The organism is Kitasatospora sp. NPDC057904, assembly GCF_042887925.1.
Lineage (GTDB): Bacteria > Actinomycetota > Actinomycetes > Streptomycetales > Streptomycetaceae > Kitasatospora.
Window position 1 is genome coordinate 746087 of the sequence record NZ_JBHVOL010000002.1, and the last position, 52904, is coordinate 798990.

48 protein-coding genes (1 of these 48 cut by a window edge) are annotated in these 52904 nt (G+C 74.5%); 19 read left to right on the forward strand and 29 right to left on the reverse strand.

Translation table 11 applies throughout. The annotated features are described in order from the left end of the window. The 4 genes from ACFVSN_RS08670 to ACFVSN_RS08685 all read left to right on the forward strand — a co-directional run. Positions 1-260 carry the final stretch of a TetR/AcrR family transcriptional regulator gene (locus ACFVSN_RS08670; RefSeq protein ID WP_380437087.1) on the forward strand. Its footprint begins 295 nt before the window's first position, so only the last 260 of its 555 coding nucleotides appear in the window; its start codon lies off the left edge, out of view; the stop codon is at positions 258-260. 243 nt (positions 261-503) lie between these two features. Further along, on the forward strand, positions 504-1541 hold the full coding sequence (locus tag ACFVSN_RS08675; protein WP_380500671.1) for an agmatine/peptidylarginine deiminase: 1038 nt from the start codon (positions 504-506) through the stop codon (positions 1539-1541). Positions 1542-1604: 63 nt separating this feature from the next. After that, entirely contained in the window at positions 1605-2807 is a 1203-nt protein-coding gene (locus tag ACFVSN_RS08680) for an agmatine/peptidylarginine deiminase (protein ID WP_387954161.1), read from the forward strand. A gap of 8 nt (positions 2808-2815) precedes the next feature. Beyond that, positions 2816-3265 (forward strand): hypothetical protein, encoded by a 450-nt coding sequence (locus tag ACFVSN_RS08685; protein ID WP_387954163.1) that lies wholly within the window; start codon positions 2816-2818, stop codon positions 3263-3265. Between the two features lie 33 nt (positions 3266-3298). On the opposite strand, the gene ACFVSN_RS08690 is transcribed toward ACFVSN_RS08685, so the two are convergent. The 9 genes from ACFVSN_RS08690 to ACFVSN_RS08730 form a co-directional block, all read right to left on the reverse strand. Next, on the reverse strand, positions 3299-4189 hold the full coding sequence (locus tag ACFVSN_RS08690; RefSeq protein ID WP_387588467.1) for a DUF4436 family protein: 891 nt from the start codon (positions 4187-4189) through the stop codon (positions 3299-3301). Next, positions 4186-5385 (reverse strand): agmatine deiminase family protein, encoded by a 1200-nt coding sequence (locus ACFVSN_RS08695; protein ID WP_380500674.1) that lies wholly within the window; start codon positions 5383-5385, stop codon positions 4186-4188. Before ACFVSN_RS08695 ends, ACFVSN_RS08690 begins: the two co-directional genes overlap by 4 nt. Positions 5386-5581: 196 nt before the next feature. Continuing rightward, the gene (locus tag ACFVSN_RS08700; protein WP_387954165.1) at positions 5582-6379 is read right to left on the reverse strand and encodes an ABC transporter ATP-binding protein; all 798 of its coding nucleotides are present in this window, start codon (positions 6377-6379) and stop codon (positions 5582-5584) included. Continuing rightward, entirely contained in the window at positions 6372-7328 is a 957-nt protein-coding gene (locus tag ACFVSN_RS08705) for an ABC transporter ATP-binding protein (RefSeq protein ID WP_387954167.1), read from the reverse strand. The genes ACFVSN_RS08700 and ACFVSN_RS08705 overlap by 8 nt, the downstream gene beginning before the upstream one ends. Continuing rightward, positions 7325-8197, reverse strand: a complete 873-nt coding sequence (locus ACFVSN_RS08710) for an ABC transporter permease (RefSeq protein ID WP_387954169.1) — start codon at positions 8195-8197, stop codon at positions 7325-7327. The genes ACFVSN_RS08705 and ACFVSN_RS08710 overlap by 4 nt, the downstream gene beginning before the upstream one ends. Beyond that, positions 8194-9207, reverse strand: a complete 1014-nt coding sequence (locus ACFVSN_RS08715) for an ABC transporter permease (RefSeq protein ID WP_387954171.1) — start codon at positions 9205-9207, stop codon at positions 8194-8196. Before ACFVSN_RS08715 ends, ACFVSN_RS08710 begins: the two co-directional genes overlap by 4 nt. After that, positions 9204-10862 carry an ABC transporter substrate-binding protein gene (locus ACFVSN_RS08720; RefSeq protein WP_387954172.1) on the reverse strand — a complete coding sequence of 553 codons (1659 nt, stop codon included), beginning with the start codon at positions 10860-10862 and terminating at the stop codon, positions 9204-9206. Before ACFVSN_RS08720 ends, ACFVSN_RS08715 begins: the two co-directional genes overlap by 4 nt. A gap of 103 nt (positions 10863-10965) precedes the next feature. Then, positions 10966-11970: an agmatine/peptidylarginine deiminase gene (locus tag ACFVSN_RS08725; protein ID WP_387954174.1), complete on the reverse strand. Its 1005-nt coding sequence runs from the start codon at positions 11968-11970 to the stop codon at positions 10966-10968. Between the two features lie 143 nt (positions 11971-12113). Next, complete coding sequence (locus ACFVSN_RS08730) at positions 12114-13310, reverse strand: agmatine deiminase family protein (RefSeq protein WP_387954175.1); 1197 nt, start codon at positions 13308-13310, stop codon at positions 12114-12116. A gap of 160 nt (positions 13311-13470) precedes the next feature. Here ACFVSN_RS08730 and ACFVSN_RS08735 point away from each other — a divergent pair, with 160 nt between their 5' ends. Then, a complete protein-coding gene (locus tag ACFVSN_RS08735) occupies positions 13471-14061 on the forward strand; it encodes a TetR/AcrR family transcriptional regulator (RefSeq protein ID WP_387954177.1) in 591 nt (196 codons plus the stop codon). Between the two features lie 128 nt (positions 14062-14189). Continuing rightward, on the forward strand, positions 14190-15914 hold the full coding sequence (locus ACFVSN_RS08740) for a protein kinase (RefSeq protein ID WP_387954178.1): 1725 nt from the start codon (positions 14190-14192) through the stop codon (positions 15912-15914). A 59-nt stretch (positions 15915-15973) separates the two neighbouring features. Here ACFVSN_RS08740 and gcvH read toward each other — a convergent pair whose 3' ends face one another. Beyond that, on the reverse strand, positions 15974-16354 hold the full coding sequence (gene gcvH / locus ACFVSN_RS08745; protein ID WP_380437115.1) for a glycine cleavage system protein GcvH: 381 nt from the start codon (positions 16352-16354) through the stop codon (positions 15974-15976). Between the two features lie 288 nt (positions 16355-16642). On the opposite strand from gcvH, the gene ACFVSN_RS08750 reads away from it, so the two are divergent. The 3 genes from ACFVSN_RS08750 (at position 16643) to ACFVSN_RS08760 (ending at position 20324) form a co-directional block, all read left to right on the forward strand. Beyond that, positions 16643-17839 carry an agmatine/peptidylarginine deiminase gene (locus ACFVSN_RS08750; protein ID WP_387954179.1) on the forward strand — a complete coding sequence of 399 codons (1197 nt, stop codon included), beginning with the start codon at positions 16643-16645 and terminating at the stop codon, positions 17837-17839. A 71-nt stretch (positions 17840-17910) separates the two neighbouring features. Then, positions 17911-18624 carry an urease subunit gamma gene (ureA, locus tag ACFVSN_RS08755; protein ID WP_387588449.1) on the forward strand — a complete coding sequence of 238 codons (714 nt, stop codon included), beginning with the start codon at positions 17911-17913 and terminating at the stop codon, positions 18622-18624. Continuing rightward, positions 18621-20324, forward strand: coding sequence for an urease subunit alpha (locus ACFVSN_RS08760; protein WP_387588447.1), 1704 nt, complete (start codon positions 18621-18623; stop codon positions 20322-20324). Before ureA ends, ACFVSN_RS08760 begins: the two co-directional genes overlap by 4 nt. A gap of 1 nt (position 20325) precedes the next feature. On the opposite strand, the gene ACFVSN_RS08765 is transcribed toward ACFVSN_RS08760, so the two are convergent. After that, entirely contained in the window at positions 20326-21042 is a 717-nt protein-coding gene (locus ACFVSN_RS08765) for a hypothetical protein (protein ID WP_387588445.1), read from the reverse strand. A 130-nt stretch (positions 21043-21172) separates the two neighbouring features. On the opposite strand from ACFVSN_RS08765, the gene ACFVSN_RS08770 reads away from it, so the two are divergent. Further along, positions 21173-22855, forward strand: a complete 1683-nt coding sequence (locus ACFVSN_RS08770) for a serine/threonine-protein kinase (protein ID WP_387588443.1) — start codon at positions 21173-21175, stop codon at positions 22853-22855. Between the two features lie 42 nt (positions 22856-22897). Here the strand turns inward: ACFVSN_RS08770 and ACFVSN_RS08775 are convergent, their stop codons facing one another. Together ACFVSN_RS08775 and ACFVSN_RS08780 are read right to left on the reverse strand one after the other, a co-directional pair. Then, positions 22898-23947: a TIGR03617 family F420-dependent LLM class oxidoreductase gene (locus ACFVSN_RS08775; protein WP_387588441.1), complete on the reverse strand. Its 1050-nt coding sequence runs from the start codon at positions 23945-23947 to the stop codon at positions 22898-22900. A gap of 157 nt (positions 23948-24104) precedes the next feature. Next, the gene (locus ACFVSN_RS08780) at positions 24105-24860 is read right to left on the reverse strand and encodes a MerR family transcriptional regulator (protein ID WP_387588439.1); all 756 of its coding nucleotides are present in this window, start codon (positions 24858-24860) and stop codon (positions 24105-24107) included. 81 nt (positions 24861-24941) lie between these two features. On the opposite strand from ACFVSN_RS08780, the gene ACFVSN_RS08785 reads away from it, so the two are divergent. Continuing rightward, a complete protein-coding gene (locus ACFVSN_RS08785) occupies positions 24942-26126 on the forward strand; it encodes an erythromycin esterase family protein (RefSeq protein ID WP_387588437.1) in 1185 nt (394 codons plus the stop codon). A gap of 148 nt (positions 26127-26274) precedes the next feature. On the opposite strand, the gene ACFVSN_RS08790 is transcribed toward ACFVSN_RS08785, so the two are convergent. After that, on the reverse strand, positions 26275-26943 hold the full coding sequence (locus ACFVSN_RS08790; RefSeq protein ID WP_387954180.1) for a type 1 glutamine amidotransferase domain-containing protein: 669 nt from the start codon (positions 26941-26943) through the stop codon (positions 26275-26277). Between the two features lie 175 nt (positions 26944-27118). On the opposite strand from ACFVSN_RS08790, the gene ACFVSN_RS08795 reads away from it, so the two are divergent. Continuing rightward, the gene (locus ACFVSN_RS08795) at positions 27119-28027 is read left to right on the forward strand and encodes a LysR family transcriptional regulator (RefSeq protein ID WP_387954182.1); all 909 of its coding nucleotides are present in this window, start codon (positions 27119-27121) and stop codon (positions 28025-28027) included. Positions 28028-28263: 236 nt separating this feature from the next. Beyond that, positions 28264-28686, forward strand: coding sequence for a hypothetical protein (locus ACFVSN_RS08800; RefSeq protein WP_387588433.1), 423 nt, complete (start codon positions 28264-28266; stop codon positions 28684-28686). Positions 28687-28696: 10 nt separating this feature from the next. On the opposite strand, the gene ACFVSN_RS08805 is transcribed toward ACFVSN_RS08800, so the two are convergent. The 8 genes from ACFVSN_RS08805 to ACFVSN_RS08840 form a co-directional block, all read right to left on the reverse strand. Beyond that, the gene (locus ACFVSN_RS08805; RefSeq protein WP_380437138.1) at positions 28697-29530 is read right to left on the reverse strand and encodes an ABC transporter permease; all 834 of its coding nucleotides are present in this window, start codon (positions 29528-29530) and stop codon (positions 28697-28699) included. Further along, complete coding sequence (locus tag ACFVSN_RS08810; RefSeq protein ID WP_387954184.1) at positions 29527-30498, reverse strand: ABC transporter ATP-binding protein; 972 nt, start codon at positions 30496-30498, stop codon at positions 29527-29529. The genes ACFVSN_RS08805 and ACFVSN_RS08810 overlap by 4 nt, the downstream gene beginning before the upstream one ends. A 166-nt stretch (positions 30499-30664) precedes the next feature. Beyond that, complete coding sequence (locus ACFVSN_RS08815; protein WP_387588429.1) at positions 30665-32092, reverse strand: RtcB family protein; 1428 nt, start codon at positions 32090-32092, stop codon at positions 30665-30667. A gap of 12 nt (positions 32093-32104) precedes the next feature. Further along, on the reverse strand, positions 32105-32542 hold the full coding sequence (locus tag ACFVSN_RS08820; RefSeq protein ID WP_387954186.1) for an archease: 438 nt from the start codon (positions 32540-32542) through the stop codon (positions 32105-32107). A gap of 137 nt (positions 32543-32679) precedes the next feature. Then, positions 32680-33924, reverse strand: coding sequence for a styrene monooxygenase/indole monooxygenase family protein (locus tag ACFVSN_RS08825; RefSeq protein ID WP_387954188.1), 1245 nt, complete (start codon positions 33922-33924; stop codon positions 32680-32682). Between the two features lie 68 nt (positions 33925-33992). Beyond that, entirely contained in the window at positions 33993-34688 is a 696-nt protein-coding gene (locus tag ACFVSN_RS08830; RefSeq protein ID WP_387588423.1) for a thioesterase II family protein, read from the reverse strand. 149 nt (positions 34689-34837) lie between these two features. After that, a complete protein-coding gene (locus ACFVSN_RS08835) occupies positions 34838-36073 on the reverse strand; it encodes a serpin family protein (RefSeq protein WP_387954189.1) in 1236 nt (411 codons plus the stop codon). Between the two features lie 129 nt (positions 36074-36202). Further along, positions 36203-36739, reverse strand: a complete 537-nt coding sequence (locus ACFVSN_RS08840) for a GNAT family N-acetyltransferase (RefSeq protein WP_380500691.1) — start codon at positions 36737-36739, stop codon at positions 36203-36205. Between the two features lie 338 nt (positions 36740-37077). Here ACFVSN_RS08840 and ACFVSN_RS08845 point away from each other — a divergent pair, with 338 nt between their 5' ends. Together ACFVSN_RS08845 and ACFVSN_RS08850 are read left to right on the forward strand one after the other, a co-directional pair. Then, entirely contained in the window at positions 37078-37290 is a 213-nt protein-coding gene (locus ACFVSN_RS08845) for a hypothetical protein (RefSeq protein WP_380492204.1), read from the forward strand. A gap of 117 nt (positions 37291-37407) precedes the next feature. After that, positions 37408-37911, forward strand: a complete 504-nt coding sequence (locus ACFVSN_RS08850; RefSeq protein ID WP_387954191.1) for a hypothetical protein — start codon at positions 37408-37410, stop codon at positions 37909-37911. A gap of 215 nt (positions 37912-38126) precedes the next feature. Here the strand turns inward: ACFVSN_RS08850 and ACFVSN_RS08855 are convergent, their stop codons facing one another. Further along, positions 38127-38741, reverse strand: a complete 615-nt coding sequence (locus ACFVSN_RS08855; protein ID WP_380447901.1) for an AAA family ATPase — start codon at positions 38739-38741, stop codon at positions 38127-38129. A gap of 138 nt (positions 38742-38879) precedes the next feature. Between ACFVSN_RS08855 and ACFVSN_RS08860 the strand changes: the two genes are divergently transcribed. Together ACFVSN_RS08860 and ACFVSN_RS08865 are read left to right on the forward strand one after the other, a co-directional pair. Then, positions 38880-40415 carry an AMP-binding protein gene (locus ACFVSN_RS08860; RefSeq protein WP_387954192.1) on the forward strand — a complete coding sequence of 512 codons (1536 nt, stop codon included), beginning with the start codon at positions 38880-38882 and terminating at the stop codon, positions 40413-40415. 151 nt (positions 40416-40566) lie between these two features. Further along, positions 40567-40746 carry a hypothetical protein gene (locus ACFVSN_RS08865; protein ID WP_380447904.1) on the forward strand — a complete coding sequence of 60 codons (180 nt, stop codon included), beginning with the start codon at positions 40567-40569 and terminating at the stop codon, positions 40744-40746. Positions 40747-40766: 20 nt separating this feature from the next. On the opposite strand, the gene ACFVSN_RS08870 is transcribed toward ACFVSN_RS08865, so the two are convergent. The 3 genes from ACFVSN_RS08870 to ACFVSN_RS08880 are packed head-to-tail and all read right to left on the reverse strand — an operon-like array spanning position 40767 to position 47849. Then, the gene (locus ACFVSN_RS08870; RefSeq protein WP_380447905.1) at positions 40767-41753 is read right to left on the reverse strand and encodes an ABC transporter ATP-binding protein; all 987 of its coding nucleotides are present in this window, start codon (positions 41751-41753) and stop codon (positions 40767-40769) included. Positions 41754-41808: 55 nt separating this feature from the next. Then, a complete protein-coding gene (locus tag ACFVSN_RS08875; protein ID WP_387954194.1) occupies positions 41809-44601 on the reverse strand; it encodes a hypothetical protein in 2793 nt (930 codons plus the stop codon). Further along, the gene (locus tag ACFVSN_RS08880) at positions 44598-47849 is read right to left on the reverse strand and encodes an FtsX-like permease family protein (RefSeq protein WP_387954195.1); all 3252 of its coding nucleotides are present in this window, start codon (positions 47847-47849) and stop codon (positions 44598-44600) included. The genes ACFVSN_RS08875 and ACFVSN_RS08880 overlap by 4 nt, the downstream gene beginning before the upstream one ends. A 242-nt stretch (positions 47850-48091) precedes the next feature. On the opposite strand from ACFVSN_RS08880, the gene ACFVSN_RS08885 reads away from it, so the two are divergent. Then, positions 48092-48793: an ABC transporter ATP-binding protein gene (locus ACFVSN_RS08885; protein WP_380447910.1), complete on the forward strand. Its 702-nt coding sequence runs from the start codon at positions 48092-48094 to the stop codon at positions 48791-48793. Here ACFVSN_RS08885 and ACFVSN_RS08890 read toward each other — a convergent pair. Together ACFVSN_RS08890 and ACFVSN_RS08895 are read right to left on the reverse strand one after the other, a co-directional pair. Further along, entirely contained in the window at positions 48790-49065 is a 276-nt protein-coding gene (locus tag ACFVSN_RS08890; RefSeq protein WP_380447912.1) for a hypothetical protein, read from the reverse strand. The genes ACFVSN_RS08885 and ACFVSN_RS08890 overlap by 4 nt on opposite strands. A gap of 199 nt (positions 49066-49264) precedes the next feature. Further along, on the reverse strand, positions 49265-50875 hold the full coding sequence (locus ACFVSN_RS08895) for an alpha/beta hydrolase (protein WP_387954196.1): 1611 nt from the start codon (positions 50873-50875) through the stop codon (positions 49265-49267). A 289-nt stretch (positions 50876-51164) separates the two neighbouring features. Between ACFVSN_RS08895 and ACFVSN_RS08900 the strand changes: the two genes are divergently transcribed. Continuing rightward, on the forward strand, positions 51165-52109 hold the full coding sequence (locus ACFVSN_RS08900; protein ID WP_387954197.1) for a molybdopterin-dependent oxidoreductase: 945 nt from the start codon (positions 51165-51167) through the stop codon (positions 52107-52109). A gap of 7 nt (positions 52110-52116) precedes the next feature. On the opposite strand, the gene ACFVSN_RS08905 is transcribed toward ACFVSN_RS08900, so the two are convergent. Beyond that, positions 52117-52698 carry a TetR/AcrR family transcriptional regulator gene (locus tag ACFVSN_RS08905; RefSeq protein WP_380447918.1) on the reverse strand — a complete coding sequence of 194 codons (582 nt, stop codon included), beginning with the start codon at positions 52696-52698 and terminating at the stop codon, positions 52117-52119. Between the last annotated feature and the right edge of the window lie 206 nt (positions 52699-52904).

Consider the following 52904-nt stretch of genomic DNA (forward strand, 5'->3'; position numbering starts at 1 on the left):
GGGCGAGCGCGGTGTTCGACGAGACGCTCCGCGAGGACCTGGCGCGGGCCACCCGGATCTGGGTGCAGGAGATCGCCGAACTGCTGGGCACCGTGCGGCCGATGTCGTCGGCGGTGGCCCTGGCCGGCGCCGCCGAGCGGCTGACCGCGCTGCTGGAGGGCCTGAGCGTGCGCTGGCTCAGCGGGAGCCTCCCGCTGGCGCACGCCCGCACGCTCATGGTCGACGCGATCGACGCCGAGGTGGCCCGGCTCGGTTCCTGAGGTCCTGACCGCGCCGAGGGCCCGGCGACGGGCCCGCTGTCGCACTGCGTGCACCACCGTGTCCCTTTGCGTCAGGATTTGCCCAAAGATTTGACTGATTTTTCAGTCAGTGCGAGCCTGAACCCGCAGGCAGGGGTGCTGCCGCCGGCCGCTCCGCGGTGCGCCGGTGCGTTGCGGCGCGAAGAGTGGACCCGGCGGCCCCCGCCCCCTCCCTCGGCACCGTCGCGCGATCTGGAGACCCTCATGAGCCACTACCGTGATGACCGTTCCACCGGGAACTTCCCCTGGGTGCCCGCGGACGACGTGCCGCACGCGCGGACCTGGATGTCCTGGCCGTCCCGGCGGGGCGTGTGGGGCCTGCGCCTGGGCGGGGTGCAGGACGACATCGCGCTGATCGCCCGCACGATCGCCGAGTTCGAGCCCGTGGTCATGTGCGCCCCCGACGACTACACGGCCGGCAAGGCCCGCGCGAAGTGCGGCCCCGCCGTCGAGGTGACCACCGCCATCCCCACCGACGACCTGTGGATGCGCGACATCGCCCCGGTGTTCCGCCGGGACGGCCACGGCGGCCTGGACGCCGTCGTGCTCAACTTCAACGGCTGGGGCAACAAGCAGATCCACGACGACGACGCCCTCGCCGCCGAACGCATCGCCGTGCGCCGCGGCCTGCGCCACACCTACGCGGACTTCGTCGGCGAGGGCGGCGCCGTGGAGACGGACGGCGACGGCACGGTGATGGCGACCGAGAGCAGCCTGGTCAACAAGAACCGCAACCGCGGCATGAGCCGGGACGAGATCGAGGACGCCGTCCTGGACGCCTACGGCGCGGACACGATGATCTGGCTGCCTGGGATCAAGGGCAAGGACATCACCGACGACCACGTCGACGTCACCTCGCGCTTCGTGCGCCCCGGCGTCGTCATGGTGCAGCTGCCGCCCGCGGACCGCAACGACGCCTGGGCCAAGGACGCGCGCGAGCAGTTCGCGATCCTCTCCTCCGCCACCGACGCCCGGGGCCGCCGCCTCCAGGTGATCCCCGTGCACGGACCGGACACCGTCCGCTCGCGCAGCTCGAACTTCGTCGACTCCTACCTCAACTTCCACGTCGTCAACGGCGGCGTCATCACCGCCCAGTTCGGGGACGCCTACAAGGACGCCGCCGCGCGCGAGGCGCTGGCCGCGGCGTTCCCCGGCCGCGAGGTGGTGCAGATCGACGTCGACCGCCTGATGACCGGCGGCGGCGGCATCCACTGCTCGACCATGCACGAGCCCCTGCCGTAGCCCTCCGCCCCAGCCCCGCTCGACCGCCCGTACGGAAGAACCGACCCCAGCCGGAGATCACGCATGCCCACCGACCTGTCCCGCCGCATCCTCCTGCGCTCCCTCGCCGGTGCGGGCGTCCTCGCCCTCGGCCTGACCGCCTGTTCGGACCTCGACGACCCCGACGGCACCGGTGGCTCCGGTGGCACCGGTGGCACCGGCGGCGGCGCCAACCCCGGGGACGGCTCCTCCCCCACGCAGCAGCCGGGCGGCGGCACCGGCGCCCGCCGCTTCGGCGCCGAATGGGACAAGCACGTCCGCACGGTGATGTCCTGGCCCGCGTCCGAGAACGTGTGGGGCGACCAGCTCCCGGACGTCCGCCGGGACGTCGCCGGTCTCGCCCAGGCGATCGCGGCCCGCGAGCCGGTCGTCCTGATGGCCCGCCCCGAGCAGAAGGAGGCCGCGCAGAAGGCCTGCGGCCCGGCCGTCGAGGTCGTGCCGATCCCCGTCGACGACCTGTGGGCCCGCGACACCCTGCCGGTGTTCGTCGAGGAGGGCGGCAAGGTCAAGGGCGTCGACTTCAACTTCAACGGCTGGGGCGGCAAGCAGCAGCGCGGCAACGACTCCAAGGTCGCCCGCACCGTCCTCGCCAAGTACGGCGTCGAGCGGATCGAGACCCGCCTGGTGGCCGAGGGCGGCTCGTTCGAGACCGACGGGCAGGGCACGCTGCTCGTCACCGAGAGCTCGGTCGTCAACGACAACCGCAACCCGGGCATGAGCCGCGACCAGGTCGAGGCGGAGCTCAAGAAGGTCCTCGGCGTGACGAAGGTGATCTGGCTGGCCGGCGTCAAGGGCAAGGACATCACCGACGCCCACGTCGACTGCCTGGCCCGCTTCGTCGCCCCGGGCGTGGTCCTGCTCGACCAGGCCTTCCCCGGCAGCCCGCCGGACGTGTGGTCCCGCTCGGCCGACCAGGCGCGCACGGTCCTCGCCCAGGCGACCGACGCGACCGGGAAGAAGCTCACCGTCGTGGAGCTCCAGCAGCCCGACCCGGACAAGATCACCGGGCGCGGCGACGCCTTCGTCTCCTCGTACATGAACTTCTACGTCGGCTCGAAGGGCGTCTACCTGCCCAGGTTCGGCGACGGCCGGGCCGACGACCGCGCCCAGCAGACCATGAAGCAGTACTTCCCCGGCCGCGAGATCGTCCCCGTGAAGATCGACGCGATCGCCGCGGGCGGCGGCGGCATCCACTGCGCCACGCACGACATCCCCGCCGTCGGCTGACCCGACCGGTGTCCTCCCCCACCGATCGGCGTCCGCGGGCCGGCGCCGCGCACACGTCCGCGCACACGTCCGCGCGCGCGGACGTCGTCCCCGCCGTCCGGCAGGCCCTGGCCGGCGTTCCGGCGGGATCGCTGACCGTCCGGCTGCCCGAGCGGCTGCCGCCGGTCGCCGTCGCCCGGTGCCCGCTGGACGACCTGCTGACGGCGCTGGTGCGGACGGCTCTCGGCCGCACGCCGCCGGGGGTGCGCGTGCTGGTGCGGGCGGACGCCGTCCCCGGCCGGGGCGGCTCGGACGCGGTCCGCGTGACGGTGGCGGACCGGGGGCCGACGGTGGCCGGCGAGGCGAAGCACCGGCTGGTCTCGCGGCTGCCGCCGGCCGACGGCGGCCGGCTCACCTGCGAGGACAACCCCGCCGGCGGCCTGGTCCTCGTCCTCACCCTGCCGGCGGCCCGCCGGTGACGCCGTCGGCGTGCACAGCGCCCGAGCCCGCCCTCACGTCCCGGGGGCGGGCTCGGTGCTCCCGGCCTCCGCGCGCTTGCGGTGCTCGACCCGGGTGCCCGCGACGACGGTGACGGTCAGGCTCGCCGCGATGATCCCCTCGGCCCAGAAGAAGGCGACGTAGTCGATGAGCGAGCCGATCGGCGGAGAGCCGGGGGCGGCGTTGCGCATGCCGATCAGGGCGAAGAGCGTCGCCGCCATCCAGCCGAGCGACGGCCAGACCAGGCCCTGCCCGCCGCGGTAGAGCACCTCGGCCCCGGCCATGACGGCCAGGGCGAGGGCCCACATCGCGGCGATCATGAACCAGGCGAGGATGAAGGTGCTGCGCGCCCGGCTGACCCGGCCCGCCAGCTCGGCCGCCCCGGCACCGAACGGGGTGCTGGTGGGGCGGACGAAGAAGAACGGGTCGGCGTCCACGAACACGACGCCGACGGGCACGGCGCCGGTGCCGTCCGAGGCCGAGAAGGCCAGCGAGAAGTGGTACCGGTCGAACGGGTAGTCGCTCTCCGTGCCGTCGTACAGGTTGGCCTGCACGGGCTGGGGCGGCGCCTCCTCGCCGGGGGTGGCCCGCAGGTCGGTCCTGGTGGTGGAGCGGACGGTGATGTCGATCTGGCGGCTGAAGGCGGACGACTCCGGTCCCTGCGCGAGGCCGCCGTGCGGGACGGGCGAGACGTAGAGGGTGAGTTGGCCGGTGCCCGGGTCGATGTCCTGGGAGGTGACGTCGAGTTCGACCCAGTCGCCAGCGGTGGGCAGGGCGAGTTCGTGGGTCTGCTGACGGGTGTTGCGCTCGTTGAGGTAGAGGGCGATGCCGGCCGAGCACAGGACGGCGAGGATCAGCAGGACGACGGCGAAGCGGTTGCCGCGCAGCCGGGCCGGGAGCCTCACGACGGGGAGGCGCCGGTGGTGGCGGGCTGCTGCTGGGTGGCGCAGTGGATGCCCCCGCCGCCGCCCGCGATGTGGTTGATGGAGATCTGGGTGACCTTGCGCCCCGGGTGGAGCTCGCCGATGATCCGGGCCGCGTTGTCGTCGGCGCTCTGGTCGCCGAAGCGCGGCACGATCACGCCGCCGTTGCACACGTAGTAGTTGATGTAGGTGGCGAGGAAGTTCTTGCCCGCGCCCTGGATCAGGTCGAAGTTGGGCTCGGGGAGTTCGACCACCTTCAGGCTCCGCCCCTTGGCGTCGGTCGAGGATTTGAGCACCTGAAGGGCCTGGTCGGAGGCCGTGCTCCAGATGTCCGGCGGGGTGTCGGCGGCCGGGCGGTGCAGGACGACGGTGCCGGGCTCGGCGAAGCGGGCGAGGGCGTCGACGTGGCAGTCGGTGATGTCCTGGCCCGCGACGCCCTTGAACCACAGCACCTTCTGCACGCCGAGCAGGTCCTTGAAGCTCGCCTCGATCTGGTCGCGGCTCTTGCCGGGGTTGCGGTTGTCGTTGACCCACGAGCTCTCGGTGGCCATCAGGGTGCCCTCGCCGTCCACCTCGATGGCGCCGCCCTCCCCCGTGATCGGGGCCTGGACGCGGGTGATGCCGTAGTGGGCGAGGAGGTTGCGGGCGACCTGGCCGTCGTTGGCGTGCGTCTGCTTGTTCCCCCAGCCGTTGAAGTCGAAGTCGACCCCGGCCAGGCCCTGCGGGCCGGTGACGAAGGTCGGGCCGGTGTCCCGCGCCCACAGGTCGTCGACCATCAGCTCGATCACCTCGACCGAGGAGCCGCACGCCTGCCGGGCCTGGTCGGCCTGGTCGGGGCGGGCCATCAGCACCACCGGCTCGAAGCCCGCGATGGCCCGGGCCAGCCCGGCGATGTCCTGGCGGACGCCCGGGAGCTGGTCGCCCCACACCTCCTCCAGGGCCGGCCAGGCCATGAACGTGCGGGTGTGCGGGCCCGACTCGGCGGGCATCGCCCAGCCGCCCGACGCCGCCGGACCGCTCGCCGCACCGGAGGCCGGGGCGCCCGACGGGCCGCCGGACGGCGCCGGGCCGGACGGTTCGTCCCCGCCGCCGGAGGAGCAGGCGTCGGTGAGGGCCAGTGCGGCGAGCGCCGCCCCCGAGCGCAGGAGCGAGCGACGGGACGGCCGGGGGTGAGCCATGGGGCCTCGTTCGGGTAGGTGCCTGGGGTACCTGGCGTACGGACCAGCACGCTACTGAAGGAACGGTCAGGATCCGGTCCGACAGGCATCCGCCATCCGGGCGAAACGGCCGGTGGCCGCTCCGGCCCGGCGGGATCCGGAGCGGCCACGCTTTCGGCCGGCCCGGCGCCCGGCCCCACGGCGACCGGCGCCCGCCCTACAGCGCCCGGCGGGCGGCGGCGATCCCGTCCGGGTCCCAGCCGGGCCGCGGCACGGACTCCAGCAGGAGCCGGGTGTACGGGTGCCGCGGCCCGTCGAGCACCTCGGTGGTGCGGCCGGCCTCGACGATCCGTCCGTGCCGCATGACGACGACGTCGTCGGTGACGCACCGCACCACGCCGAGGTCGTGGGTGATGAACAGGTAGCCGATGCCGGTCCGTTCGCGGATGTCGGCGAGCAGGTTGAGCACCTGGGCCTGCACCGAGACGTCCAGCGCGGCGACCGCCTCGTCCAGCACCATGACGGCCGGCTCGACCGCCAGCGCCCGTGCGATGGCGACGCGTTGGCGCTGGCCGCCGGAGAGCTGGCGCGGCAGCGCGTCCGCCGCCCTCGTGCCGAGGCCGACCTGGTCGAGCAGTTCCCTGATCCGGGCCGCGTGGTCCGTGCCCGGGAAGTGCAGCCGCAGGGTCTCCCGGAGGACGGCCTCGACGCTGGTGCGGGGATCCAGGGAGAGGTACGGGTCCTGGAAGACCATCTGGACCTCGCGGGCGCGCGCCAGCCGTTCGGCCCTGCCCCGCACGCGGCCGGTCCGGGCCCGGCCGTTCACCAGCACCTGGCCCCCGTCGGCCCGTTCGAGGCCGACGACGATGCGGGCGGTGGTGGTCTTGCCGGAGCCGGACTCGCCGACGATGCCCAGCGATCCGCCGGCCGGGAGGGTGAACGACACGTCGTCGACGGCCTTCACGCTGCCGAAGGTCCGGCACAGGCCGGTGACGTGCAGCACGGGCTCAGGCATCGGTGCGGCTCCTGTCGAGCGGGTGGTGGCAGGCCGCGGACTGCTCGCCGTGCGCCTCGGGCACCTGCTCCCGGCACACGTCGGTCGCGTACCGGCAGCGCGCGGCGAACGCGCAGCCCGTCAACTCCTGCCGCAGGTCCGGCGGTTGGCCGTCGATGGCGGCGAGGCGGCCCGGCGGGGTGTCCAGGCGCGGGGTGGAGGCGAGGAGCGCGGCCGTGTACGGGTGGCGAGGGTGGTCGAACAGGGCCCGGGCGGGCCCGGTCTCGGCGATCCGCCCGGCGTACATGACGTAGACCCGGTCGCTGATCGCGGCGGCCAGCCCGAGGTCGTGGGTGACGAACAGCAGGCCGGTGCCGAAGCGTTCGCGCAGCCGGCCGAGCAGGGCGATGACCTCGGCCTGGCTGGTGACGTCGAGCGCGGTGGTGGGCTCGTCGGCGAGCAGCAGGATCGGGTCGCCCATGAGGGCGGCGGCGATCATGACCCGCTGGAGCATGCCGCCGGAGAGCTGGCCGGGGTGGCGGCGCAGCAGTTCGGGGCCGAGGCCGACGGCGTCGAGGAGCTCGGCGGCCCGGTGCCGCGCGTCCGCCCGGCCCATCGTGCCGGTGAGGGTGACGCTCTCGGTGAGGAAGTCGCCGATGCGCCGCAATGGGTTGATGGCCGCGCGGGGGTCCTGGAAGATCATCGCGGCCGTGCCGGTGCGCAGGGCGCGCAGCCGGGCGGCGTCCATGGTCAGGACGTCCTCGCCGTCGACGAGGACCTCGCCCTCGGCGGCGGCGCCGGGCGGCAGCAGGCCGAGGGCGGTGCGCGAGGTGAGCGTCTTGCCGGAGCCGGACTCGCCGACCAGGGCGACGGTCTCGCCGCGCCCGACGGTGAGGTCGACGCCGTCGAGCACGGGCCGTGCGGTGCCGGGCAGTCGCAGCCGCAGTCCGCGGATGTCGAGGGCGTTCACGGGGTCCTCCGGGCGACCCGGTCGGCCCAGCGCTCGCCGACGACGTTGAAGGCGACGACGGTGAGCACGATGAACGCGCAGGGCAGGACCGCGGAGAGCGGGTAGCCGTGCTGGATCGCGGTCTGGCCGTCGAAGACCATGCGGCCCCAGTCGGGGGTGAGGGCGGGGACGCCGAGTCCGAGGAAGGAGAGGCCGGCGAGGTCCATGAGGGCGTATCCGAAGTTGATGGTGGACTGGGCGAGGACGATCGGCGCGATGTTGGGCAGGACGTGCCGCAGGCAGATCTGCCACGCGGAGTGTCCCTGGACCGTGTACGCGGAGACGTACGGGCGTTCGCGCTCGGCCAGCACCAGTGAGCGGGTGAGGCGGGAGACGTACGGCAGGTAGGCGATCGCGAGGGCGATGACGGGGGCGAGCAGGCCCTCCCCGTAGACCGAGACGATCAGGATCGCGAGCAGCATCCCGGGGAAGGCGAAGACGAGTTCGGTGCTGCGGGACAGGACGGAGTCGAGCCAGCCTCCGCGCCAGCCGGCGACGATGCCGACCGCCACGCCGGCGACGGTGGAGAAGACCACGACGCCGAGCGGGCCGAGCAGCGAGGTGCGGGCGCCGAGCAGGAGCCGGGCGAGGGTGTCGCGGCCGGCGGCGTCGACCCCGAGCAGGTGGTCCGGGGCGGGTCCGGCGAGGGCGGCGGACAGGTCGACGGCGTTCGGGTCGTACGGCGCGAGCCACGGCGCGAGCAGCGCGGCGAGCACCACGAGGACGGCGAAGCCGAGGCACACCGCGTACAGCGGCGCGCGGGCGGCCTTGACCCGGCCGAGGCCGGGGCGGCGGGTGAGGCCAGACCGTTGGGTGAGACCGGTACTCATGCGTCGGACCTCCTCGAACCGAGCGTGACCCGGGGATCGACCAGCGGGTGGAGCAGGTCGACGACCAGGTTCACGGCCATGAACAGGGCGACGATGATCAGCGAGATGGCCTGGACGGTCGGGAAGTCCTTGGTGGTGGTGGACAGTTCGAGGAGCTGCCCGATGCCGCCGATGCTGAACGCGGACTCCACGAGGATCGTGCAGACCAGCAGGGTGGAGACGATCAGCCCGCCGGTGGTCAGCACGGTGCCGAGCGAGTTGCGGAACACGTGCCGGCGGACCACCTCGCGCTCGGGCACGCCGCGGCTGCGGGCCACGGTGACGTGCTCGCCCTCCAGGGCGTCCAGCATCGCCGAGCGCGTGACCCGGGCGAGCATGCCGATGAGGTACAGCGCGAGGGCGATCGCGGGCAGTGTGAGGTGCCAGAGCATGTCGCCGATGCCGTCCCCCGCGCCGCTGGTGGGGAACCAGCCCAGCTTCACCGCGAACAGGCCCTGCAGCAGGACCGCCGCGACGAAGGACGGCGTGCCGACGGCGAGCGTGGTGGACACCAGGATCGCGGAGTCCGTCGCGCCGCCGCGCACCGCGCCGGCCCAGCCGAGCGCCACGCCGATGACGGCGACCACCAGCAGGGCCATCGCGACCAGCAGCAGCGTCGCGGGCAGCCGGTCGGCGAGCAGCTTCGACACGTCCGTGCGGTAGGTGATGGAGCGCCCGAAGTCGCCCTGGAGCACCTGGCCGAGCCAGCGGAAGTACCGCACCAGGAAGGGGTCGTCGAGGTGGTACTGCTCGTTGATCGCCTGGAGCGCGGCCGGCGAGGCGGACCGGCCCGACAGGAGGAAGCTGGCCGGGCTGCCCGGCGCCAGGTACATCGCGCCGAAGACCACGAAGGAGGCGCCGAGCAGGGTGAGGGCCATCTCCACCAGCCGCCGGGCGGCGAACCTGAGGAAGGCCGCCGCACCGGGGAGTCGTGCTGTGCCGGAGGAGCTCTCCGAGCGGGAAGGGGTCACTGGGCGGCCCCCACGTCGGCCGCCCACGGGTAGTACATGTACGAGATCGTGGTCGGGGCGCCGGTGATCCGCTTGTTGAGGAAGACGGCGGTCGGCCACTCGGCGACCGGGATCCACAGGAGCTGCTCGGAGGCCGTCTTCTGGAGCTGCGCCTCGATCGCGGCGCGCTTGGCCGGGTCGTACTCGGCCGTGGCGCGGTCGACCAGGTCGTCGTAGGCCTTGTCGCCGTAGCCGGCGAAGTTCTGGTACGCGCCGGTCTTGAAGTTGGTGAGCAGGTCGAGCGGGTCGGTGATCGAGTCGTAGTACGTCTCGGGGAACATGTCGATGCCCTCGCGGGCCTTCGGGTCGGTGAACAGCGCGGTGAAGGCGTTCGGGGCGATCGTCTTCAGCTGGATGTCCAGGCCGATCCGCGCGCCGGCGGCCTGGACGGCGGTGGCGAGCAGGGAGACGTCCTGGCCGATCGTGCTGGTGGCCATGACGAGCGTCTTGCCGTTCGCACCCGCCTCCTTGACCAGGGACTTGGCCTGCTCGATGTCCTGGGCGGTGGGCGTGAGACCCTCGAAGGCCGCCTTGCGGACGTCGTCCGGGGCCGTGGCCCACGCCGCCCTGGTGGTGAGCGAGCCGGTGACGCTGCCGGAGCCGCCGAGGCCGGTGCGGACGAAGCCGCCGCGGTCGAGCGCGAGGGACAGCGCCTTGCGCACGCGGACGTCGCCGAGGGCGCCCTGCATGCTCGTGACGTTGACGTTGACGGTGCTCAGGCCCTCGCCGAAGTACAGCGTGCCGGCGCCGCTCTTCTTCAGGCGGTCGTAGCTCTCGGTGGGGATCAGGTAGCCGCCGTCGACGTCGCCGCTGAGCATCGCGTTGGTGCGGGCGGAGGGGTCGGTGAGGAAGCTGAACACCACCTTCCCGGACTTCGCCTTCGTGCCCCAGTAGCCGTCGAAGCGCTGGAGCTCGATCGACTGCCCCTTGGCCCAGGTGCCCATCGTGAACGGGCCGGTGCAGTCCAGGCTGCCGGTGGTGCCGTAGTCCTTGCCCGCCGCCTCCACGCCCGCCTTGGCCGCGACGACGCCCGCCGCCGTCGCCATGTACTGGGGGAACTGGGAGTCCGGCTGCTTGAGCTTGACGGTGACCTGGAGCGGCCCGGTCTTCGTGACGGAGTCGACGTTCTGGAACACCTGCGCCCACGCCGACGCGTTGTCCGGGTTCGTCTGGCGGCCCAGGCTGTAGACGACGTCGTCGACGGTCATCACCGTGCCGTCGTGGAAGTGCACGCCGGAGCGCAGGTCGTAGACCCACGTGGTGGGGTCGGGGTTGGACGCCTTCTCCGCCAGGCCGGGGGCCAGGGTGAGCTGGGGCGTCCAGCGCATCAGGCTCTCGCAGACGTTCGCGAGGATCGTGTTCTGCGGGTAGTCGAAGGCCTGGACGTAGTCCAGCGTGGGCGGCTCGGCGTAGGTCGCCCAGGTGAAGGACTGGATCTCGCCCTTGGCCGGCGGGGTGGAGGCGGACAGCTGGAAGCCCGCCTGGTCGGAGGTGCCGCCGCGGGGCGGGCCGGAGCACGCGGCGACGAGGGCCGCGGCCGAGAGCAGGGCGGTGCCGGCGAGGGCGAGCCGGCCGCGCGGGGTGGCGCCGGCTCGTCTCGCGGGTGTGGGGGTCATGAGGGTTCTACGTCCGTTCGGTCCGGGGAGAGGGATGCGGTCCGTGGGATCCGGGAAGGGTACGCGGTGTCCGGATGTACCGGTCAAGCGCGGGATGCACCGGTCAGGCGCGGGCGGCCGGCACCTGCTGCGTGATGCAGTGGATGCCGCCGCCGCCCCACGCGATCACCCGCGAGCGGACGCCGACGACCTTGCGGCCCGGGTGCGCCGCGGCGAGGACGGCGAGCGCGCCCTCGTCCTCGGGGTGGCCGGCGACCGGCACGACGACGGCGCCGTTGGCCAGGTAGTAGTTGAGGTAGCCGACCTCGACCTCCCGGCCGTCGACCTCGACGAACGCGGCCTGCGGGACGTCGACGATCTCGAAGGGCCGGCCCTGCGCGTCGGTCGAGTGCTCCAGCACGGCGCGGTTGGCGCGCATCCGGGCGTAATCGGGGTGCTCCGGGTCGGCCGGGAGCTGCACGACCACCCGGCCGGGGGCGGCGAACGCGCAGACGCCGTCCACGTGCCCGTCGGTCTCGGTGTCCAGCAGGCCGCCGTACGGCAGCCAGATCACCTTGGTGACGCCGAGGCGCGCCTTGAGCTCCGCCTCGATCGCCTCGCGGCTCATGCCGGGGTTGCGGTTGGGGTGCAGCAGGCACTGCTCGGTGGTGATGAGCGTGCCCTCGCCGTCGACGGTGATCGCGCCGCCTTCGAGGATCATCTCGGAGCGGACCGCGGGGACGCCGAGGTGCTCCAGCAGCAGGCCGCTGACCCGGTCGTCCGCGTCCCAGGGGTGGTGCTTGCGCCCCCAGGCGTTGAAGCGGAAGTCCACGCCGGCGCGGCGGCCCTCGGCGTCGAGGACGAAGATCGGGGCCGAGTCGCGGAACCACGAGTCGTCCATGGGCAGTTCGACGACGGTGACGCCCTCGCCGCACATCGCGCGCGCCTCGTCGCCGTGGCCGGGCGGGGCCGCCATCGTCACCGGCTCGAACTGCGCGATGGTGCGGGCGACTTCGGCGTACTCGCGCTTCACCTCGGCGAGCGTGTCACCCCAGAGGTCGAGGCGCACGGGCCAGGCCATCAGGCAGCCCTCGTGGTCGGTCCACTCGGCGGGCATTCGGTACGTCACGGGGAACCTCGTTCCGGTCGGATGGCTGGGGGTGGTGGGAATGGCCGGGCATGTTCGGCATGGCCGGGCGTGGTCGGCATGGCCGGGTGGTGGGCCCTGGCGGCCCGCCCTCCGTGGGGTCGTGGGCGGGCCGCCAGGGGGTCTCAGGCCGCGGGCGGCCGGGTGGGCTGCGACTGGGTGGCGCAGTGGATCCCGCCGCCGCCGCCGGCGATGGCGTCGATGTTCAGCTGCACGACGTCGCGGCCGGGGAACGCGGCCTGGAGGATCGCGTAGGCGGTCGCGTCGGCGTAGGAGTCGCCGAACTGGGGCACGAACACGGCCCCGTTGGCGGTGTAGAAGTTGGTGTAGCTGGAGAGGAAGTCCTTCCCGGTGCCGCGGATCAGGCTGCGGTCAGGGCCGGGGAGTTCGGTGACGGTCAGCGCGCGGCCCTGGGCGTCGGTGGCGCTCTGCAGCACCTGCTTGGCCTGCTGGTAGACGTCGATCCAGATCCGGTCCGTACCCGGTCCCGGCTTGTCGAGGATCACCTGGCCGGGCGCGGTGAAGCGGGCCAGGCAGTCGACGTGGTCGTCGGTGATGTCCTGGCCGGCCAGGCCGGCGAGCCAGATCACCTTGTCCAGTCCGAGCGAGGACTTCAGGGCCTGCTCGACCTGGTCCTGGCTCATGCCGGGGTTGCGGTTGGGGTTGACCAGCGAACTGACGGTGGCCAGCAGGGTGCCCTGGCCGTCCGTTTCCAGCGCGCCGCCCTCGCCGACGAAGGGCGCCCGGACGCGGTCGACGCCGTATTCGGCGAGCAGGGCGGCGGCGACGGCGGCGTCCTCCGTCCAGCGCTGGTAGTAGGACGTGCCCGTCTTACCCCATCCGTTGAAATTGGTGTCGATGCCGGCGACGGCCCCGGGCGCGACGACGAAGGTGGGTCCGAAGTCGCGGATCCAGAGGTCGTCGTTGGCGATCTCCACAACGGTGATGGGGTAGTAGGCGCCGCCGCCGAGCCAGTACCGCGCGTCGGCGGCCTGACCGGGACGGGCAACGACCACGACCGGTTCGTAGCGGGAGATCGCGTAGGCGACGCGGGCGATGCTGTCGCGGACGGCCGAGAGCTGGTTTCCCCAGATCGACGACAGGGCCGGCCAGGCCATGAAGGTGCGGTCGTGCCGGTCGGTCTCCGCAGGCATCCGCAGCCTGGGGGTGACGGCGGCGGTGCTGTCGGGGGCGGTACCGGATTCGAAGTCCGCCCCGGCCGCGTGGGCCGCGGCCGGTAGGGCCGCGCCGAGCGCGATGAGGGGCAGGGCCGCCGCGCCGTACTGGAGCAGACGGCGTCTTGAGGGCGTGGGGATGGTCATGCAGCACTCCCTGGAAGAGGTGGGAGGTGTGGGGGTTGCCCCGCATCCTCTACCGCACTGAAAATTCAGTCAACCCTCTGAGCGCACTCGGACCAGGGAACCTGAACAAACGATCAGGATTTCCGGCACGCGGGCCCCGGGGCGGGTAGAGTCACCACTCATGTCGGACCGCCGGACTGGGATACTCGAAGCCGCCACCCGCGTCATCGCCCGGCGCGGCGTACGCGGGCTGCGCATGGGCGAGCTGGCCGCCGAGGCCGGCGTGTCCACCTCGCTGATCTACTACCACTTCACCGACCGGGCCGGTGTCCTCCAGCAGACGCTGGAGTTCATCAGCGACCGCGCCGACCGCTACACCGCGGGCGACGCCGGCGGCCCGGACGCACCGCCGCGCGCCGCGGACCCCCGCACCGATCTGGAGCAGGTCCTCCTCCTGGAGCTCCAGGACACCGTCGACGTGCGGGAGAACAGCATCGCCTGGGGCGAACTGCGGGCCACCGCGGTCTTCGAGCCGGACCTGCGCGAGGAGCTGGCACGCAGCACCCACAGCTGGGTGCACGACGTCGCCGATCTCCTCGCCCGCGCCGACCCGCTCGGCACCGCCCCGGCCCACGCGGCCGCCGCCGAGCGGCTCACCGCCCTCGTCGAGGGGCTCAGCGTGCGCTGGCTGAGCGGCTCGCTGCCGCTCGACCAGGCCCGGCGCCTGCTGCGGGGGGCCGTCGAGGCGGAGCTGGAGCGTTCCGGGCCGTAGCGCGCGTCTTCGGCGAACCCGGATTCGGCCGATCCTGAGGGAACCTCTAAACTCTGCGGCGCCGACCCGCGCTGTCCTTGCCGCCGTCGGGCCGCAGTCCGCCCCGTCCGCCGAGAGAGGCAGCCCGCATGTCCGCTGACCGATCCCCCTTCGCCCTGCCGTCGGCCTTCCAGGAGCTGACCGGCGACGACCCGCGCGAGGTCGGCGGCTACCGGCTGTACGCGCGGCTCGGCGCCGGCGGCATGGGCCGGGTCTACCTCTCGTACACCCCGGGCGGCCGGCCCGTCGCGCTCAAGGTGGTCCGGCCCGAGCTGGCCGAGGACCCGGAGTTCCGGGCCCGGTTCGCCCAGGAGGTCGCCAGCGCGCAGCGCATCCACGGGCTCTACACCGCACAGGTCGTCGACGCGGGCGTGGAGGCCGCCACCCCGTGGCTGGCCACGACGTACGTGCCGGGCCCCTCGCTCCAGCAGGTGGTCCAGCGCTTCGGGCCGCTCCCGGAACGGACCGTCCTGCTGCTCGTGGCCGGCATCGCCGAGGCGCTCCAGGCGATCCACGCCAGCGGCGTCGTCCACCGCGACCTCAAGCCGGGCAACGTCCTGATCGCCCCCGACGGCCCCCGGGTGATCGACTTCGGCATCGCCCGCGCGGCCGACGCCGGCGCCCTCACCGGCACCGGGCTGCGCATCGGCTCGCCCGCCTACATGGCCCCCGAGCAGGCCATGGGCCGCACCGCGACCCCGGCCACCGACGTCCACGCCCTCGGCGCCCTCGCCGTCCACGTGGCCGGCGGCACCCCGCCCTTCGGCGACGGCCCCGACCTCGCCGCGCTGTATCGGACGGTCCACGAGGAACCCGACCTCGGCCGCGTTCCGCCGGGCCTGCGCGAGTTGCTCGGACGCTGCCTCGCCAAGCGGCCCGAGGACCGGCCGACCACCGCCGAGGTGATCGCCGCCGCGCGCAGCCACCCGGCCGTGGGCGGGCACCTCACCTTCGGCGAGGACTGGCTGCCGCACCCGGTCGCCGGGCAGATCACCCGCCACGCCGATCTGCCCCGGGTGCCAGCGGAGGCGCCGACGGCCCTGGTGCCGCGCGCGGGCGTGCACGCGGCCGAGACGGTGCGGGGGCCGGCGACGCCGCCGAACCCCACGGCCGTCGCGATGCCCGTGCCCTCGCCCGCGCCCGCACCCGCCCCCGCTCCTGTCGTCACCCTCGAGTCGAGAGGCAGGGCCAGGGCCAAGGGCGGCCGCAAACGCGCGCTCGGACGGACGGCGCTCACGGCCACGGTGGCCCTGGCCGTCGGCGCCGCCGGGATGCTGTACCTGCTCGACATCCCCGACACGGAGGCGGCACCGGCCGAGCCGCCGGTGGCGGGCGCGCCGTCCACCCCGCCCGCGCCGCTGCCTTCGGTGGCCCCGACCTCCGTCGCCCCGACCCCGGCCCCGACGGGCGCGGCGTCCAGCACCTCGGCCGCACCCACCGGTTACACCGCCGCCTACCGCGGCGTCGAGCTGACCTCGGCGGACTCCGGCTACGAGTTCGACCTCGCCACCGGCACCGTCGTCCCGACCGACAGCGCGACCTGGTACGTCGCCCGCAGCGCCGGCGAGTTCCTCTACCCCGACACCGCCGACTCCTACATCGGGCGGGACTCCGGCCTCGGCCTCGCCGAGTGCCTCAAGGGCCTCGGCAGCCGCCCCGCCGCCCGCGTCCCCTTCGGCACCCTCGGCCCGCGCGGCGCCTTCTGCCTGCGCTCCGCCGACGGCCAGGACCTCGCCATCGTCCGCGTCCTGTCCACGGCGGGCCCGGACGGCCCGGTCACCGTCTCCCTCGACCGCTACCGCCGCACCGGCTGAGCGACGGCCCGACCGGCCGAGGCGGTTGCCGAGCCGTCACCCGCGCCGGTGCCGGAGCGCTAGCCGACCAGCTTCGCGTACGCGGCGGCGTCGAGGAGGCCGTTGGTGGTGGCGTCCTTCGCCAGCTTGATCCTGAACAGCCAGACGTCGTACGGGTCGGCGTTCACCTCCTCGGGAGTGTCGACGGCATCGGCGTTCACCGCGACGACCTCACCGCTCACCGGGCTGTAGAAGTCCGAGGCGGCCTTGACCGACTCCACGACGCCGATGGCGTCACCCGCCTTGACCTGCTTGCCCACCGGAGGCATCTCCAGGAACACGATGTCCCCGAGCGTCGACTGGGCGTGGTCGGTGATGCCGATCGTCAACGTTCCGTCGGCTTCCGTACGCACCCACTCGTGCTCGTCGGTGTACTTGAGCTCCGCGGGGACGTTGGACATGGCAAGCAACTCCTCTGATACGCAGTGTGATCGACCGGTGGCAGGATGCCACGTCGGCGGTGTGCGCGCGACGACTTCCGGGGAAACCACACCCGAAAGTCGGCCGCGCCCGCACAACCGACGTTTCGGCCGGCAGACGTCGGCCTCCCGTGCACGCCCCACGAGCAGGCTTGACTGATTTTTCAGTCAGTGCGAGAGTTCGAGCCAGGCGAGGTCGAGAAGCCGCCCCAGCGAGCCGTTTCCCCCGCCGAAGCCGATTCGCCGCCCAGAGCCCCACCGGAGTACACCGTGTCCTTCTCCCCCCTCGCGCGCCGCACGGTGCTGCGCTCCCTCGCCGGCGCGGGTCTGCTCGCCCTCGGCGCCACCGCCTGCGCCTCCACGGGCGACCCGGACGAGCCCGCCGCCCCGTCCTCCGGGGCCGCCGACCAGCCGACCGGCGCGGCTCCCGTCGAGCCGTCGCCCACCGCCCCGGCCGCCGCGCGCGGGCGCCGGCTCGGCGGCGAGTGGGAGAAGCACGAGCGGACGTTCATGGCCTGGCCCGCCTCCGAGAACGTGTGGGGCGAGCAGCTCGGGGGCGTCCGCAAGGACATCGCCGAGGTGGCCAACGCGATCGCCGAGCGCGAGCCGCTGGTCCTGCTCGTGCGCCCCGGCCAGGAGTCCTCCGCCCGCAAGGCCTGCGGGTCGGCCGTCGAACTGCTCTCCGCCCCCGTCGACGACCTGTGGGCCCGCGACACCGTGCCCGTGTTCGTCGAGGAGGGCGGAAAGGTCAAGGGCATCGACTTCAACTTCAGCGGCTGGGGCGGCAAGCAGGAGCACACCAACGACGCCCGCCTCGCCCGCGCGGTGCTCGACAGGTACGGCATCGAGCGGATCGAGACCCCGATCACCGCCGAGGGCGGCTCCTTCGAGAGCGACGGCCAGGGCACCCTGCTGATCACCGAGAGCTCCGTCGTCAACGACAACCGCAACCCCGGCCGCACCCGCGACCAGGTCGAGGCCGAGCTCAAGCAGGCCCTCGGCATCACCAAGGTGATCTGGCTGGCCGGCGTCAAGGGCAAGGACATCACCGACGCCCACGTCGACTGCCTCGCCCGCTTCGCCGCACCCGGCGTCGTGTTCCTCGACCGGGCCTTCCCCGGCACCCCGCCGGACGTGTGGTCCCGCGCGGCGGACCAGGCGCGTTCCGTCCTCGCCGACGCCACCGACGCCACCGGGAAGAAGCTCAAGGTCATCGAGATCAGCCAGCCCAACCCGGACAGGATCACCGGGCGCGGCGACGCCTTCGTCTCGTCGTACATGAACTTCTACATCGGCGACAAGGGCGTCTACCTGCCGCTCTTCGGCGACCCCAAGGCCGACGACCACGCCCAGGACGTGTTCCGGGACCACTTCCCCGGCCGCGAGATCGTCCCGCTCCAGATCGACACCATCGCCTCCGGGGGCGGCGGCATCCACTGCTCCACCCACGACCAGCCCGCCGGCTGAACCCGGCGCCCCGCCCCCGGCGTAGCCCGGCGCCCCACCCCCACCCACGTGCCCGAGGAGAACGACCCACCGTGCGGCTGACCCCCACCGAACGCGACCGGCTGCTGATCTTCACGGCCGCCGAGCTCGCCCGCGCCCGCCGCGCCCGCGGCCTGCGGCTCAACGTCCCCGAGGCCACCGCGCTCATCGCCGACACCGTCTGCGAGGCGGCCCGGGACGGCCTGCGGCTCGCCGAGGCCGTCGCGCGCGGGCGCTCCGTCCTCGGCCCGGAGGACGTCCTGCCCGGCGTGCCCGACCTCGTCACCGAGATCCACGTCGAGGCGGTGTTCGACGACGGCACCCGGCTGGCCGTCGTCGCCGACCCGTTCGACGGCGCCACCCTCGCCGACGCCGCGCCCGGCGCCGTGCTCCCCGCCGGCGACGCCCCCGGCGACCCCGAGCCGGTGTGCACGGTCTCCGTGCGCAACACCGCCGACGTGCCGGTCTCGGTCACCTCGCACTTCCACTTCTTCGAGGCCAACCCGCGCCTCGACTTCGACCGGGCCGCCGCGTACGGCATGCACCTGGCCGTCCCGGCCGGGTCGTCGCTCCGGTTCGACCCGGGCGCGGTCGTCGAGGCCGGCCTGGTGCCGATCGGCGGCGAGCGCGTCGCGATCGGGTTCGCGGGGCTCGTCGACGGACCGCTCGACTCGCCCCGGGTCCGGCGGGAGGCCCTGCGCCGGGCCGCCGAGCAGGGCTACCTCGGGGTCACCGAGGCCACGGACGACCAGGAGAACGCGCGATGAGCATCGAACCGTCCGAGTACGCCGCCGTGCACGGCCCCCGCGCCGGGGACCGGGTGCGGCTCGGCGACAGCGGCCTCGTCGTCCGGGTGGAGTCGGACTCCCAGCGGCCGGGCGACGAGTTCCTCGTCGGCTTCGGCAAGACCGGGCGCGACGGACTGCACCTCAAGGCCGCAGCCGTCCGCGACACCTGCGACGTCGTCATCAGCAACGTCCTCGTCATCGACGCGGTCCAGGGCATCCGCAAGACCTCGATCGGCATCCGGGAGGGCCGGATCGCCTCGATCGGCCGCGCCGGCAACCCCGACACGCTCGACGGCGTGGACGTCGTGGTCGGCACCGGCACGACGATCGTCTCCGGCGAGGGCCTGATCGCCACCGCCGGGGCGGTCGACACCCACGTGCACCTCATGTCCCCGCGGATCATGGAGGCTTCCCTCGCCTCCGGCGTCACCACGATCATCGGCCAGGAGATCGGGCCGGCGTGGGGCGTCGGGGTCAACTCCCCGTGGGCGCTGCGGCACGCCTTCAACGCCTTCGACGCGTGGCCGGTCAACATCGGTTTCCTGGCGCGGGGTTCGTCCTCCCACCCGGCACCGCTCGTGGAGGCGCTGACCGAGGGCGGCGCGTGCGGGTTCAAGGTGCACGAGGACATGGGCGCGCACACCCGCGCGCTCGATACCGCGCTGCGTGTCGCGGAGGTCCATGACGTCCAAGTGGCGCTGCACACCGATGGTTTGAACGAGTGCCTGTCCGTCGAGGACACCCTCAGCGTACTGGAGGGCCGCACCATCCACGCCTTCCACATCGAGGGCTGCGGCGGCGGGCACGTCCCCAACGTCCTCAAGATGGCCGGCGTGCCGAACGTCATCGGCTCCTCCACCAACCCGACGCTCCCCTTCGGACGGGACGCGATCGCCGAGCACTACGGCATGATCGTCTCCGTCCACGCCCTCAAGACCGACCTCCCCGGCGACGCCGCCATGGCCCGCGACCGCATCCGCGCCGGCACCATGGGCGCCGAGGACGTCCTGCACGACCTCGGGGCCATCGGCATCACCTCCTCCGACGCCCAGGGCATGGGCCGCGCCGGCGAGACCGTCCGGCGCACCTTCGCCGTCGCGGGGAAGATGAAGGCCGAGCTCGGCCCGATGGCCGGCGACGGCCCGGACGACGACAACGCCCGCGTGCTGCGCTACGTCGCGAAGCTCACCATCAACCCGGCCATCGCGCACGGGCTTTCGCACGAGGTCGGCTCGATCGAGGTGGGCAAGCTCGCCGACATCGTGCTGTGGCAGCCGGCGTTCTTCGGCGCGAAGCCGCAGATGGTGCTAAAGGCCGGCTTCCCCGCCTACGGCGTCACCGGCGACCCCAACGCCGCCACCGAGACCTGCCAACCCCTCGTCCTGGGCCCCCTGTTCGGCGCCCACGGCGCCACCCCGGCCGACCTCTCCGTCGCCTTCACCAGCCAGGCCGCCGCCGAATCCGGCACCTTCGACCGCCCCCACGACACCATGACCACCCGCCGCCGCCGGGTCGGAGTCCGCGGCACCCGGGGCATCGGACCGGCCGACCTCATCCACAACACCCGCCTGGGCGCCGTCGATGTCCACCCCCACACGGGCCTGGTCACCCTCGACGGCACCCCTCTCCACTCCAACCCGGCCGAGGAGGTGCCGCTGAGCCGCCTCTACTTCCTCTGAGTCAGCGCATGCACGAGTCAACCACCTGACGTAGCAGCACGGTTGAGGACGAGCCGACGGCGTACCAGGTGTTCTCCGTCTCGTCCTCCACCGAGGTCCAGGCGGCCACGACCGGCAGTTCGCAGTGGTCGCCGGCCTCCAGCGGGGGGAGGGTCCAGGTCATGCCGTGGTGGTCGGCGAAGTCGACGCCCCACGTGGTGCAGGAGTTCCGGTAGACCTCGCCGATCAGACCCGCCCAGCGGCGGGGCGCCGCGGCCGTCGTGGCCGCGGCGTGGCAGATCCCCTCCTCGTCGGGGCCGCCGAGGGTGAGGCGGGTCGTGTCGTGCTCCACCGTGACCGCGGCCAGGCCCTGTCCGCCGTCCCAGCCGGCGTCGGCGCCGTCCGGCAGCCGCGCGGGCAGTCCCGCCGAGAACGTCACCCTTCCCGGCGGCGACCCGGCGTCGATCCGCCACACCGCCGCGAGGCAGTCGGTCAGCGGGCCCCACACCTCGGGGTCCAGCTCGGGGTCGTACGGGGTCAGCAGCAGTTCGACGCGCGCCGCGTGGTGCCTCCAGCGCGCGACCGTCCTCCCGCCCGGCAGGGCGAACAGCTCGTCGGGCAGCGGCGGGAGTGCGGTGTCCCCGATCGTCGTCGTGAAGGCCACCGCGCCGAAGGGTGTGTCCATGACGGGCCTGGCGGCGGCCCGCACGCGTGTGCGCGGGACGGTGGGGAGCAGCATCGGCCCAGCGTACCGGCAGGTCCGGGAGGCGCACCCGCCGTGGTCGCCGATCTGTGACAACAACCCTGCCACACCCGGATATTGGGACCGGTACCGTGTGCCTCCGGGCGGGCCGAGGGGAGCGTGGCGCATGCAGTCGCTGGAGGATGACGATCCGCGGCGGGTGGGCGAGTACCGGCTGCTGGGCCGGCTCGGCGCGGGCGGGATGGGGCGGGTGTACCTCGGGCGGTCGGCGCGGGGGCGGACGGTGGCCGTCAAGGTGGTGCGCCCGGAACTGGCCGGGGACCGGGAGTTCCGGGCGCGGTTCCGGCGGGAGGTGGACGCCGCCCGGCGGGTCGGCGGGGAGTGGACGGCACCGGTGCTGGACGCGGACACCGAGGGCGACCGGCCCTGGGTGGCCACCGGGTACGTCGCCGGACCGTCCCTGAGCGCCGCCGTGCGGCAGTTCGGGCCGCTGCCCGGGGCGTCGGTGCGGGCGCTCGGCGCCCGGCTCGCGGAGGCGCTCGCCCACGTGCACGCGCTCGGGCTGGTGCACCGGGACGTCAAACCGTCCAACGTGCTGCTCGCCCCGGACGGCCCGCGCCTGATCGACTTCGGCATCACCCGCGCCCTGGACGCCAACACGAGTCTCACCAGGCCCGGTTACACGGTCGGTTCGCCCGGCTTCATGTCGCCGGAGCAGACCCGGGGGAGCAAGGTCGGGCCGGCGAGTGACGTGTTCTCGCTCGGCGCCGTGCTCGCGTACGCGGCGACGGGTGTGCTCCCGTACGGGGAGGGAGTGGCCCCGGCGGTACTCTTCCGCGCGGTGTACGAGCAGCCCGATCTCCTGCTGGTGGAGGAGACGCTGCGCCGGAACCTCCTCGGCTGCCTCGCCAAGGACCCGGCCGCGCGCCCGTCGCCACAGCTGCTGCGCGCCTGGCTGGACGACGACCGCGAGGCCACCAGGGACCTGGCGACGGGGAGCTGGCTGCCGGCGCCGGTGGCCGCCGCGATCGGACGGGCGGCCGCCCGGCTGCTCGACCTGGAGGCGGACGGGACCGGGACGACCCACGCCGTGCCGCCCCGGCCGACGTCGGCACCGCCCCGCCCGGAGCCGGCGCCCCGCCCGACGCCCACACCGCGCAGGCCGACGGTGCCGCCACCGGGCCCCGCCCCGACCGTGCCCCGCCGCCACCCCACCGCCCCGACGCGCCCCGCCCCCACGAGACCCGCCCCCACGAGACACTGGCGGCACCTCCCGCCCCAGCCCATCCCGGTCTACGGCCCGCCGCGGTACCGGCCCCCGCACCGGCGGCGCGGGTGGCTGGTCCTGGTGCTCGTCGTGCTGGTCGTGCTGCTGATCGCCGCCGCGGGGTACGCGCTGACGCACCGGGAGGCGCAGACGTCCACTTCCGGATCCGCGCCGGTCACCAGCGCGACGGCGCCCGGGGTGCCCGGCGGCGGCGCCGGACGGAACGTCGTGCCGGCCGCCTACCTCGGGACCTGGAGCGGTCAGGCCCTCTACTCGAACAACACTCCGGCCGGCGTCGTCACCCTCACCGTCGGCACGGGCGGCATCGGCGACCAGAGCACGGGATCGCGCCTCGACAACGGAGCCATCCGCTGCGAGGCCGTGTGGACGCTCGTCGAGGTCTCGTCGATCTCGTTGACCTACACCTCGCGGCTGGTGCGGGGCACGCCCGGCGGCGCGTGCACGGGCGGCGACGCGACCGACCGCCGCACGCTCGTCATCGAGCGGGACGGCACGATCCACTACGGAGTCAGCCGGGCGGGCGTCGTGACCCAGATCGCGCTGCTGCGGAAGACCGGCTGACCCCCGGCCCCCGCCCCTGCACCCGCCCCCGCCCCCGCGTTCTCACCCGTGTGCCCGCACCGCCGCCAGGACGTCCAGCCCCAGCGCCGGGTCGGCGTCCTCCGGGAGGCTGACGGACAGCCGGGTGAAGAGGCCCGCGTAGCGGCGGGTGATCTCGCGGGCGACGTCCTCCACCGGGCCGGACACCGCGAAGGCGTCGAAGACCTCGTCGTCGATCATGGCGGCCATCTCCTGCCAGCGCCCGCGCACGGAGAGCGGGTGCAGGCGCTCCTGGAGGTCCTCCCAGCCGTGCTGGGCGAGCACCGGGCGGTAGGCCGGCGTGGAGGCGTAGAAGGCGAGCCGCTCGCGGACGGCGGCGCGGTTGGCGGCCAGTTCCTCCTCCGTCCGCCCGGTGGCGGTGAGGACGCTCCCGGCGATCTCGAACGGGCGCGCCGTCCACGCGGCGCCCTCCGCCTCGGCAGCCGTCCGGGCCTCGGTCAGGCCGGGCAGCACCTGTTCGGCCAGGTAGGTCGGGGACGAGAACGGGTGGCTGAGGAAGCCGTCCGCGACGGCGCCGGCCGTGCGGGTCATGAGCGGGCCGACACCGGCCAGGAGGATCCGGGGCACCCCGCCGGACACCGGGTCCGGCGAGAAGACCGGGGTCATCGTCGTGTGCGTGTAGAACTCGCCGCGGAAGCGCAGCCGCGCGCCGGTCTGCCAGCTGTCCCAGATCGCGCGCACGGCGTGGACGTACTCGCGCATGCGCGCGGCGGGGCGGTCCCAGGGCATCCCGAAGCGCTTCTCGATGTGCGTCTTGACCTGCGAGCCCAGCCCGATGACGGCACGTCCGCCGGAGGCCGCGTGCAGGCCCCACGCCTGGTAGGCGAGCGTCATCGGGGTGCGGGCGAAGGCGACCGCGATGCCGGTGGCGAGCTCGATGCGCTCGGTCCGGTCGGCGGCGCGGGCGAGCTGGAGGAACGGGTCGTACGCGGTCTCGGCGACGACCAGCCGGTCCATGCCGCGGCGCTCGGCCTGCTCGGCGGCGTCCAGGATGCCCGCCGGGTGCCCGGAGGCGGTGGCGTCGAGGCGGAGGGCGGCGGTCGGGCGGTCCATGGCGGGGCTCCTGGTCACGGGCTTCGGCGGTACGTCGGCGGTACGCCGCCAGCCTGCCATGCCCTCACCTGCCGGGTGGCCCGGCTCCCCGGCTCCCCGGCTCCCGGGTCGGCCGCGTGCCGGGCCGGGCGCTTGCCCACCCGTACGACCTCGCCGGTCAGGCTCCGCCCTCGGGGAATTCGGCCACGGGGAACTCGGCCAGGTAGGCGTGCAGTGCCGCCGCGCCCGCCAGCAGGGCCAGGCCGCGCGCCGTCAGACGGTCGCGCCACTCGCCCAGCGTCGCCCGGAGGGGCTCCGGCCCACCCGCCGTCCGGACGCGTTCCAGCACCTGCGCGATGCGCTCCAGGCCGTGTCCACCACGGCGCAGCTGGTGGGCCAGCAGGGCGTCGCGCACATCGGCGGGGGCGTACACGCGGTAGCCGGTGCGCGCGTCGCGCCGGGGCACGACCAGGCCCGCGCGCTCCCACGTGCGCAGGGTCGCCGGGCGCAGGCCGAGGCGGTGCGCGAGCGGGCCGATGAACGTGCCGCCGGGTTCGGGGTCGGGGTCGGGTGTCGGTTCGGGGGCGCGTGTCGGATCTGGGCCCGGCGGCGGGACGAGGTCGTGCAGCGCCTCCTCCACCGCGTCCAACGTGGCGCGATCACCGGCCAGTTGCGCATGACCGGCGTCGATCAGCCGCAGCGCCTCGTCGACCTCGCCCGCGTGCACGGCCCGCATGACGGCCCCCGCCGTCGCGTGGCCGTGCCCGGGCAGCAGCGCCAGGAACGCCCTGAGCGCCGCGGCGTGGCGCGGGCCGTAGACGCGGTAGCCGCTCGCCGTGCGCCCGGCCGGCGGCAGGAAACCCGCCTCCTCGTAGTTGCGCACCGCCTGCGTGGACAGGCCGTGCTCGCGCGCCAGATCGACGGGTCGCAACATCACTTTGAGACTTCACTCCAATCTCACCGCGCAAAACGGCACCAAAGTTTACACCGGAGCTTCAACGATACGGTTGAAGTCATGACCGCATCGATCCGGGACGCGGCCCGTCCCTTCTCTGGCCACGCCCTCACCGCGCTCCTCTCCCCCGCCACCCGCCTCCTCGGCCTCGGCGAGCCCACCCACGGTGTCGAGGCCTTCCCCGAGCTGCGCAACGAGCTGTTCCGCCACCTCGTCGAGCACGAGGGCTACCGCTCGATCGCCATCGAGAGCGACTGCCTCACCGGTCTCGTCGTCGACGCGTACGTCACCGACGGCGTGGGCACGCTCGACGACGCCGTCGCCCACGGCTTCAGCCACGGCTTCGGCGCCTCGCCCGCCAATCGTGAACTCCTGCGCTGGATGCGCGAGTTCAACCGGCAGTGCCCGTACGCTGAGCGGGTCCGCTTCTACGGCTTCGACGGCCCGCTGGAGATCACCGGCGCCGCCTGCCCGCGCCCGTCCCTGCTCGCGCTGCACGACTACGTCGCCGCCCACCTCGACCCGCCGTACGACCGCACGACCCTCGACGCCCTCCTCGGCGACGACGGCCGCTGGACGGACGAGGCCATCATGTACGACCCGGCCAAATCCATCGGCCGCACCCCCCAGGCCCGTGAACTGCGCGTGATCGCCGATGACTTGAGTGCGCTCCTCACCGCACACGCTCCCCACCTGACGACCGCGACCTCCCCCGACGCCTTCTGGCGCGCCGAGCTGCACGCCCGCACCACCATCGGGCTCCTGCGCTACCACGCCGCCATGGCCGACACCGGTCCCGCCCGCATCGCCATGCTCCTGTCCCGGCGGGACGCGATGATGGCCGACAACCTCGACGCCGTCCTCCGCCGCGAGGAGCACCGCGGCCCGACGCTCGCCTACGCCCACAACGGCCACCTCCAGCGGGAGGAGAGCAGCATGCGCTTCGCCGGCCGGCTCACCCGGTGGTGGAGCGCGGGCGCGATCATCGGCACCCGCCTCGGCGACCGGTACGCCTACGCGGCCACCACCTTCGGCAGCCGCGGCTCCGACGTCCCGCCGGCCGACACGCTCGAAGGGCTCCTGTCGACGCTCCCGCACGACACGTCCGTCCTCGAACCGGCCCAACTCGCGCGATTCACACCGCACCTGACGCCGCGCGTACCGGCCGACCACACCTACGCCGCCCTCGATCCCGCCACCACCGGCCAGGCCGACGCGATCGTCTTCGTCCGCGACATCCGGTAGTCCCCGGCGGCGGGTCGGTGCCTCCGACGTCCGCGAAGGCTCGATACGGTGGCCGGAGCGGACCGGCGGCGCCCGACCGCTGTGGGGCGGGCGCCGCCGGTACCGCGATTCCCCGTCGCCGGCCAACTCCGGCGACCAGCCGGGCGGATCAGCCCAGCAGGCGCAGCAGCTCCTCGGCCGCCCCCGCCGACGACGCCGGGTTCTGGCCCGTCACCAGGTTGCGGTCGACGACGACGTGCGGCGCCCACGGCTCGCCCGCGGCGAAGTCCACGCCCAGCTCGACCAGCCGGTCCTGGAGCAGCCACGGCGCCTTGTCCGCGAGACCCGCCTGGCGCTCCTCGTCGTTGGTGAAGGCGGTGATCCGGTAGCCGGCGAACGGCGACCCGCCGTCCTCGGTCCGCGCGGCCAGCAGCGCCGCCGGGCCGTGGCACACGACGCCGAGCGGGCGGCCGGAGGCGAGCGCCCTGGTCAGCAGCCGGCCGGACTCGGGGCTGACCGCCAGGTCCTCCATCGGGCCGTGGCCGCCGGGGTAGAACACGGCGTCGTAGTCGGCCGGGTCGGTGTCCTCCAGCTTCACCGGCCGCCGCAGCTCGGCGACGGCGGCGATCGCCTCGGCCGTCGCCTCGTCGGGCACGCTCGCCCGGTCGGCGACCGGCGCCACGGCGCCCGGGGTGGCCACGGTGACCTGGTGGCCGGCCTCGGTGAAGGCGCGGTACGGCACGAGGACCTCCTCGGCCCAGTAGCCGGTCGGGTGCGCGGTGCCGTCGTTCAGCGTCCAGACGTCGGCGCCGGTCACGACGAACAGGATGGTGGCCATGGTGCAGTCTCCAGGGGTGCGGTCCGACGCTCCGGCGGTCCTCCGCCGGAGTGCTCACGGCCCGACGCTAGACGCGCTCCACCATCGCCCACCAATGGCCCGGGCGATGTCCGGTATCGGGAATCCGATGGCTCCGGACGACACCCCGGCCATCGCCGTCCCGTAGGCTCGCGCCATGAGCGATCGGGAAATCCATGGCTCCGGCCCGCTGGACCTGAACCAACTGCGGACCTTCCTCGCCGTCCACCGCGCCGGCTCGTTCACGGCCGCCGCCCACCGGCTCGGACTGTCCCAGTCGACGGTCACCGCGCAGATCCGCGCGCTGGAGCAGCGGCTCGGCCGGGAGCTGTTCGAGCGCGGCGCCCGCGGCGTCGCCGCCCTGCCGTACGCGGACGACCTCGCCGCCCGCCTCGCCGACCCCCTCGACCGGCTCGCCGACGCCACCGGCGAGCGGGCGGGCGGCACCCCCGAGCCCGTGCACCTCGCCGGGCCCGCCGAGTACCTGGGCACCGTCCTGCTCCCCGCGCTCGCACCGCTCGTCGCCGACGGCGTCCAGCTACGCGTGACCACCGGCCTCACCGACCCCCTGCTCGCCGAGCTGCGCGCCGGGCGGCACGACCTGGTCGTCGCCACCCGGCGCCCGCGCGGCCGGACGCTGCACGCGGAACCGCTCGCCGACGAGGAGTTCGTCCTCGTCGCGGCACCGGCCTGGGCGCAGCGCCTGGACGGCCGGGAGCTGCCCGCCGCCCTCGCGGACGTCCCGCTGCTCAGCTACGCCGCGGACCTCCCGATCGCCCGCCGGTACTGGCGGCACGTGTTCGGCGAGCGCCTGCACGCCCGCGCCGCCCTCACCGCCCCCGACCTGCGGGCGGTCGTCAACGCGACGGCGGCGGGCGCCGGCTGGAGCGTCCTGCCGAGCTACCTGTGCCGCGCCGAACTCGCCTCGGGCGCGCTGCGCCTGCTGCACCGGCCGGAGGACCCGCCGATCAACACCGCGTACCTGGTGCAGCGTCCCGCTGCGTCCGCCAATCCGCACGTCGCCCTGGTCCGCGAGCGGCTCGTCGCGGCCGCGCACAGCTGCTGAGCGCCCTTCGCCAGGGTTCCGTCAAGATCGGCGGTCAGTTCACAAAGGGGGGCTACGCTACTGGTGGTTCGTAGCGACACCTACCGGGAGGGGGCGAGAGAAATGGACTCCAGTAGTAGTCCGGGCCACAGTCGGCCCTGTTCCCCGCTTTCCGCACCCCGCCCCGGCGCGCGCTGACGCCAGTCGGTCCGCTCGCGCGCGCCCTCCCCCCGGCCCCCGGCCGTCGGAGGTTCGCCATGACCCGCCTGTCCTTCCCGCGCTTCTCCCCGTCGCACGCCCCCACCCGCGGCACCGGCCTGCTGCGCGGCCTGCGCCGCACGCCCCCGCACCTGCCGCCGCTCGGCGCGCTGCCCGCCGACGCCCCCATCGTCCGCGGCAGGCTGCGGCTGACCCTGCAGGACGGCACCCCGCGCCTGTACCTGCTCGACCACCGCGACTTCGCCGCCACCACGTCCCCCGACGTGGCGTACGATGCCCGCGTGCAGACCGCCTACCTGTTCGCGCTCCAGGGCCACGGCCCCGACTGCCTCGCGCGGCACCTCGGTCTCCCGCTCACCGCCGCCGAGGCCATCGCCGCGCATGCCGCCCGCTCCAGTGCGCCCGGCGCCGCCGGAGCACCCGGCACCGCCGGCACCGCCCGCGCCATCCCACAGGCATGAAGCCCGGGCGTCAGATCGCCAGGTCCCGCCGCTCCAGCAGCCGGAACGCGGCGAGCAGCCCGACCGCGCCGACGCCCACCAGGACGCCCAACGAGTGCCACGGCACGCCCCCGTGGGCCAGGACGTCGCCGGGCGCGTAGTAGTGGAACGGGCTCAGGTACCGCAGCGGCGCGGCGGGGGACCACGCCAGGGCGATGAAGTTGAGCGCGAAGCCGACCGCGCCGAGGGCCACCGCCGCGCCGATCACGTACGCGCGGCGGCGGCTGAACGCCGAGACCGCGAGCACCGGACCGGTCAGGCCGAACGCCAGTGCGCAGCCCATCAGTCCGGCCGCGAACACCCCGCCCTCGGACACGGCCGCGCGCAGCGTCGGCGAGAACGCGACCCCGAGCGCGATGGTCAGCGTCGCCGCCGCGTTGAGCAGGACCGACGCCGCCACGAGGGCGCCGGCCCGTTCGGCGAGCAGGCGGCGCCGCGAGAGCGGACGGGTCATCAGGAGCTCGATGGTGCCGGACTCGACGTCGGCCGCGACGGCGGCGGCGCCGAGCGAGCCGATGACGGTCAGGTGCAGCGCGATCCAGAACGGGTGGGTGAGTCCGGCGCCGAGCAGCCCCGGGTAACTGGCGATGGAGACGTCGCCGTTGGAACCGCTGAAGGCCTTGAACGCGCCGGGCGGGGTGCGGCGGGCGCCGAACAGGTCGCCGTGCGGGACGGTGCTGGTGATCACGGTGATCAGGGTCTCGAAGACGACCATGCCGAACAGCAGCCCGAGCAGCATCCGGCGCCGCCGGTGCAGGGCGAGCCAGACCAGCGGGAGGCGGCGGTTGACGGTGCGCGCGATCACGGCCGCTCCTCGGGCTCTTCCGCCGGCGGCTCGTCCGCTTGCGACTCTTCCTCTTCCGGCTCTTCCGAGTTGCGGTAGAGGTCGAGGAACGCCTCGTCCAGTCCCGCCTCCTCGACGGTGAGGTCCGCCACCGGCAACGCCCCGAGCAACTCCCTGACCGTCTCGACGAGTTCGTCCGGTGGTACCACCAACTCCACGCGCTGCCCCTCCCACCGCGGGGACCACCGGTCGGCGGCGCCGAGCGGCCGGGCGCCCCGCCCGTCGGCGAGGACGAGCCGCACCCGCCGCGCCCGCGCCTGGCGCAGCTCGGCGACCGAGCGGACGGTCACCAGCCGCCCGCGCCGGACGATCGCCACCCGCTCGCACGTGCGCTGCACCTCGGGCAGGACGTGGCTGGAGAGCAGGACGGTCCGCCCGGCGGCGGTCTCCTCGGCGAGCAGTTCGAAGAACGTCTCCTGGACGAGCGGGTCGAGGCCCTCGGTCGGTTCGTCCAGCACCACGACGCCGGGCCGGTGCTGGAGCGCCTGGACGAGCCCCAGCTTCTGCTTCATCCCGCGCGAGTACTCCCCCACGGCCCGCCCGAGGTCGGCGCGGGTGAGGGCGAGCCGCTCGCACAGCTCGCGCCGGCGGGGCACCGGGGCGCCCTGGAGTGCGGCGAGGAGGTCCAGCGTCTGCTGCCCGGTGAGCTCGGGGTAGAGCCGCAGTTCGCCGGGCAGGTAGCCGATCGACGGCGCGAGCCGGCGGTGGTCGGCCACCGGGTCGAGGCCGAGCACCCGCACCCGGCCGCCGGAGGGCTGGAGCAGCCCGACCAGGCAGCGCAGCGTGGTCGTCTTGCCCGCGCCGTTCGGCCCGAGCAGGCCGAAAACCTCCCCGGCCGCGACCTCGACGTCCAGCCGGTCGATGCCGACGGTGGCGCCGTACCGCTTGGTGAGCTCGCGCAGTTCGATCACCGGTCTGCTGCTGGGCATGGCCCGCACCTCCGCTCGCGGCCCCACGGCCCTCGACGGGCCCGGTCCCGGGCCCGACCCCGGGACATCAAAGCCTTCCCCGCGGAAGGTGTCGAGCAACACCGCCGGACGGGCGCGGCGCTCAACCCGTGCAGACGCCCGGCGGCACCATGCACAGCAACGGCGCTCAACCCTTGCAGACGCCCAGCGGCACCAGCCGGGCCACCCGGCGCGCCAGCCCGGCCTCCTCGGTGACGGCGGCCACCGCGTCCACGTCCTTGTACGCCTGCGGCGTCTCCTCCGCGAGCGCCCGGTAGGAGGCGGGCCGGACGGCGATCCCGCGCGCCTCCAGCTCGCCGTGCAGCGTCTCGCCCCGCACCGTCCGCAGCGCCTGGTGCCGGCTCCACACCCGCCCGGCGCCGTGGCAGGCGGAGTGGAACGCGTCGTTGCCGGGCAGCCCGACCATGACGTACGACGCGGTGCCCATCGTGCCGGGGACGAGCACCGGCTGGCCGGCCCGGACGAGGTCGGCGGGCAGGTCCGGGTCCCCGGGCGGGAGCGCGCGGGTGGCGCCCTTGCGGTGGACGCACAGCCGCCGGGCGACGCCGTCCACGTCGTGCGTCTCCAGCTTGGCGAGGTTGTGCGAGACGTCGTAGACGAGCTCCAGGCCGACCCCGAGGGCCGTCGCGAAGGCGCGGCGGGCCGCCTCGGAGAGCAGCTGCCGGTTCGCCCGGCCGTAGTTGGCCGCGGCGATCATGGCGCCCAGGTACGCCCGGCCGCGCGGCGAGTCGACCGGTGTGCAGGCGAGCTGGCGGTCCGGGACGTCGATCCGGTAGCGGTGCAGCTCGCGCTCCATGGCGTGGACGTGGTCGGTGCAGACCTGGTGGCCGAGGCCGCGCGACCCGCAGTGGATCATGACGCAGACCTGCCCCGGCCGCAGCCCGAAGGCCGCCGCCGTCTCCGCGTCCCACACCGCGTCCACCGCCTGCACCTCCAGGAAGTGGTTCGCCGAGCCGAGGCTGCCGACCTGCTGCAGCCCGCGCTCGACGGCCCGCGTGCTCACCTCGCCCGGCGCGGCGCCCGCCAGGACCCCGCCGTCCTCGCAGCGCTCCAGGTCGCGCGGCACGCCGTGGCCGTGCTCGACGGCGTAGCGGGCGCCGCCGACGAGCAGCTCGTCCAGTTCCCGCGGTCCGTCCAGCCGCCACAGGCCGCCGCGCCCGAGGCCGCGCGGGACGGCTCGGTCGAGCAGGTCCATCAGCCGGCGCAGCCGCTCCGCGTCGAGCTCGTCCCGGCCGGCGCCGGCCGCCAGCAGCCGGACGCCGCACGAGATGTCGAAGCCCACCCCGCCCGGCGAGACGACGCCGCCCTGCTCGACGTCGGTCGCCGCCACGCCGCCGATCGGGAAGCCGTAGCCCCAGTGCACGTCGGGCATGGCGAAGGAGGCGCGGACGATCCCGGGCAGCGTGGCGACGTTCGCGACCTGTTCGAGGGCCTTGTCCCCGGCGGCCTGCGGCAGCAGCTCGCGGCTCGCGAACACGACGCCGGGCACGCGCATCGGCGGGGTCCGGTCGATCCGCCAGCGGTGGCGGGCCTCCTCGGTGAGTGTGATCTCCACGGCCGGTGCCTCTCAGACGTCGACGGTGACCCGGCCGGTCCAGCCGCCGGGGCCGGGCCGCAGGTCCAGGCCGTGCAGCGAGACGGCCTTCGGCACGGCGCCGACGAGCGCGGCCGTGGCGGTGTCGGCCATCTCGAAGCGCACCTCCAGGGTCCGGCCGCCGTCCGCGTCGTGGATGGCACCGAGGGCGAGCGCCGTCGGGAGTTCGCCGTCGGCGTCCATCCGGTAGACGACCTCCTCCAGGACGCCCGCGAGCAGGTCGGCGTCGCTCGCCGCGATGACGGTGCAGGCGCGCTCGCCGACCGAGCTGGCGGCGGTGAGGTCGGCGAAGCTGTCGACGACGCCGCGGACCAGCTCGCCGATGCAGCCCTCGGCCGTCGGCGACCACGCCTCCACCTGGAGGTCCGCCGTGTGCGGCACGGTCCGGTGGCCGCTCGCGGCACTCTCCACGACCTGCCTCCTCTGCCGTCTCCTCCCAGCGTCGACCCGTAGGGCGGGCGGCGGCAAGAGCGGGAGCGGCAAGAGCGCCGAGCGGGCAGCGGCGAGAGCGGCCGGGCGGGCGGGCAGCGGCGAGTGCCGCCGGGCGGTCACCGACCGTGCACGCCCGCCGCCGCCAGGTACGCCGCCGTCAGCTCCGGCGTGGCCAGCCACTCCGCGTGGTCGCTCGGCTCCGGGTAGGTGTTGACGAGCCTGCGGGCCACCGCCTCGTGCCGCGCGGCGGCCGCGAACACGCCCTGCACGTGCTCCGGCGCGGTGAGCATGGTGGCGGTGAACTCCACGGTGTGCCGGGCGTGTTGCAGCCAGAAGTCCTCGGCGGTCGCCGCCATCCAGGCCGGCGTGAAGGCGGCGGCGCCGTGCTCGACGATCGCCCGCAGGTACGCGTCGGCCGCGCGGGCGGCGCTGTTGGCGCCCTGGCCGGTGATCGGGTCGTTGACCACGACCGCGTCGCCGATGCCGAGCACGTGCACGTCCCGCGCGCCGCCGAGTGCGGCCACCGGCCGCCGCACCGTCGGCGTGACCGCCCCGAACAGGCCCGCCCCCGCGTCCGTCGGCTCCGCGTGCCGCCAGAACTCCGCCTCCCAGGGCAGGTGCTCCGCCAACAGGGCGCGGATCCGGGCCAGTTGGACGTCCGGCGCGGGCGCGTCGGTGAACGCGTCCAGCGGCCCGCCGGGCACCGCCTCCCACAGCAGGATCGCGCACGGCCCGGAGAGCGTCAGGGCCGGCTGGAGGTAGAGGTCCGCGAGGCCGGGCAGCGCGTACATCCGGGCCCGCGGCTCGACGGCCGGGTCGGGGGCGCCGACGCCGTGCGCGTAGAGGCAGGACAGCGACCGCTGCGGCCGGTCGAACGGCGACCGGGCCGCGTCGCGTTCGAAGACCCCGGCCGGGCCGCCGCGCCCGGCCGCGACCACCGTCAGCTCGTGCCGCTCGGCGAGCGCGCGCAGCCCGTCCCGGTCGAGCGTGCGGTACTCGACCCGGCCGCCGCGCTCGGCCAGCAGCTCCAGCCAGCGCGCCAGCTTGAGCCGCTGGTCGACGGACTGCGCGGGCTCGTCCAGCGTCGCGGTGATCTCCAGCGCCCGCACGCCCGGCGGCACGGCCAGCACCATCGTGAGCGTGTCGACGGCGGGCGCGTCGGCGGCCCACAGGTCCAGCCCGGCCGCGGCCTCGATGCGCCGCGCCGGGCCGAACATCGCCTGCGTGGACAGCACCCGCCCGCCGACCAGCTGCTCGGGCGTGCGCTCGGCGACCAGCGTCACCTCGTACCCGGCGGCGACCAGCCCGAGCGCGAGCTGCAGCCCGGCCTGGCCCGCTCCGACGACGGCGATCCGACGCATGCACGCCTCCCGGGCGGCTCGACCGACTGGACGTCAGATGCGTACGGTAGTCGAACGGTAGGGCGCCGTCACCAGCCCGAACCGGACCGGCCGCGCAGGTGCGCGACGAGCAGGTCCAGCACCGCCGGGGCCTGGTCGGTCAGGTAGAAGTGCCCGCCGGGGAAAACCCGCAGGTCGAACCCGCCCGTGGTGTGCCCGGCCCACGGCCGCGCCTGCGCGACCGTCGCCCGGTCGTCGGCGTCGCCGACCAGCGCGGTGATCGGCTGCGGCACGGTGTCCCCCGGCGCGCAGCGGTACGTCTCGATCGCGGTGTAGTCGGCCCGCAGCGCCGGCAGGATCAGGGCGCGCAGCTCCGGATCGGCGAGAAGCCGCTGGTCCGTGCCGCCGAGCCGCCCGATCTCGGCGAGCAGCCCGTCGTCCGACATCAGGTGCACCTCGGTGTCCCGCGGCTCCGACGGCGCCCGCCCGGCCGACACGAACAGGTGCTCCGGCCCGGCCACCCCGTCCCGCGCGAAGCGCCGGGCGACCTCGAAGCACACCGCCGACCCCAGGCTGTGCCCGAAGAACGTCAACGGCCGGTCCGCCCAGGCCCGCAGCTCCCGGTACACGCACTCCGCGAGCTCGGCCACCGAGTCGATCCCGGGCTCCGCGAACCGGTTCTGCCGCCCCGGGTACTGCACCGCGAGCACGTCGGCGTGCGGTGCCAGCGCGGTCGCGTAGTCGACGAAGAAGCTCGCAGCACCGCCCGCGTGCGGGAAGAACACGACGCGCGAGGGCGCCGAGTCACTCGGACTGAACCGCCGGAACCACGGACTCTCGACAGCAGCACTACCGAACATGCGGGGCGACCTCTCTCAGCGGACGATCTTCTGCCACCCCCAGTCTCGCAGGACCGCCCGGCCGGCCCCAGGGGTCACTCGGGCATCTCGTCGTCCGGGTCCGGGAAGGCGGCCCACGGGTCGTTGTAGGCGTCCGGGTCCGTCACCCAGCCCGCCGCGAGGACGAGGCCCGTCGTGCGGTGGACGGCGAGGAAGCCGAAGGGACGACCGAATTCCGCCTGGACGTGGCGGACGCTGTACGGCGGAAGGGCGGCAGCGCCCCCCGCCGCGACGCCCAACGCCGTGACGGCCGCGGCCCGGAAGCCGCGGGGGCCGAAGGACGCGGTGGCGGTCTGGCGCGCGCTGGAGACGTACAGCGGCTCGTCGTCCTGGGAGAGGCCCGGGAGGCGGCTCTCGGTCACGGACGGGAGGCATGCCGTGGTGAGGCCGAAGAGGTCGGGGCGTTCCAGCAGGTCGTGGTCGGCCTCGACGGTGAACTGCGGGACGCAGACGCCCAGGACCGGTTCGCGCTCGTAGCTGCGCCGCCAGGCGACCGTGAGTCCTGGGCCGGGCGCGCCGGTGGGCAGGCGGTCGGCGGTGACCCGGGGGTGGCGGTGCGCCAGGATGCCGAAGCCGGCGGCGAGGACGTCGGCCGCCGGGGCGTCCGCCTCTCCGAGGAGCAGGTGGACGTCGATGTCGTTCCTGCCGATCACCCGCACCTCGGTGACCGGCCCCGCCGGGGTGTCGGCGACGGCCGCCCGGTCGAGCAGGGAGGTGTACCGCGACAGGTACTCGACCTCGCGGCCCCACGCGTCGCCGTCCACCCGGCCGCCGACGTCGAAGCGGCGGATCCACTCGGTCCGCACGGTCAGGGCGCTGGCCAGCACGAACCGGGTGTCGTCGTCGACCTGCACCGGCATGGCGTCGATCAGCCCGTCCGTGCGGCGGGACGCCCAGGCGTCGAGCGCCTTGCGGTCCTGCGCGCCGTCCCCGGTCAGGCGGCCGATCACGTCCGCCGGGAGGCCCGCAAGCCACTCCGGCCGGGGCCGCACCCCCTGGGCCGTCCACAGCCCCAGCGCGGCGGATATGCCCGGCAACTCGTCCAGCAGGCCGAGCAGTTGGCGCGCCCGGTCGGCGGCGGCGTCGGCCGGCAGCCCAAGCGCGTCCGCCAAGTCCCGCCGGACGGCCGGGCTGCCCGCAGGTGCCACCAGCCCGAGCAGCGGCCACACGCCGGCGGGCATGAGCAGCGTCTGCCGCCCCTCCGCCAGCGCGTGCCCGGCCCACCGCACGCCCAGCTCGTTGACCCCGCGTACGATCCCGGCCCTGCTCATCAAGTCCCCTGTCCTCGGCCGTCGCACGGGAGCGTAGGGGTGCCTGGCCGCCCGCGGCCAGCGGTTTTCGCCGCACCCCGACGGGCGTGGTCGGCGGTCGCGCTCAGCGGGCGTGGTCAGCGGGCGTGGTCAGCGGGCGTCGTACTGCTCCCGCGTCAGCTCGTGGACGCGCACGCGGCGGCCCGTGGCCGGGGTGGTCGTCTCGCGTTCCACTCGCATGCCCAGCTTGTCCATCACGCGCTCCGACGCCGTGTTGCCGATCTGGGCGATGCTGACGATCCGGTCCAGGCCGCAGTCCTCGAAGCCGAAGCGGACGGCCTCCCGCGCCGCCTCGGTGGCGAAGCCCCGGCCCCAGAAGGTGCGGGCCAGGCGCCAGCCGACCTCGACGGCCGGGAGCACCTCGGGCAAGAAGCGCGGGACGGCGAGGCCGGTGAAACCCGCCAGCTCGCCGGTCCCGCGCACCTCGACGGCGAACAGGCCGAATCCCTCCTCCTCCCACCGCTGTTCGACCAGCGTGGTGAAGCGGCGGGCGGCCGCTTCCTCCAGCGGCCGGCCGTCGGCGATCCACCGCATCACCTCGGGGTCGGCGTTGATGGCCGCCATCGGGGCCACGTCCTCCTCCCGCCAGCGGCGCAGGATCAGGCGGGGCGTCTCGATCGTCACCATGAGGTCCGTTCCTTCCGGTCCGTCCGGTCCATGCGAGCGTCCTTCCGCGTGGCCGGGCGCACCGAACTCGTGGGCGTGGCCGGCACTTCGGCCGCCTCCAGGTCGGGGTGCGCGGCAGCCCCGCGCCGGGCTGCCATCACCCGCTCCGGCAAACGCCGTCGATCACCGTCGCCCATCACGAAATCCCCTCCCCCGCGAAGGGCCACGAGCCTACCCTGGACCACATGACCGCAGCCGATCCCGACTGGATCACCATCGTCGCCTACGAGAACCTCCCGGGCAGCCCCCGCCCGATGGCGGCCGTCCGCGCTTGACTGCGCGAGCGGGGCGTCGACTGGATGCCCTGGCCGGCGAAGGACTTCCTCGTGAACCTGGTCTGCGGGCGTGACGCGGACGGACGCTGGCACGGCTGGTACGACGTCCGCCTGCCTGCGGACGCGCTGCGCCCGCTCGGCCTCCACCCCGACCAGCCGACGGCGACCGCCAACGGGCCGTCCCCGCCCGGGTGGTGGCACGCCGAGGCCGAACGCCGCGCGCGCAGCGAAGGCTGAGCCGATCATGCCCGCTGGAGCATGGCGCGATAACGCGATTGGTCTTGGAAACGACCGACTCGCACGTCATAGCGTCGAGGGAGTTCGCACACGAGGTCACGGCGAAGGGAATCCACCATGGTCACCAACGGAAGCAGCAGTGGGTACACGATGGTCAAGAGGTTCCTCGCCGCCTCGTTGGCCACAGCCGCGATCGGATTCGTCGCGGTGGGCAACGCGGACGCCGGCACCCCGCGAAGGGGCGGCGTCGAGGTCCTCGAACTCACGGTCCGGAACGACCAGTACCAGGCGGTGGACCTCGGCCCGGCCGGGCCGAGCCTGGGTGACATGGACGTCTACTCCGGCACCATCGTCAAGGACGGCCGCAGCATCGGGCGCGGGGGCGGATCGTGTCAGGTCGTGCAGCTCGACGGCGGCGTGGTCACGGCTCAGTGCGTGATCACCTTGGAGGTCGAGGGCGGCTCCCTGACGCTGCAGTCGCTCTGGACGAAGAGGTCGAGCGCCCCGCTCGACATGGCCGTCACGGGCGGTACGGGCTCCTACGCCACCGCGCGCGGCACCGTCCGCTTCTGGAACATCGGCACGCCGGCCGAAAGGGCGCGGGCCGAGATCCAGCGCTGACACCGCAGGCTGGGCCGCCGTCCTCCGGCCGCACACGGGAAGTCGGCCCCGCCGACTTCCCGTGCACCACCCCGACGGAACTGAACGACCTCTCCGTCAGGATTGGGGCTCTTCGGGTGCCATCGGTCTTGAAAAAGGGCTGGCCGGATTTACCGGACGACAGTGCCGGCGGCCGGTGAAAACCCGGTGAAACCCGGCTACTTCCGCAACGGCCCCTAACCGCCGAACCGCACCGCCGTGGCTCGCGAGCGCGAGACCGTGTCGAGCCGGAGCACGGACGCCGCCTCGGGCACCGGATCGCCGTGGTCGAGCGCCGCCGACAGCCGGGCCAGCCCGACCCGGTGGCGGGCGAAGACCCGGGCGGAGGCGTGCCGGCCCCGGGCACGCTGGCCGTCGAGGGCCGCGGCGGCGCCGACGTCGAGCAGGACGACGTGCAACTCGCGCCCCCGGCGGCCGGCTTCGCGCGCGAGCCACCGCCGCATCCACGCGCGGCTGCCGCAGTCGTGCACGAGCAGCGGGCCGCCCCGCCGGACGGAACTCCGCAGGAGCAGCACGTGGCGCAACCGGGCCCACGGCCGGTAGGCGGCGTACGGCAGCCACGCGGGCATGACGGCTTCGCACGCCTCGTGGACGGCCCGCGGATCGACCACCGCGACGGCAGCCGCCGCCGACCAGCGCCGCAGCAGCGTGCTCTTGCCCGCGCCGGGCAGCCCCGAGACGACCACGACCGCGCCCGCCGGGTACCGCACCGTGAACCCCGGCCCGTCCGCGCCCCGCAGGTCGACCACCCCGCGCGGCGACACCCGCGTCCCGTCCGTCGTGCTGCCCATCCGGCCCCCGTTCGTACTCGACCGGGAACCATAACAGCCCCGCGCGCCATCATCGCGCCGCCTACCGACATGATGGTGCGTCAGTTCATCGACGGCCGGTCATCGACGACCGGTCGTCGACAACCAGGAAGGCCGAACGTGACCGCGACGTACACCGGGCTGGTGCTGGCGGGGCTGGCGCGCGATCCGGGGCGGGTGGCGATCCGCTGCGGGGAGCACGCGCTGACCGGGCAGGAGTGCCTCGACGCCGTCCACCGCATGACGCGTGCGCTGGAGGGCGCCGGGCTGGGGCGCGGGGACGGGGTGACGGTGCTGGCCGGGAACCGGCCGGAGACGGTGCTGGTGCGGCTGGCCGCCAACGTGCTCGGCTGCCGGGTGGCCGCGCTGTACCTGGACCGGCCGGTGGCCGAGCAGGTCGCGACGGCCGCGTTCGCCGGCACCGACGCGCTGGTGTTCGACCCGGCGCGCTTCGGGACGGCCGCCGCGCACATCGCCCGGGCCCTCCCCGCCGCCGGCCTGTTCGCGCTCGGCCCGACGGACCTCGGGACGGACCTCCTGGAGTTCGCCGCGCCGCTGTCCCCCGCCGCGCTCGCGCCCCGGGGCCGGCCGGAGGACGTCATGGCGGTGCGGTTCACCAGCGGCACGACCGGACGGCCGAAGGGCGTGGTGCGCCGGTTCGCCCGCCCGTCGAGGCCCGAGCTGCCGGCCGCGTCGGTGTTCCTGCTGTGCACGCCGCTGGGCCACGGCGGCGGGACGTCGGCGGACCTCGCGCTCGCGGCGGGCGGTTCGGTGGTGCTCCAGGACGGCTTCTCGGCGGACGCGGTCCTGGCCGCCGTCGAGGAGCACGCCGTCTCCCGGGTCCACCTCCCGCCGCACCTGCTGTACCGGGTCCTGGACCACCCGATGCTGCCGCGGACGGACGTCGGCAGCCTGCGCCGCGTCACCTATACGGGCGGCCCGGCCGCCCCGCGGCGGCTCGCGGAGGCGACGCGCCGCCTGGGGCGGGTGCTGCACCAGACCTACAGCCTGACGGAGTGCGGCCCGGTGGCGCGGCTGACGCCGGACGAGCACCTCGACCCGCGGCTCCTCGGCACGGCGGGCCGCCCGTACCCGGACACCGAGGTGCGCATCCTGGACGAGGACGGCACGCCGCTGCCGCCCGGCGGGACCGGAGAGATCCACGTCCGCACGCCGACGGTGATGGAGGGCTACTGGCGGGACCCGGAGCTCACCGCCGAGGTGCTGCGGGACGGCTGGCTGCGCACCGGGGACCTCGGCGGCCTGGACGCGTCCGGCTACCTGACGGTGGCCGGCCGGCGCGAGCCGATGGCGATCGTGGACGCGCACAACGTGTACCCGCGGGACGTCGAGGGGCCGCTGCTCACGCACCCGGAGGTCCGGGAGGCGGTGATGTTCGCGACGTCCGGGCCGGACCTGCTGGAGCGCGTGCACGCGGCGGTGACGACGGCGCCGGGCGCGCGGGTGACGAAGGAGCAGCTGCACCGGTGGGTGCGGGAGCGGAGCGGTCCGCTCAGCGCGCCGACGTCGATCCTGGTCCTGCCGCAGATCCCGCTGACGGGGACGGGCAAGCCGGACCTGGCGGTGCTGCGGGCGCTGGTGGACGGCGCTCCGGGGTACGCGTCCGCCGCCCTTGGGGCGCGCGAAGGGGTGTGACGCGCCCCCTTGATGCTTCGAGCGCCCGCGCGGGCGACCTCTCGCGCGGTGCTCGGCGGGAACAACCGCAGGTGGACACTCGTCCGTGCGGACCGATGTGCCGATAAAGCTCCGGCGGCGTTCCCTCGCACCGTCCCCAGGAGGCACCTCCGTGACCTGGCTCCGCGTCCTGACCGCGCTCGGCATCCTCGCCGTGGCCGGCAGTGCCCTGCTCGTCTTCGCCCTCTGCACCGCGGCCGCCCGGGGCGAACGCGCCGGGGAGCCGCCCGACCTCCGCGAGGAGGCCGAGCGGAGCGGACTCTTCCAGCACATGGGCGGCGGCGAGACCTAGCTGTTCCGTCCCGCGAGGACTCAGTGCCCCGCGATGTCGTCCGGCCGGACCTCGATGTGGTCGGCCGCGAGGTCGACCGCCACCCGGTGCTCCATGCCCAGCGCCTCCAGGAACTTGACGGGCAGCTGGACCCGCCCGGTGCGGTCCAGCATCACGTACTCGCGCTCGTTGACCGACTCCTCGCCGTGCTCGTCCGTGACGGTGCGGCGCAGCACCTCGCTGCTGGTCCGGCCGTCGCGGATGGCGACGGTGCGGCGGACCTCGCCGGCCACCATCGGGTCGTGGGTGACGATCACGACGGTGGCGCCGAGTTCGCGGTTGACGGTGCGGAAGGCCTCGAAGATGACGGCGCCGGTCTCGGAGTCCAGCTCGCCGGTGGGCTCGTCGGCCAGCAGGACGGGCGGGTTGTTGGCCATCGCGACGGCGATGGCGACGCGCTGCTGCTGGCCGCCGGACAGCTCGTCGGGGCGGCGGTGGGCGAGGTCGCCGATCTCCAGTGCCTCCATCAACTCGGCTACCCGGGCCGCCTGTTGCCGAGAGTTCCCGCCCCCGCGACGGCCGCGCAGCTGCATCGGCAGGGCGATGTTCTCGGCGGCGGTGAGGAAGGGCAGCAGGTTGCGGGCGGTCTGCTGCCAGATGAAGCCGACCACTTCGCGCCGGTAGCGCAGGCGTTCGCGCGCGGACATCTCCAGCAGGTCGCACCCGGCGACGGTGGCCGTCCCGGCGGTCGGCACGTCGAGGCCGGCCAGGATGGTGAGCAGGGTGGACTTGCCGCTGCCGGAGGCGCCGACGAGGGCCACCAGATCGCCCTGGGCGATGGTGAGTTCGAGGCCCTGGAGGGCCTGGACCTCGATCCCCTCGGCGCTGAAGATGCGGACCAGCCGGTCGCACACGATGGCCGCGCCCGCGCCGTACGCCTTGGGCGAGGCCGCGGCGAGGGCCCGCTGCTGGAGCTCCTGGAGGGTGGGGACCGCGACGGCCGTCCGCTCTTGGGGGGTGCTCTTCACCGCTGGTCTCCTGTCGTCTTCGTTGTCTCGACGGTCACGTCACGCGCACGCCCGTTCAACGCTGGTCCCCCGCCCGCAGTTCGGCGGCGAGCTGGCGCCGCCCGGAGACGAAGGTCTCCGCCACCACGCCCGCGCAGACCACGAGCGTCAGCCCGGCCGTGGGCAGCAGCACGGGCAGCAGGGCGGGCGTCAGCTTCTCCCCTACGGACGCGCCGACCAGGGCCGACAGGTCGAAGGCGGGCCCGAGCAGGCCGACCGCCGCCAGCGCGACGAGCGCGCCCCCGAGGGCCGCCACCAGGGTCTGGGGCAGGGCCTCGGCGAGGATCAGCGCGAGCCCCTGGCGCGGCCGCAGGCCCAGGGTGCGCAGCCGGGCGAGCATCGCGCCGCGCTCGGGGGCGGCCCGGAGGAGCGTGAGCAGGACGGCGAGCAAGGCGAAGCCGGCGGCCGCGGCGACGGCGGCCCAGAAGAGGCGCTGCGCCGAGCGCTGGAGCGGGTCGGCGGCCAGCCGGGCGGCCACCTCGGCGCTGGTGTGCACGGTGTAGCCCCCGGGCAGGGCGTGCGAGTCGCGTCCGGCGGCCTCGGCCGTGTCCCGGACCACCTTGACGAGGCCGGTGGCGGCGGTGATCCCCTTGTCGCGGACCAGCGCGGTGAACTGCCCGTCGTCGATGGCACCGACGCCGAACCAGGCGTTGACCCGGCCGAGTTCGGGCAGCCGGGCGGTGGCCGGACCGACCGGCACGACGACGAAGGGCTTGAAGGCGCCCGGCAGGGCGGGGGTGGCGTCGACGCCGCCCGCGCCGGTCAGGAGCAGTTCGTTGCCGCTGGGCAGCCGCAGCCGGACGGGGCCGCCGCCGACCTTGGGCACGAGGGCGCTGCTGAACAGGGCGGGCACCGGGGTGTCCGGGCCGCCGGGGCCGGCTGCGAGCGCGGCCGGGTCGAAGGCGCCGGACCGGAGGGTGCGCGCGATCTCGGCGTACGCCGCGGGCTCGGCGACCACGAGGGTGACCTGGGCGGAGCCGTCCCTGGTGCCCATGAGGAAGGTCTCGGTGTCCGTCCAGACGCCGGTGCCGGCCCGGACGCCGGGCAGGGCCGCGGCCGCCCGGGTGAACTCCTCCGGCAGGGTGGGCCCGACCGGCAGGGTGAGCGAGGCGTCGCCGCCGACGGTGAGCCGGGCGGCGCGCAGCCGCACGCCGTCGACGTCGCCGAGGACGGTGGCGCCGAACCCGGCCGTGGTGACGGCGATCAGCAGGGCGAGCAGCGGCAGCACCGAGGGGCGGCGGCGCCCGGTGGTGTCGCGGGCGGCCCGGGCGAGGCCGAGGAAGCCGACCAGGCCGCGCCCTCGCCCGGCGGCTGCGGCCAGCCAGCCGACCACGACGGGCTGGACCCGGGCGAGCAACACGCCGCCGGAGACCGCGAGCAGCAGCGGGGCAGCGATCAGCAGCGGGTCGACGCCGGTGCCGACGGGGGCGACGCCGCGTCGGCGGACCTCCGCGACGGCGGCGCCGGTCAGCACCAGGACGACGAGTTCGCCGATGACGCGGCGCCAGCCGCCGGGGGCCTTCGGTTTGGCCCACAGCAGCGCGGCCCGGGCCGGGAAGGCCAGCAGCGCGAGCAGCGTGGCCACGCCCGCGGCGAGGACGGACCCGCCCCAGCGCGGGGTGGGCAGCAACACCAGCGCGAGCGTCGTGGCGAGCACGGCGGCGGGCAGGACGGTGACCGCGCCCTCGCCGAGCAGGCGCAGCAGCACGCCGCCGCGGGAGCCGCCGCGGGCCTGGAGCAGGCGCAGTTCGGCGGTGCGCCGTTCGGTGACGAGGGCGGCGGCCAGGCAGAGCACCACGGTGGCGACGCCCGCCACGCCGGCCGGGCCGATCGCGGCGATGGGCGCGGCGGCCTCGTACCGGGCGGTGGCGCGGTCGAGGACGTCGGGCAGGGAGGAGTTGACGCGCAGCTCCGGGCGGCCGGTCTCGGCGGCGAGGTCGGTGGCGCCGCGCCCGGTGATGTACCCGCTGACGGCGGTGCGCAGGTCGCCCAGCCGGTCGGCGCGCACGACCGGGGTATCCAGGGGGAGCGACCAGAAGTTCCGGGCGTCCTTGAGGTTGCCGCCCCACGCGAGGAGGGCGTCGAGGGTGGAACCGTCGACGACGCCGCCGGTCGTCCAGGCGCCGCCGGGCGCGCAGGCCCGGGTCTGGCAGGCCAGGTCGTCCCAGTACGGGTCGTTCTCGTCGGCCCGGTAGAGGCCGACGACCTTGGTCCGGACCGGCCCGCCGAACTCCTCGCCGTTGTCGAGGACGTCGCCGAGCTTGATCCCGATGGTCTCGGCGCCCGCCCTGCTGATCGCGATCGGCAGCGGCTGGCCGGGGGCGGCGGGCCCGGGCCAGGCGCCGTCGGTGAGGGTCGCGTGGCCGGCGACGCCGTGGAGGTACATCAGGTCGAGCCCGGGGTTGGACTCCGTGAGGTGGACCAGGCCCGGGTTCCTCAGCTCGCGGCCGCGGACCGTGGTGCCGTAGACCGGCCCGGAGGGCGCCAGCGGCACGTCGCGGCCGATCCGCTCGGCCAGCTTTCGCGCCACGGGGTCGAGACGGGCCGCGGTCTCCTCCCGCGTCAGGCCGGAAGTGGCCTGCAACCTGGTGTTCGAGGTGCCGCGCTCGCGCAGGAACTCGCGCAGCGCGCCGTCCGCGCCGCGGTCGACGGCGCGGGGGAAGGCCGCCGCCAGCAGGACGGTGGCGAAGGCGAGCGCGGCCATGAGCAGCGCGGCCAGCGGCGCCGAGCGCAGCCGGGTCCGCACCCAGGGCGCGGGGCGCCGGCCGGCGCGGGGGCGGGGCACGGTGGTGCCGGCCTGGGTGGTCACATCTCCTCCACGTGGCGCAGCCGGGCGGCCACGTCTCGACGGCGGCGTCCGGTCAGGAAGGCCGACAGCAGGGGCACGAGGGCGATGGCGGCGGCGAGCAGGAGGGCCTGGCCGGCCGGCAGCTCGATCAGCGCCTCGGGCATCGGGCGGCGGGCGGCGGGGGTGAGCACCACCAGCGGCACGATCAGGTGGACGAGCAGGGTGCCGAGGCCGAGCCCGACGGCGGCGCCGAGGGCGACCAGGAGGGTCTGTTCGGCAGCCGCGGTGCGCGTCACGTGCTTGCGCGGGGTGCCGAGGGCGAGCAGCAGGGCGGAGTCGCGGGAGCGTTCGCGGGCGGCGGCGGCCACGGCGGCGCCGAAGCCGATCGCGGCGAGGATCGCGGTGGCGACGGCGATGGCCATGAGGGCGCTCTGCGGGGCGGCGCCGACCGGATCGCCGAGCAAGGCGGCGGCGGTCTCGTCGGAGAGCTGGACGGTCTGGACGCCGGGGGCGGCGCGCAGCGCGGCGGCGGCCTCGGCGGGGGTGCGGTCGCCGGGGCCGGTGGCGGGCAGCCACCACTCGGCGCGGCCGGGCAGTTCGCGGCCCTGGGCGGCGAGCAGGCGGGAGGTGGTGGCGAGGTCGACGACGAGGGCGCTTTCGCCGACGACCGGCAGTGCGTCGACGGCTGCGGTGACCTTGACCCGGAGGACGGTCCCGGCGGTCTGGACCCGCAGGGTGTCGCCGACGGCGGCCCCGGCGGCGGTCAGGTAGCCGCGGGTGGCGACGCCGCTGAGCCCGGTGGGGGCGGTGGCCCCGGCCGGGGTGAGGACGGCGCGCAGGGTGTCGCCGCGGCCGTCGGCGAAGCGGTAGCGGAGGGTGAACAGCGCTGCGGGGTCGGCCGGTTGGGCGGCGAGCTCGGCGGCCGGGCCGGGCTTCTCCACCTCCTTGCCGACGTTCGGCGCGGTCGCGCTCCAGCCGAACCCGGCGGGGGCGGCGACGGGCGCGGCGGGGCCGCCGGCGGTGTCGGAGACGGCGATCCGGTGGACGGTCAGCTCGCCGTCGGCGCGGTCGCCGAAGGACACGATCGCGCCGACGAGCGTCAGCGGCGCGGCGGGTGAGCCGAGCGGGGCGTCCACGAGCGTGCTCAGGTCGGCCGTCGCGTGGACGTCCCCGCTGAACGGGAGCACGGAGAGCGCGGCCTTGTAGGTGATCCCGAAGCGGTCGCGCAGGAGCAACCAGGCCTCGGGACGCACCGGCTCGGCCCGCGGCCCGTCGGGGCGGCCGGCCACGTCCTGCTGCGTGACCGACACGTCGGCGTCGATCCTCAGCGGCTTGCCGGGCAACGGGATCCCGGCCTGCGCGCCGGTCGGCGCGGGCTGCCCGAGGGCACCGAACAGCTCCTGGCGGGAGTGCCCGGCGAGCAGGTCGGCACGGACGGGGACGCGCTCGGCGAGGGCGGCGCCGTCCACCGCGACGAACTGGCCGGTGCCCTGCGGCAGCGGCTGCTCGGAGCGGAGCACCGGGACGAGCCGGTCGCCGCCGGGCAGGGCGCCGTAGCGGCCGGCCTGGCCCATCGGGGAGTTCTGCGAGTCGGCGATGCGCAGGCCGCCGGCCGTGCCGAAGGCGGCCCGGTCGCGCTGGGAGGCGGACCAGGTGGCGTGCTGGCCGAGCGCCAGGACACCGGTGGACACCGCCATCACGAGCAGCAGGACCGGCCCGGTGGCCCGGCCGGGCCGGCGGGCGAGATGCCAGCCGACCAGGGCCGGGCCGAGGCCCCGGCCGCGCGCGGCCATCCGGGCGCCGAGGCGCGCGACGAGCGGCAGCAGGCGCAGCACCACGAGGGTGCCCGCGCACAGCGCCAGGGTCGGGGTGGCGACGAGCAGCAGGTCGACGCCGAGGCGGCCGCTGGAGTCGGTGGACAACCCGCCGCCGTACTGGGCGAGTTGCTGGTAGGCGAGGGCGGCCAGGGCCAGTACGGCGAGGTCGCCGCCGTTGCGGGCGACGCCGGCGACGAGCGCCTGGCGGCGGCCGGTGCGGGCGCGCAGGGCGGCGCCGGCGCCGCGCAGCAGGCCGGGCACGGCGGCGAGCAGGACGCAGGCGAGGGCGCAGGCGGCGGCGATCGGCCACAGCGCCCGGCTGATCCCGGTGTCGAGGGTCACCCGGCCGGCGAGGGCGCGGACGAGGAACGGGGTGAGCAGCGGCGCGAGCGCGGCGGCGGGCAGGGCGAGCAGCAGCGATTCCACGGCGGTGAAGGCGCCGATCCGGCCGCCGGACGCACCACGGGCGGCGAGCAGTTCGTTCTCGCGTTCCTGGCGGGAGGCGATCAGGTGGACGACGAGCAGCAGGGCCGCGGCGGCGAGGACGCTCAGTTGGAGGGCGCCGATCAGCAGGGTGGACCGGGCGACCAGCAGGCTGGAGGCCAATTCGTGCATCACGTCGGGGAGTTCGGTGGTCGCCTGGAGTCCTGCGCGGTCCCGCAGGCGGTCCGCGAGGCCCTGGGCGCGGTCGCCGACGGCCTTCGCGCCGGCCTCGTCGGCGCCCGCGAAGTCGGCGTCGAGCAGCCAGCCGCGGCCGTCCTGCGGGAGTCCGCCCGTGGTGAAGGCGCTGCGGTCGACGAGCATCGGTCCGTAGGTGGTGAAGCCGCCGGCGGCAACCTCCCGGCCGCCGAGCGGGTCGAGGCGCCAGTACGGGTCGGTCCGGTCGAGGGCGCGGTAGACGCCGGTGATGCGGACGGTGAGCGGGGCGTCCGAGGAGCGGTCGTCCAGCCTGACGTCGGCGGGCAGGGCTTCGGGGGCGAGGCCGAGGCGGGTCAGCGTGGTCTGCGGGACGGCCGCCTGCGGGACCGGCCCGGTGGCGGCGCCCGGCCAGGCCCCGGCGAGCAGGCGCACCCGGCCGCGGTCGAGGTCGGCGAGGACGGTGAGGTCGACCTTGGCCGTGCCGCCGGATTCGCCGGTTCCCGGCAGGCCGTAGGAGCGGCTGCGGAGCACGCCCTGGGTCTGCACGGGCAGGGAGCCGAAGAGCGCGGAGCGGTAGGCGTCGAGCGCGGGGTCGTCCTTCGCCTGCCGGTCGAGGCCGTGTTCGACCGTCACCAGGACGGTGGTCCGGGCGTGCCCGGGGCCCTGGAGCGTCCGGCGCAGTCCGGCGTCGCCAACGCTCCGGTTGAACGCGACCAGCGCCGTCAGCACGGCCGTCGTGATCAGCACGGTGAGCAGGACGGCGGCGGCCAGCGGCAGCCGTCCGCGCAGCCGGCGCACGACGAAGCCGAGCATCGAGTTCCTCCCCCGTACGTCCACGGCGCATGATCGCCGGATAGCGGACGATGCTGTCAGATTCGTTCAACGAACGGAAGGGACTTGCGCGAATCAGGTGAGTAGTGAGCAAATTCCTTGCACCACGACTCCACACATCGTCAGTACGCCATGCACAGTTCAGGAATTCGGTCCGCGCGGGGACCTCAACGCACAAACCGCGACCGCGGGTTCGACAATCGGATAACGAAGGGAGACGTCACATGACGCAGCAACCGGACGTCATCGCCACCGCACCGATGGTGGCCGTGACCGACCTCCGGCGGAGCTTCGGCAGCGGCGAGCGGACGGTCCACGCGCTGCGCGGCGTCTCGTTCGAGATCCGCCGGGGCGAACTCACCGCCCTCAAGGGCCGCTCGGGCTCGGGCAAGACCACCCTGCTCAACCTCGTCGGCGGCCTGGACGCGCCGACCGGCGGCACCATCGCCCTCGACGGCACCGACCTCGGCGGCCTCGACGAGGACGGCCGGCTGGCACTGCGCCGGGAGCGGATCGGCTTCGTCTTCCAGTCCTTCGGCCTGATCCCCATGCTCACCGCCGCCGAGAACGTCGGCGTGCCGATGCGGCTGCGCAAGACGGCCCCCGCCGAGCGCGAGGAGCGCGCCCGCGCCCTGCTCGCCCTCGTCGGCCTCGCCGAGCACGCCAACCAGCGGCCCGGCGAGCTCTCCGGCGGGCAGCAGCAGCGCGTCGCGATCGCCCGGGCCCTCGCCAACGAACCCGGCCTGATCATCGCCGACGAGCCCACCGGCCAGCTCGACTCGGAGACCGGCCGCGCGATCATGCAGCTGCTGCGCGCCGTGGTCCACAGCGAGGGCGTCACGGTACTGGTCGCCACCCACGACCAGACGCTGATGGAGCTCGCCGACCGGGTGATCGAGCTGAGCGACGGCAGGATCCTCGACTAACCGGCCTGGAGCGCCGCCTCGCACTCGCGGCACCGCCGGGTCCGCTGGGACGGCGGGTACCACGGCTCGCCGGGCCCGGACGGCCGGTAGGGCTCGCGCTCCAGGCCGGCCGTGTCGAGCCCGCAGAAGGTGACGGGACCCGGGTCCTCCGGCACGTCCGGGTCGGCCGCCGCCGCGTGCACGAACCGCACCCGGGCACTCAGGTCGACCTCGCCCGCGTCCAGGACCTCCGTGGACGGTTCGAGTTCCAGCATCACCACAACACCAGTCATACGTCGACCCTGCGCCAGACCTCCGCCGCCCGCACCCCCAGTGGCCCGACCGTCACCCCCGCGCGCGAAAGCCGACTGCGCGCGCCGGAATAATCCCCCGAATTCATTCCCCCACGAATCGACCGGCATCACCGGCACGAATACGGCGGCCGGCGGACAATGTCCGCCGGCCGCCGCACGCTCGAATCGGCTCAGGCCGTCACACCGCCGGGAACGGGTCCAGGTCCGGCTTCAGCAGCTGACCGGCCGCCGGCACCTTCTGGTCCACCAGGTAGCGGGTGACAAGCTCGTTCAGGGCCTTGCTGCGGCCGACCGCGCAGTGCTCGATCGAGTCGACGCTGACCAGCACGGCGTTGCCCAGCTCCTCCTGCATCCGCTGCGCGAACTTGTACTGGGTGGCCGGGTCGTAGAGGTTCCCGATCACCATCACGGTGTTCGCGCTCTTGCGGTCCCACGGGCCGGCGAAGCGCTCGGCGTCGACCGCCGGGGCCGGCCAGCTCGCGCACGCCGGCGCGTCGAAGGCCTGGAAGCGGCCGAAGGTGGGCGACTCCTTCTCCCACTTGCGGGCCGCGTTGGCGAAGGCCCGGTCGTTCGACGGGTACGGCTTGTCCTGGCAGTTGACGGCCAGGTACGAGTCGTCGCCGGTGTACTCCGAGTCCGCCGGCGCCTCGCGCAGCGCGTGCGGCACGGCCACCGCGAGCCCCTTGGCGTCGTCGGCGGCGGCGGCCTTCGGGGCCAGCAGCGTGGCCGCGGCGGGCTTCTGGACCGCCTGGTACAGCGCCTGGAGCTGCTTGGCCAGGCCGGCCAGCCGGGACTGCGAGTACAGCGCGTTGGCGACCTGGTCGGTGAAGGTGCTCAGGGTGACCTTGCTGCCGTCGGCCAGCGTGACCGGGCCGTCGTGCAGGCGGTCGCGCAGCCCGTCGAACTTCGCCCGGGTGTCGCCCTCGCCGAACGCGCAGCGCGGGGCGCCCGCGGTCTGGCAGCGCTTCAGGAACTCGTCCAGGGCGATCTCGAAGCCGCCGGCGCGCTGGCGGTCGTACTCCAGGCCGTCGCTCAGGCGCAGGTCCGGGTCGACGTTGCCGTCGACGATGACCGCGCGGACCTTGTTCGGGTACATGGCGGCATAGGTGGAGCCGATCAGGGTGCCGTACGAGAAGCCGGCGAAGGTGAGCTGGGAGTCGCCGACGGCGCGGCGCATCCGGTCGAGGTCACGGACCACGTTGATGGTCGACATGTGCTCGATCAGCGGGCCGGCGTTCTTGCTGCAGGCGTCCGTGTAGTCCTGGTCGGCGTCCAGGGTCTGGTTGACCTCGGCCTTGGTGAGCGGCACGCCGATCAGCCGGGCCTGGAGGGCGTCCGCCTCCTCCTGCGTCTTGAAGCACTTGAGCGCCTGGCTCCGGGCCACGCCGCGCGGGTCGAAGCCGACCAGGTCGAAGCGCGACTGGACCTCCGCCCCGAAGCGGGTGGTGGTGGCCCACAGGTAGCCGCTGCCGCCCGGGCCGCCGGGGTTCATGAACAGCGAGCCGATCCGCTTCGCCGGGTCGCTCGCCCGGCGGCGCATCATCGCGATGCCGACCTTCTCGCCGTCCGGGTTGTCGTAGTCCATCGGCACCGGGTAGACGGCACAGTCGTAGATGCCCGGGTCCGGCTTGCTCGGATCGGGGTTGCACGGCTTCCAGGCGACGGGATCGACCTTCGCCTCTGCCGTCGGCGCCAGGTCGATCGGGGCGGCGGACGCGGCCACGGCGCTGCCGGTGACCAGGGCGAGAGCACAGGTGACCGCTCCGGCCAGCGTGGATATGCGGGACAAGGAACCTCCTCCGGGATGCAAGGGCGGCCCCAGCCTGTCAGCCCGTGATCTCCGTGTGAAGACCTTGTGGCACCGCAAATCAGCTGTGAATTATTCTGTGAATAGCCGGACTTGACGGTCGATTTACCCGTCGGCCGGCCGCGGGAGGTCGTCCTCGTGGTGGACGGCGAGACCGCCGGCCACGACTGCGCGTGCCGCCGGCCGGCGTCGCCGCCGAAATGACCTGACGCAAGCTCACCGTTCGGTTAACGTGCGCCACCGAACCACCTGACCAAGGATGTCGTGACACGTGACCCAGCACACCCGCCCCGCCGACCCGACGACCCCCGACAGCTTCATCACCCCGGTCGACCGCGTCTTCGTCCGCACGCACTTCGGCAAGCACCCCGAACTGGAGGCCTCCGACTGGAGCTTGACGATCGATGGCCTGGTCGACCGCCCCCTCGAACTGGACCTCCCCACCCTCCTGGCCCTCCCCCAGACGCACCTCACCGCCGTCCACGAGTGCCTGGGCAACCCGCTCCACCCCGACGTGCCGACCCGCGCCGTCGCGAACCTGGACTGGACCGGAGTCCCGCTGTCCACCGTGCTGGACCTGGCGGGCCCGCGCCCCGAAGCCCGGCACGTCTGGCTGGAGGGCGCCGACACCGGCAGCTTCGCCGACGAGCACGACATCGCCTACCTCAAGGACCTCCCCCTGGAGCAGGCACGCGCCGAAGTCCTCCTCGCCCACCGGATGAACGGCGAACCGCTGCTGCCCCAACACGGCTTCCCGGTCCGCGCGGTGGCACCCCGGATGTTCACCACCAACTCGGTCAAGTGGCTGACCCGCATCGTGCTCGCCGCGGAGCGGCCGGACCACCTTTTCACCACGCGCCTCTACACCCGCACCCACCCCGGCGAGACCGAACCCCGCCCGGCCCGCGAGATCGACGTCAACAGCAAACTGCTGACCCCCCGCCACGTACCCGCCGGAACAACCGAACTGGCAGGCCGCACCTGGAGCTACACCGACGTGGCGACCGTCGACGTAGCAATAGACGAAGGCCCATGGCAGCGAGCCACCCTGGAACCACGCGGCACCCACCCCACCTGGCAGCGCTTCGCCCTCACCCACCACCTCACCCCCGGGCCGCACCGCATCCGCAGCCGGGCGACCGACAGCGCGGGCCGAGTACAGCCACCCGCAGGGGCACGCAACGAGGTCCACGAGATAGAAATCACGGCCTCCTGAGACTCCCCTAGTCTCCCCGCAGCGCGGCAGAGACCAGGCCACGAATCTCGTCCTCCCCGACCTCACCACCCCCCACGAGCCGGTCGAAGACCAGCCCGTCGATGCAAGCCAGGAGGGTCGTCGTGCGCTCAAGAGGCGCGACGACCCCCTGCGCAACGAGGAAGGCCCGCACGCGGGCACGCCCCGCGTTCTCCCGGGGAACGAGGATCTCGCGCAGTTCGGGATCACGGACGCTCTCCACGGCACACGCATAACGCGCCAACGAGCGGCGCCGCCCTTCCCCCGTGAGCCGTCGCCGGATCAACTCCCCGATCCCGGCGACCAGTTCATCCACCGAACCGATCGGCGGAGCCTGCTCCCCCAGGAACTGCAGCTCCCCCTGGTCCAGTTCCACCAGGCGACGAACAAGAGCGGTGAGCAACGCCTGCCGCGTGCGGAGGTAAGCCGAGGTCGTCCCCACGGGCAACCCCGCCGCCGCATCCACCGCCCGGTGCGTCAGCCCCCGAACCCCGGCGTCGGCCAGCACACCGATCGCCGCGTCCGCGAGCACCGTACGCCGATCACGAGTCTCACCCTGCTTCTGCCCCATCCCTCATTTCTACCTGCAAAAAAGACCCACCCCCCACCCCCGACCCCACCCACCCGACCCACTCACCTCAACCTCCCACCCACCCCTCATCCCTCCCCAGCGAGAGGGTGCGCTGCGGGAGGGGGTGGCGGAGGGGGTGGCCGCGGAGAGGGGCGTGACGGGTGATTTTCAGACTGCCAACGGTCTTAACCACCCACCCCACAGAG

Excerpts from the sequence above, each read along its gene's own strand:
- ACFVSN_RS08825 (WP_387954188.1), bottom strand. The coding sequence starts at position 33,924 with ATGCGTCGGATCGCCGTCGTCGGAGCGGGCCAGGCCGGGCTGCAGCTC.
- ACFVSN_RS08770 (WP_387588443.1), top strand. The coding sequence starts at position 21,173 with ATGCAGTCGCTGGAGGATGACGATCCGCGGCGGGTGGGCGAGTACCGG.
- ACFVSN_RS08800 (WP_387588433.1), top strand. The coding sequence starts at position 28,264 with ATGACCCGCCTGTCCTTCCCGCGCTTCTCCCCGTCGCACGCCCCCACC.
- ACFVSN_RS08680 (WP_387954161.1), top strand. The coding sequence starts at position 1,605 with ATGCCCACCGACCTGTCCCGCCGCATCCTCCTGCGCTCCCTCGCCGGT.
- ACFVSN_RS08695 (WP_380500674.1), bottom strand. The coding sequence starts at position 5,385 with ATGGCTCACCCCCGGCCGTCCCGTCGCTCGCTCCTGCGCTCGGGGGCG.
- ACFVSN_RS08765 (WP_387588445.1), bottom strand. The coding sequence starts at position 21,042 with ATGCTGCTCCCCACCGTCCCGCGCACACGCGTGCGGGCCGCCGCCAGG.
- ACFVSN_RS08810 (WP_387954184.1), bottom strand. The coding sequence starts at position 30,498 with ATGCCCAGCAGCAGACCGGTGATCGAACTGCGCGAGCTCACCAAGCGG.
- ACFVSN_RS08905 (WP_380447918.1), bottom strand. The coding sequence starts at position 52,698 with ATGGGGCAGAAGCAGGGTGAGACTCGTGATCGGCGTACGGTGCTCGCG.
- ACFVSN_RS08780 (WP_387588439.1), bottom strand. The coding sequence starts at position 24,860 with ATGTTGCGACCCGTCGATCTGGCGCGCGAGCACGGCCTGTCCACGCAG.
- ACFVSN_RS08730 (WP_387954175.1), bottom strand. The coding sequence starts at position 13,310 with ATGACCATCCCCACGCCCTCAAGACGCCGTCTGCTCCAGTACGGCGCG.
- ACFVSN_RS08885 (WP_380447910.1), top strand. The coding sequence starts at position 48,092 with ATGACGCAGCAACCGGACGTCATCGCCACCGCACCGATGGTGGCCGTG.
- ACFVSN_RS08850 (WP_387954191.1), top strand. The coding sequence starts at position 37,408 with ATGGTCACCAACGGAAGCAGCAGTGGGTACACGATGGTCAAGAGGTTC.
- ACFVSN_RS08675 (WP_380500671.1), top strand. The coding sequence starts at position 504 with ATGAGCCACTACCGTGATGACCGTTCCACCGGGAACTTCCCCTGGGTG.
- gcvH (WP_380437115.1), bottom strand. The coding sequence starts at position 16,354 with ATGTCCAACGTCCCCGCGGAGCTCAAGTACACCGACGAGCACGAGTGG.
- ACFVSN_RS08700 (WP_387954165.1), bottom strand. The coding sequence starts at position 6,379 with ATGCCTGAGCCCGTGCTGCACGTCACCGGCCTGTGCCGGACCTTCGGC.
- ACFVSN_RS08845 (WP_380492204.1), top strand. The coding sequence starts at position 37,078 with ATGCCCTGGCCGGCGAAGGACTTCCTCGTGAACCTGGTCTGCGGGCGT.
- ACFVSN_RS08785 (WP_387588437.1), top strand. The coding sequence starts at position 24,942 with ATGACCGCATCGATCCGGGACGCGGCCCGTCCCTTCTCTGGCCACGCC.
- ACFVSN_RS08840 (WP_380500691.1), bottom strand. The coding sequence starts at position 36,739 with ATGGTGACGATCGAGACGCCCCGCCTGATCCTGCGCCGCTGGCGGGAG.
- ACFVSN_RS08775 (WP_387588441.1), bottom strand. The coding sequence starts at position 23,947 with ATGGACCGCCCGACCGCCGCCCTCCGCCTCGACGCCACCGCCTCCGGG.
- ACFVSN_RS08760 (WP_387588447.1), top strand. The coding sequence starts at position 18,621 with ATGAGCATCGAACCGTCCGAGTACGCCGCCGTGCACGGCCCCCGCGCC.
- ACFVSN_RS08720 (WP_387954172.1), bottom strand. The coding sequence starts at position 10,862 with ATGACCCCCACACCCGCGAGACGAGCCGGCGCCACCCCGCGCGGCCGG.
- ACFVSN_RS08855 (WP_380447901.1), bottom strand. The coding sequence starts at position 38,741 with ATGGGCAGCACGACGGACGGGACGCGGGTGTCGCCGCGCGGGGTGGTC.
- ACFVSN_RS08890 (WP_380447912.1), bottom strand. The coding sequence starts at position 49,065 with ATGACTGGTGTTGTGGTGATGCTGGAACTCGAACCGTCCACGGAGGTC.
- ACFVSN_RS08710 (WP_387954169.1), bottom strand. The coding sequence starts at position 8,197 with ATGAGTACCGGTCTCACCCAACGGTCTGGCCTCACCCGCCGCCCCGGC.
- ACFVSN_RS08790 (WP_387954180.1), bottom strand. The coding sequence starts at position 26,943 with ATGGCCACCATCCTGTTCGTCGTGACCGGCGCCGACGTCTGGACGCTG.
- ACFVSN_RS08880 (WP_387954195.1), bottom strand. The coding sequence starts at position 47,849 with ATGCTCGGCTTCGTCGTGCGCCGGCTGCGCGGACGGCTGCCGCTGGCC.
- ACFVSN_RS08735 (WP_387954177.1), top strand. The coding sequence starts at position 13,471 with ATGTCGGACCGCCGGACTGGGATACTCGAAGCCGCCACCCGCGTCATC.
- ACFVSN_RS08740 (WP_387954178.1), top strand. The coding sequence starts at position 14,190 with ATGTCCGCTGACCGATCCCCCTTCGCCCTGCCGTCGGCCTTCCAGGAG.
- ACFVSN_RS08795 (WP_387954182.1), top strand. The coding sequence starts at position 27,119 with ATGAGCGATCGGGAAATCCATGGCTCCGGCCCGCTGGACCTGAACCAA.
- ACFVSN_RS08835 (WP_387954189.1), bottom strand. The coding sequence starts at position 36,073 with ATGAGCAGGGCCGGGATCGTACGCGGGGTCAACGAGCTGGGCGTGCGG.